This is a genomic window from Dolomitihabitans soli, assembly GCF_022213955.1.
GTDB classification, from domain to species: domain Bacteria; phylum Actinomycetota; class Actinomycetes; order Streptosporangiales; family Streptosporangiaceae; genus Streptosporangium_A; species Streptosporangium_A soli.
In genome coordinates, this window is record NZ_JAKNTW010000024.1 from 113776 (window position 1) to 170289 (window position 56514).

The window sequence follows — 56514 nt, forward strand, 5'->3', positions numbered from 1 at the left end:
GCCTGGAGGGAGCAGCCCATGTCGATCAAGGTCGAGACACTCTCGGGCGAGACCGCCACACTGGACGACGACAAACTCGAAGAGCTCCGGATGACCTTCCGGGGTCCGTTGATCACGCAGCAGGACGACGAGTACGACGCGGTCAGGGTCGTGCAGAACGGGCTGATCGATCGTCGGCCCGCCCTCATCATCAGGTGCTCAGGCACCGCCGACGTCATCGACGCCGTCAACCTCGCCCGCGAGTACGGCATGCTGGCGGCGGTGCGCAGCGGCGGGCACAGCGTCGCGGGCCACTCCGTCCGCGACCGCAGCCTGCTGATCGACCTGTCCGAGATGCGCGGCGTCTGGGTCGATCCCGACGCCCGCCTGGTCCGCGTCCAAGGTGGCGCGACCTGGGGAGACGTCGACCGCGAGGCTCAGGCGTTCGGCCTGGCCGTTCCGGGCGGTGTGGTGTCGACGACCGGCGTCGCCGGCCTCACCCTGGGCGGCGGGATCGGGTGGCTCCACCGCAAGTACGGGCTGTCCTGCGACAATCTGCGCGCCATCGAGATCGTCACCGCCGACGGGCGACTGCTGCGCGCCAGTGAGTCCGAGAACGAAGACCTGTTCTGGGCCCTGCGAGGAGGCGGCGGCAACTTCGGCGTGGTCACCTCCTTCGACTTCACCGCGCACCCCGTCGGCCCGACCGTGATGTGCGCACTACCGATATACGCCGAAAATCCGGACAAGGTGTTCCGCGCCTGGAGCGACTGGACCGAGACCGTCCCCGACGAGGTCACCACCAGAGCTATCTTCTGGACGATCCCGCAGGACCCGCACATGCCGCCGGAGATCCATGGCAAACAGGTCCTTGTCACCGGTGCCCTGTACGCCGGGCCGCCCGACGAGGGGGAAAAGGTCCTCCAGCCGGTACGGCAGCTCGGCACCCCGCTCGCCGACCTGAGCGCCCCGATGCCGTACCGCGTGTTCCAGGCGGCCTTCGACTTCTTCTTCGTCAAGGGCGCGCTGGCCAGCTACTGGAAGTCGCTGTTCCTGAGCGGCCCGCCCAGCCGGGCGGCAGACTTGATCGTGCGGCACGGGCTCGCGCGGACCGCACCGGAGTCCATGATCCACGTGCCGCTGCTCGGCGGAGCGATCAGCCGTACGGACCCGGACGACACGGCATACGCCGACCGCGACGCGACCTGCATGCTGAGCGTGGACGGCAACTGGCTCGATCACCGCGACTCAGCCGACCACATCGCCTGGGTGCGACACGTCATCAGCCAGGCCGACGAGTTCTCGACCGGCCGGACCTACCTCAACTTCGACAGCGCCGCACCAGGAGAGGCGCCCGACCTGGTCCAGGCGGCGTTCGGCGACAACCTCCAGCGGCTGGCCGACGTCAAGCGGCGCTACGATCCGCACAACCTGTTCCGCCTCAACGCCAACGTCCCGCCCGCCCGGCCCTCGACCGATCTCTAAACGTTGGCACCTGAGTCTCCGGCCAACTCAGAGCTGCGGGCCATAGATCTCTGGGAACTTCCCCGGCCCCTTCGATGCGAAGCATTCGTATTGATCGCTTGATCTGGTGTTTGAGCTGGTCAACTGGGCTCTCAGCGTGCATTGACGTGCACGACTGAGCTGTGTGAAGCATCTCGGATGTCACTCGGCTTGGCACTCGATCCCTTGATCGATGGTGGGTCAGGGCTCCCAGATCTCGCGGAACGATGGCCACCAGCGGGGCAACTCGTCCTGGCGTACGCCGTGAGGCGGGAATCGCTCGATGGCGATGCATGCCGGGTGCAACTGGCGTTTCAGATAGGCGGCCAGCTTGTGGTGGCCGTCGAGCAGGAACCAACCGGGAAACTGGCTGTGGCGGATCGCCACTGTGAGCGGACGGCGGCCTTCGACGATGCGGCGGCCGTACTCCAGAGTGGTCGCCGGCGCCGGGGGAGGCCAGCGGTGCGTTGGAACGATCACGTCGCGGTCCCATTCGTCCGGGTGGTCGTACCAGATACGCTTCTCGCCCGGTTCGACCTCGATGACGTTGGGCAATACCAGCTCGGCGATCCTTACCTGGTACTCTCCCGGCTCCAGCAGTGCGAGGAGCGGTGCCAGCGGCTCGGAGAGCCGCTCGACCGGGCTGGGGTCGGCGAGCCAGTCGCGCATACGGCCCCATTCGGCAACTGGAGCCCACTCGGAGACGAGGTGGGGATCCCCGTTGCTCGGCCAGGACATGTGGCGGGTGACGAGGCGCCCGATGCTGCCGCCGAAGTCGGCGGTGTCGGCTGCCACCGGCTCCCCCGTGATGGACAGCACGGCTCCGGCAGAGCCGCCGCGGATAGAGATGACGCCGAGGCCGTCAGTCACCGTGACGATTTCGACCTGCTTGGCTTTCTTGTCGCGTCTGCGGGTCACCATTGACACCCCCAGTCGGCTTTGTCCCTCGGTTGTGCAGTGCTCGCGCGACGGCCGGCGCACTCATAGCCGTCACTGGCATGGATCATGAACATCACCATAGGAAGTGGCGGTATGTCCCTGGCATGTCGGATGGGCCACGGCCTGCAATACGAGCGCTACCGGACTGCGCCACAACCGTCCACGGGTCACCGCCCGGCAAGCTGGTCCGGCATTCCGGGGACCGGCTCCCCGGGGTCGGCGCCGAGTGCGACGACCCGGTTCTCCGCGTCCACGTGGACGACGCTGGGCAGGTGCGCCCGCCGCTCCGCCTCGTCGAACGACGCATAGGTGATGATGATGACCAGGTGGCCGGGCTCGATCAGGTGAGCCGCGGCGCCGTTGACGCCGATGACGCCGCTGCCCGCCTCGCCGGTGATCGCATAGGTGACCAACCGGGCGCCGTTGTCGATGTCGACGATGTGCACCTGCTCGCCCTCGACGATGTCGGCGGCTGCCATCAGGTCGGCGTCGATGGTCAGCGAACCGACGTAGTGCAGATCAGCCTGGGTCACGGTGGCTCGGTGGATCTTTCCGTTCATCAGCACCCGCTGCATGGGCCCGCCTCTTCCCTCATGATCAACTACTGACTTCACCTACTCCAGCCCCGAGGAGAACCCGGATATGCTCCGCCGGCTTCCCCTGGACGTCAGTCCGCTTCGGACCAGCAGAGCCTTCCGCGATGTCCTCATCGCCCGCACCGTCTCGGTCTTCGGCATCGGGATGCTCATGGTCGCCGTGCCGGTGCAGGTCTGCTCGATGACCGAATCGACCGTACACGTGGGCGCGGTGTGCGTTGCCGAGGGGTTAACTCCCACCCGCGATCGGGCGCAGGTCGGCCGCGATCTCGCTCAGCAGCCGTTCCCGGCCGGGCACCAGGTAGAAGTGGCCGCCCGCCATCCGCCGCAGGGTGAAGCCCGCCGAGGTCGCGGCGGCCCAGCCCGCCATCGTCGCGGCGTCCACCACGGGGTCGTCGTCCGCGCCGTACGCGGTGATCGGGGCGGGCTGCCTGACCGGGGGCCTCGGCCGGTGTGTCTCGACCAGCCGGTAGTCGTTCCTGACGATGTCGAACACGATCTCGCGCAGGTCCGGATCGGCGAGCACCCGGGGATCCGTGCCGCCCTGGCCGCGCAGGTCATCGGCCAGGGCGTCGTCGTCGAGTTCGTGCACCGCTGTGCCAAGGGCGCGGCCGGGGGGTGAACAGGCGGAGACGTACAGCGCGACCGGCCGGGCCGGGCCGCCGGCGAGCCTGCACGCCACCTGGTAGCCCACCGCGGCGCCCATGCTGTGCCCGAAGAGTGCGACCGGCCGGTCGCACTCGGGCTCGATCGCCCGCGCGACCTCGTCGGCGAGGGTGTCGAGGTCGTCGATGAGCGGCTCCGCCAGCCGGTCCTCCCTGCCGGGGTACTGCACGGTGAGCACTTCCAGCCAGTCCGGCAGGGACGGGCCCCAGTCGCGGTAGAAGCTCGCGGCCCCGCCGGCGTGCGGCAGGCAGACGAGCCGGACGCCCGCCTCGGGCCTGCGCTTGTGGACACGGATCCAGGGGTTGCGAACTGCTGACGATTGAGTGTTCATGAATGTCCAGTGCTGTCTGTGAGTGATTCTTGCTGGGGCGGGGCGACGCAGGGCCAGGCCGGGCGGGCCAGGCCGGGCGGGCCAGGCCGGGCGGGCCAGGCCGGGCGTGGGCGAGGCGCCCGAAAGATCTCCCGGGTGTTCGAATAGTTTCCGAACGGGCCGGTGTAGTGTTCCGGTGACGTGAGGGACCACAGGGCCGGGAGGTAGCGATGAGAGGGGCGGTCACCAGGACCTCTCACCAGTCCGGTGACCGGGCGCTGCGGCCCATCGCCGTGCCGTACATCGTCCCGGCGCCTTCCGGGGTGGCGGTCCGTGACCGGCTCAAGGGCCTGTCCGGTCGTGATGAGGAGGTGCTGCGGCTGGTCGGCGCGCACCTGGGACGGCTGGCATCGAGTGATCTCAAGGCCCGCTGTGCCGATGGCCTGGGACACGGCGCCGAGGCGTGGGCGGTCCGTAAGCGGGAGTTGACCGGGTTGTCGTCGTCTCGGTGGGCGGGCGCGATCACCAAGGCGTCCAATGATCAGTGGGCGTTGGCCCGTCGATGTCAGGCCGCGCATGTGCGGAGTCTGGAGGCGGGGGTGCGGATGCTCGCGTATCGGCTGTCGCTGCCGATCGGCGCCAAGGGCAGCAGGCGGGCGCCGGGCGGCTACCGCTCCGCTGGTGAGTGGTTTGTCAAGGCGCGCCGCCTGGCCGCGCTGCGGTCCCGGCTGGAGCGGGAGCGGGCCGATCACGCGGCCGGGGTGGTGCACGTGGTGCGAGGCGGCAGGCGACTCCTGGGCAACCGCCACAACCTCGACACAGCCCGGCTCACCGAGCATGAGTGGCGGCAGCGGTGGGAAGCTGAGCGCTGGTTCCTCGCCGCCGATGGAGAGTCGGGTAAACGCTTCGGCAACGAGACGATCCGCCTCACCCCGGACGGCGAAGTCTCCATCAAGCTCCCGGCTCCGTTGGCGCACCTGGCCAACAGCAAGCACGGCCGGTACATCCTGGCCTCCAAGGTCGCCTTCGCGCATCGGGGACAGGAGTGGCGGCAGCGGGTGGAGGCGAACCAGGCGGTGGCCTACCGCATCCACCACGACACCGATCGCGGGCGGTGGTACCTGACCGCGTCCTGGCAACGCCCGGTCCTCAAGACCATCCCGCTGGAAACCGCCCGCGCGAACGGCATGGTCGGTGTCGATACCAACGCCGATCATTTTGCCGCCTATCGGCTCGACCGGCACGGCAACCCGGTCGGTGGGCCGCACCGGTTCTTCTACGACCTGTCCGGTTCGGCCGATCACCGTGACGCGCAGATCCGGCACGCTATCACCCAGGTCCTGCACTGGGCCAAGAGCTGCGGTGTCGCTGCCATCGCGATTGAAGATCTCGACTTCACCGCCGGGAAGACCCGCGAGAAGCACGGCCGTAAGAAGCGGTTCCGCCAGTTGATCTCCGGCATGCCCACCGGCAAGCTCAAGGCCCGGCTGATCTCGATGGCCGCCGAGGCAGGTCAGTGGATCGTTGCGGTCGATCCCGCCTACACCTCTCAGTGGGGAGGTCGGCACTGGCAAAAGCCGCTGGTCTCCCCGCGCCGCGAAATGTCCCGTCACGATGCCGCCGGTATCGCGATCGGGCGACGCGCCCTCGGGTACCCGATCCGGCGACGGGCGGCACCGCCCCCACACGACCAGAGCGATCGTGTGGGGCATCGGACCGTCCAGGCCGAGCCGGGTATCCGAGGGCGTGAGGTACCCCGCCCACCCGTCACGGAGCGTGCACATGATGTACGTACCCGAACGGGGGCCACACGAGGAACGCGGGAGACCAGTGCGTCCAAAACCGTTCGGGATGCGCGCAGTGCCGGGACGTGGGTCCAAGACTCACTCCTGATCATTGATTAGGAACGGTTCACCGGCTGCCTGCTGATAGTCGTCCCTTTCCTGGTGCGGACACGGATGACGGCGGACACGGGTGACGGCGGAGTTGCGGAACCGATCCGTCCGCCCGGCGCGGAGACCCTAGGGCGAGCCCGGCCGGGCCACTACCAGGTCCGGCGACAGGGCGAGGGAAAGGGCGAGGGATCGCGCCTCCTCCGGCGTGAGCGCCGCACCGTCCGCCGTCTCCGCGGCGAAGCGCTCTTCCCCGATCATGCCACGGACCTTCCCGGTGATCCGGTCGATGTCGGCGCGTTCGGCCGGAGCCGGCGGCAGGGAGCGCGCGATCCGGGTCGTCGCCGCCGCGCCCAGGAGCCGGGCCGCGTGCTCCAGGTGTCCGGCGAGGGCCAGGGCTCCGGACATGCCCTCCAGGACGAGGGCCAGGGCGCGGGTGGCGTCGATCCGGCCCGCGAGGCCGAGCGCCTCCTGGTATCTGGCGAAGGCGCCGGCCGGATCGCCGCGCTGCTCCGCGACGAAGCCCAGCTCGATCACGATCATGGGCAGGTAGGGGGGTGTGGCCTCCTCCGGCTCCCGGGCGGCCCGGCGCAGGATGTCGTGCAGATGTCTCTCGGCGACGTCGAGCCGCGCCTGCCTGCGCGCCGCGAAGGCGAGCCCCATCATGGCGAAGACCTGCCCGGCCTGGTGGCCCTGCTCGACGGCCAGCCGCAGCGACCGCTCACACCACTCCCCCGCCTCGGTGTAGTCGCCGCGCTGCAGCGCGATCCAGCCGAGCCAGCTCAGCCGCCCGGCGACCTCGGTCCAGAGGCCCAGCTCCTCGGCCTTGGGCAGCCCGTCCCGCTGCAGCCGTTCGGCCAGTTCCAGGTCGCCGGTCATCTCGGCCAGGGCGCCGAGCCAGCCGCTGGCCTCCAGCTGGCCCCAGCGGTCGCCCAGTTCGCCGAACAGTTCCGCGCTCCGCCCGCTGTCCCGCCTCAGCACCGCGAGGTCGCCCCGGACATGCGCGAGCTTGGCCCGGATGGCGAGGGCGGCGGCGCTCCCCCACCGGTCGCCGAGCGCCTCGAACACCGGCAGCGCCCGGCCGATCAACGTCTCCGCGGCGGCCAGGTCACCCAGATCGATCCGGGCGTAGGCCAGGAACCACTGGGCCCTGGCCCGCCCGCCCGGATCGCCGGCGTCCTCGTACAACCCCAGGGCCGCGTCGCACCTGGCCTCGCGGTCGGCGATGTCGCCGTGCAGAAACCCGATCCCGGTGTCCCAGGCCAGCGCCCTGGCCCGCGGCACGGAGAGCGGGACCTCGGCGCGGTCGTCGGGCACGGACAGCGCCGCCGCGAAGGAGCGCCTGGCCTCGCTCAGCCGGCCGCGCAGGAACCAGTACCAGCCCATCGCGTTGACGAGCCGCAGCGCGCCCTGCGCGTCGCCGTCTCTGACCGCGCCATTGAGCGCGACCCGCAGGTTGGCCGCCTCCGTGTCCAGCCGCCGCAGCCAGCGCCGCTGGTCGGCGCCGTAAAGGTGAGGCTCCGCCCGCTCCGCGAGGCCCGTGTAGTAACGGTGGTGCAGCCGCCGTACCCGCTCGGCCTCGCCCGCCTCCGCCAGCCGCTCCACGCAGTACGCCGCGACGGACTCCAGCAGCCGGTAACGTGCTCCGTCGGCGCCGTCCACCATCACCACGAGGGAGCGGTCCACCAGACGGGCCAGCAGGTCGAGCACGTCGAGGTCGCCCTCCGCGCAGACCGCCTCCGCCGCCTCCAGGGTGCACCCGTCGGCGTGTACGGCGAGCCGGCGCAGCACGACGCGTTCCGCGGAGGTCAGCAGTTCCCAGCTCCAGTCGATCATCGCCATCAGGGTCTGCTGGCGCGGCGGAGCGCCCCGGTGCCCGGTGGCCAGCAGCCGGAACCTGTCGTCGAGACGATCGACCAGGCCGTGGACGCCGAGCGCCCGCACCCGGGTGGCCGCCAGCTCCAGGGCCAGCGGGATGCCGTCCAGCCTGCGGCACAGAACCGCGACCGCCGGTGCGGTGTCCTCGTCGAGGCTGAACCCCCTGGCGGCGGCGGAGGCGCGGGCCACGAACAGCCGCACCGAGCCGGTCCGCTCCAGTTCCGCGAGGCCGTCGGCCCGGCCGGGCACCTCCAGCGGCGGAACCCCCCACACCACCTCGCCCGCCAGGCCGAGCGGCTCCTGGCTGGTGGCCAGCAGCCGCAGTCCGGGGGCGGCCGTCAGCAGCAGCCCGGCCAGCTCGGCGACCGGTTCGACGACGTGCTCGCAGTTGTCCAGGACCAGGAGCAGCCGCCGGGCACGCAGCACCTCGGTGAGCCGTTTCACGGCGGTCAGCGGCTCACCCTGCTCGGCTCCCGCGGTGTCCCTGATGTCGAGCACCGCCATGATCGTTTCTGCCAGCAGGGACACCGCGTCCTGGTCCGCGAGCCGGTCGAGCGCGGCCAGTTCGACCAGCCACGCGCCGTCGGGGAACGGGTCGAGCCCCCTGGCCGTCTCCACCGCCAGCCGGGTCTTCCCCACCCCGCCCGGGCCGGTCAGCGTCACCAGGCGGTTCGTGCCCAGCCTGGCGCGGATCTCGGCGACCGCGTCGTCTCTGCCGACCAGGTCGGTGAGCGGTGCGGGCAGGTTGGTCGCCGGTCGCGCGGGCGGCGACTCGGGGACGGCGGGCGCGGCCAGCGCGGGATCCTGGGTCAGGATCGCCTGGTGCAGTGCGACGAGGTCGGCGCTCGGGTCCAGGCCCAGCTCGTCGGCCAGCAGGACGCGAAGCCGCTCGTAGCTGTCGAGCGCCTCGCTCTGCCGTCCGGACCGGTAGAGGGCGCGCATGTGCGCGGCGCGCAGCCGCTCCCGCAGGGGATGCTCGGCCAGCAGGTCGCCGAGCTCGCCGGCCAGCAGGGCGTGCTCGCCCAGCGTCAGCCGTAACTCCGCCCGGTCCTCGTGCGCGGTCAGCCGCTGCTCGGTCAGGCGGGCGACGGCGGCCCAGGTGAACGACTCGTCGGCGAAGTCGGCGAAGGCCGGGCCACGCCACAGGGCGAGCGCGTCGGCGAGCAGCGCCGCCCTGGCCTGAGGGTCGCCGGTCCGGCCCGCCTCGGCGACCAGCGACTGGAAGCCGGCGGCGTCGGCGTCGCCCGTCAGCAGGTACCCCGCCGGGTGATGGACGACCAGGTCACGGCCGCCCGGCTCGGCGTCCTCCAGCACCCGGCGAAGCTGCGAGACCTTGGCGGACAGCGCGCCCGCGGGGTTGCCGGGCAGGTTCTCGCCCCACAGGTCGTCGATCAGCCCGTCGGCCGGCACCGGCCGCCCCTCGTGCACCAGCAGGTCGGCCAGCAGGGCGCGGACCTTCAAGCCGGGGACCGCGACCGGCTCACCGGCGTCGGTCCACACCGCCAGCGGCCCCAGCACCCCAAAACGCATGCTCGCCACGATAACGCTCCTTTACCGGCCATCGGCAGCCCTCCGTAAACCGGCGGGAAACAAGCCGTAAGGGGTCCGCCGCATGCTTGCCACATCGTCGAGCGAAGGAACAGGGAAAATGAGCCAGCAGTCATACGAGACGTCAGGTGACGCGCACGCGGCGGCACACCGCCTGCGCGGCCGGTTCGGTGGTGTCCTGCACCTGCCGGGCGAGGCCGGCTACGACGAGCGGCGGCTTCCGCTCGACCCGGCACTGGACCCGCGCCCGGCACTCGTCGCCGAGGCGTACGCGCCCGCCGACGTCCGGTCGGCCGTGTTCGCCGCCCGGGAGCACGGGCTGGCCCTCGCCGTCCAGGCCACCGGGCACGGCACGCACGTTCCGGCCGACGGCGGCCTGCTGCTGCGGACCTCGCGGATGGCGTCGGTCCTGGTGGATCCCGACCGGCGGGTCGCCAGGGTCGGCCCGGGTACCCTCTGGGCCGACGTGCTCGCCGCCGCCGCGCCCTTCGGCCTCGCGCCGTTGTCCGGCTCCTCGCCCTCGGTCGGGGTGACCGGCTACACCCTCGGCGGCGGGGTCGGCTGGCTCTCCCGCGCGTACGGGCTGGCGGCCGACAGCGTGCTGCGCGCCGAGGTGGTCACGGCGGACGGCGGGCTCGTGACGGCGAGCCCGCAGACGCACGCCGACCTGTACTGGGCGCTGCGCGGCGGCAGCGGCAACTTCGGCGTGGTGACGTCGCTGGAGTTCCGGCTCTACCCGGTGGCCCGGGTCTACGCCGGCATCGCCTATTTCGCGATCGACTCGGCGGCCGAGACCATCGCGCTCTACCGGGACTGGTGCGCCGGCATCCCCGACGAGCTGAGCACGGCGCTCGTGCTGACGCACATGCCCGACGCCGAGGAGGTGCCGGAGGCTGTTCGCGGTCGCCGGGTGCTGGGGATCAAGGTCATGCACGCGGGGTCCGCCGAGGAGGCAAGGCGGCTGCTCCGGCCGTTGTGGGCGGTGGCGGGCCCGGCGCTGGCCGGCAACCTGCGGCCGATGGACTACGCGCAGGCGGCGATGGGCGGCACCGCGGCCCGGCAGCTGGATCTGCTCCGCGGCCTGCCCGACCCGGTGATCGAGGCGGTGGTCGGCGTGGGCGAGCCGGTGACGACGGTGGAGATCCGGCACTGGGGCGGCGCGATGGCCTCCCCGGGACCGGACGCGGGCTCGGCCGGCCACCGCGACGCGCCCTTCTCGATCATCGCCGACGGCGTGTCGCCCGAATACGCCGCGGTACTGCGGCCGCACGCGACCGGCGGCTCGTTCCTGAACTTCCTGACCGACCCGGCGCGGACCGCGACCGCGTTCACACCCGGCAACCTGCGGCGGCTGCGCTCGGTGAAGCGGGCCTACGACCCGGACAACGTCTTCCGGCTGAACCACAACATCAGCCCGGCCGCGTGAGGGTCGGCTACGCCGACTCGCGGACCACGAGCCCGGTGGGCATGATCACCGGGTCGGCGGGACCACCGTCGAACAGGCCGAGCAGCAGGCGGGCGGTCGCCGCGGCCTGGTCGCCCATCGAGCTGCGGACGGTGGTCAGGGCGGGGTCGGTGTAGAGCGCGGCCTCGATGTCGTCGAAGCCCACCACGGCCACGTCGTCGGGCACCCGCCGCCCGGACCTGCGCAGGGTGCGCAACGCGCCGATCGCGATCAGGTCGTTGGCCGCGAACACCGCGTCCAGCCCCGGGTCGTCCTCGAGGAGCTGGCCCATCGCGTCCGCCCCCGAGACGCGGGTGAAGTCGCCCACGGCCATGATCGAACGGCGGCCGGAGTCCTTGAGGACGTCGCGGTACGCGCTCAGGCGGTCCTGCGCGGCGGGCATGTCGAGCGGCCCGGAGATGGTCGCGATCCGCCGCCGCCCCTGGTCCAGCAGATGCCGTACGGCCTGCGCGGCGCCCCCGAGGTTGTCGTTGTCGACGTAGGGCATCAGCCACGGCGCCGCCAGCCTTCCGTGCGACACCACCGGGATGCCCATCCGGGCGATCAGCGCGGGCAGCGGGTCGGCCCCGTGCATCGACACCAGCAGGGCTCCGTCGACGTGGCCGGCCGCGACGTACTGCTCCACGCGCCGCTGGCTCTCCGGCGAGCCGGCCAGCATGAGCGCGACCTGCTTCCCCGCGGCCTCCAGTTCCCGGCTCGCGGCGCGGACCACGGCGGAGAACATCGGGTCGTCGGAGACGAGCCCGGCGGGCGGGTCGGAGATGATGATCGCGATCGTGTTGGTGCGCTTGGTCGCGAGGTTGCGTGCCGTGCTGTTGGGGACGTAGCCCAGTTCGCGTACGGCGTGCAGGACGAGGTCGCGGATCTCGGGGGCGACCGTGGTCTCGCCGTTGACGACGCGGGAGACGCTCGACTTCGACACCCCGGCCCTGACGGCGACCGCCTCCAAGGTAGGTCGTTTCACATTCTCCCCCACGCTCCGACGGTCCCGACGATCTTCAGGGAGCGTTCCCCCACCTAGGGTTCCCTCCTGCCGCGTCGGCTGTCAATGGAAATGTGCGGCCTATGTTCCGAGAGAGCGCTCTCTCATCAAGGTCGTCGTTTCCCCAGGTGAAGCACCGAAGGGAGCGCTCTCAGCTACCGCCAAATCATTACAAGAGTGCTTTGACCACGTTTCATCTGCATTAATCAGGTCTTGACATGGCATGACAGGGAGAGCACTCTCCCTCTCAGGGAGCGCTCCCTCGAACCCCCCGCCCTCCCGAGGAGATGCCCATGAGTTCGTCACGCAGTCCCGGACGTCATCGTCTGGGGGTGCTCATCGTGGCGGCCGCCAGCCTGATCACATCCCTGTTAGTGATCGTGCCTGCGGCCGCCGCCGACACCCTGCTCTCGCAAGGAAAACCCACGACGGCGTCATCCACGGAAGGGATCGCCTTCCCCGCGTCCGCCGCGGTCGACGGCGACAACGGCACCCGCTGGTCGAGCGCCTTCAGCGACCCCCAGTGGATCCAGGTCGACCTCGGCGCGTCCGCGACCATCTCCCAGGTGGTCCTCAACTGGGAGAACGCCTACGCCACGGCCTTCCAGGTGCAGGTCTCGGCCAACGGCACCACCTGGACCACGGTCCACCAGACCACCACCGCCACCGGCGGCACCCAGACCCTGAACGTCACGGGAACCGGCCGCCACGTCCGCGTCAACGGCACCCAGCGCGCCACCCAGTGGGGCTACTCCCTGTGGGAGTTCAAGGTCTACGGGACCACCGGGGGCACCGACCCCGGCGGCGACAAACTGCTCTCGTACGGCAAGCCGGGCGTGGCCTCGACCTCGCAGCACGACGCGAACTGCTGGGAGTGCACCCCCGCCAGGGCCTTCGACCGCGACCCCGCCAGCCGCTGGGCGACGGCCACCGACTCCGGCTGGGTCGATCCCGGCTGGATCTACGTGGACCTGGGCGCCACCGCCCAGATCAAGCAGGTGGTGCTCCAGTGGGACCCGGCCTACGCCAGGTCGTTCCAGATCCAGGTGTCGAACGACGCGGCCAACTGGACCCCGATCTACCAGACGACCACCGGCACCGGTTTCAAGCAGACCCTGACCGTCTCCGGATCCGGCCGCTACGTACGCATGTACGGCACGCAACGGGCCACGCCGTACGGCTACTCGCTGTGGGAGTTCCAGGTCTACGGCACGGGCGGCGCGCCCATCACGCCTCCCCCGCTGCCGCCCGACCCCGCGCAGCCGCCGCGACTGGTGTGGAGCGACGAGTTCAACACCGCCGCGGGCACCAAGCCCGACCCCGCCAAGTGGACCGCCGACCCGGGCACCGGCCCGAACAACGAACTCGAGTACTACACCAACCACGACAACGCCTCGATGGACGGCACCGGCAACCTCGTGCTGGAGGCCCGCAAACAGGCGACCCCCGGGTCCTCGTGTCCCACCGACCCGATGACCGGCAGCGGCACCTGCCAGTACACCTCGGCCCGGATGAACACCGGCACCAAGTTCACCTTCACCTACGGGCGCGTCGAGGCCAGGGTCAAGGTGCCGAAGGGCAACGGGCTGTGGCCGGCCTTCTGGATGATGGGCGCCGACTTCCTCACCGGCAGGCCCTGGCCGTACAACGGCGAGATCGACATCCTGGAGGTCCTGGGCAAGGACGTCAAGACCGCCTACTCCACGGTGCACGCGCCCGCCTACAACGGCGGCGGCGGGGTCGGCTCGTCCTACACGCTGCCCGGCGGCGCCGACTTCTCGGCCGACTTCCACGTCTGGGCGGCCGAGTGGAACAGCAAGGGCATCGTCTACAGCCTCGACGGCCGGACCGTCTTCACGATCGACAAGGCACAGGTCGAGGCCACCCGAGGACCGTGGATCTTCGACCACCCCTTCTACATCATCCTCAACCTCGCCGTCGGGGGCGACTGGCCGGGCCCGCCTGACGCGAGCACCCCCTTCCCGGCCAGGATGCTCGTCGACTACGTGCGCGTGTACCAGTGACCCCCCGGGCTCCCGGCACGGCTGTGCGAGGCCGTACCGGGGGCCCACCCCTCCCCGCTAGGAGATCGCCATGGCTGGGGCCGTTGACCTGACCGGCACCCCCCGACACCCCCTACTCCGACACTCCCTACGATCCGCCGGGATCGCCGCAGCCCTGCTGGCGCTCCTGTGCGCGTACCTCGTGATCGCCGTCAAGCAGGCGGACGCCGCCGCCGTACCGGTTTCGAGGGGACGGCCGGTCCTCGCCTCGTCGGTCGAGAACGGCGGCGTGCCCGCCGCCGCCGCGGTCGACGGGAACAACGGCACCCGCTGGTCCAGCGCGTTCGGCGACCCGCAGTGGTTACGGGTCGACCTGGGCTCGCCCACCGCGATCAACCAGGTCGTGCTGCGCTGGGAGGGCGCGTACGCCAGCGGGTTCCAGATCCAGACGTCCGCCGACGGGTCGGCCTGGACGACGATCCACACCACCACGGCCGGCACCGGCGGCGAGCAGACCCTGAACGTCTCCGGCAACGGCCGCTACGTGCGCCTCTACACCACCCAGCGCGCCACCCAGTGGGGTGTGTCGCTGTGGGAGTTCGAGGTCTACGGCGGAGGAGGCGGCGGCGGCCCGATCGTGCGGGTGGCGGAGTTCCTCGCCGACTGCCCGTACAGCCACCGGCTGCCCGACGACCCGATCATCTACCCCGGGCTGCCCGGCGCGTCGCACATGCACAGCTTCTTCGGCGCCACCTCGACCAACGCGCACACCACCGTCGACACCCTGCTGAACGGCTCGTCCAACTGCAACCCGTCGGTGGACCTGTCGTCCTACTGGGTGCCGACCCTCTACGCCGACAACCAGCCGGTCGAGCCCACCGGCACGACCTTCTACTACCTCGGTGAGGGCGTCCGCGACGACGTCATCGCCCGGACCCAGCCGATCCCCCTCGGGCTGCGGATCGTGGCGGGCAACGCCAAGGCGACCGCGCCCGACGACACCACCATCGCCCGCTGGTCCTGCCTGCACGCCGGGCACGTCGGGGCGTCGAAGAACTTCGTCAACTGTCCCGCCGGCACCATGCTCGAGTCGTATCTGGACTTCCCGCAGTGCTGGAACGGCAGGGACCTCGACTCCCCCGACCACAAGAGCCACATGGCGTATCCCGTGGCGGGCGACTGCCCCGCCTCGCACCCCGTGCCGGTGCCCAAACTGCGCCAGGTCCTGAGGTACCCGGTCAACGGTGACCCGGCGCGCTTCCGGCTGGCGTCCGGGGCCGGATACACCATGCACGGCGACTTCTTCAACGCGTGGCCGGTGGAGGAGATGGCGCGCAGGGTGCGCGACTGCATCCGGCCGATCATCAAGTGCGGGGCCGACGGCCGTCCCTGACCTCCCGGGCGGGCCCGGTCTCCGCCGGGCCCGCCCAGCTTGGCCCGCCCAGCTTGGCCGGCACCCGCCGGTGAAACCCCACGCCGCGGACCGTCCGCGCCGCTCAGCGCGGCCGGGCTCAGATACCCGAGGGCCGTCCGCGCGCTCAGCGCGGCCAGGTCCAGTTCTGGATCTCCGGCTGGTCCTCGCCGTGCTCCCGCGTGTACGCGCGGGCGCGCAGGCGGGCGTCGGCCATCCGCTGACGCAGCCCGGCCGACCGGATCGCCAGTCCGGGCACCCGGTCGATGACGTCCATGACCAGATGGAACCGGTCGATGTCGTTCAGCATCGCCATGTCGAAGGGCGTGGTGGTGGTCCCCTCCTCGCGGTACCCGCGTACGTGCAGGTCGGCGTGGCCGTTGCGCCGGTAGGTGAGCCGGTGGATCAGCCACGGATAGCCGTGGAAATTGAAGATCACCGGTTTGTCTACGGTGAACAGCGCGTCGTACTCGCGGTCGGACAGGCCGTGCGGGTGTTCCGTGTCGGGCTGCAGCCGCATCAGGTCCACCACGTTGATGACCCGCACCTTCAGCTCGGGAAGGTGCTCGCGGACGAGGGCCGCCGCCGCGAGGGTCTCCAGCGTGGGCACGTCCCCGGCACAGGCGAGCACCACGTCCGGCTCCTCGCCCGCGTCGTTGCCCGCCCACTCGATGATCCCGAGGCCGCGCGTGCAGTGGAAGATCGCCTCGTCCATGGTGAACAGGTCCAGCACGGGCTGCTTGCCCGCGACGATCACGTTGACGTAGTCGCGGGAACGCAGGCAGTGGTCCGTCACCGACAGCAGCGTGTTGGCGTCCGGCGGCAGGTAGACCCGCACCACGGACGCCTTCTTGTTCATCACCACGTCGAGGAACCCCGGGTCCTGGTGGCTGAACCCGTTGTGGTCCTGCCGCCACACGTGCGAGGACAGCAGGTAGTTCAGCGAGGCGACCGGCCGCCGCCACGGGATCTTCTGGGCGGACTCCAGCCATTTGGCGTGCTGGTTGAACATGGCATCGACGATGTGGATGAACGCCTCGTAGCAGTTGAACAGGCCGTGCCGCCCGCTCAGCAGGTAGCCCTCCAGCCAGCCCTGGCACAGGTGCTCGCTGAGCACCTCCATCACCCGTCCGCCGGGGCCCAGGTTCTCGTCGGTGGGCAGCGTCGCCGCGTTCCACGCCCGGTCGGTGGCCTCGAACACGGCCGACAGCCGGTTGGAGGCCGTCTCGTCCGGTCCCATCAGCCGGAACGTGCGCGGGTTGGCGGCCACCACGTCGCGCAGGAAACCGCCGAGCACCCGGGTCGGCTCGCTGAACTGCCCCGCCACCGTCTTCACCCGCACCGCGTAGTCGCGGAAGTCGGGCAGCGCCAGCGGACGCAGCAGACCGCCGCCGTTGGCGTGCGGGCTGGCGCTCATCCGCCGGATTCCCCGCGGCGCGGATTCGACGATCTCGGGCATCGGCCGCCCGTCGGCGTCGAACAGCTCGGCGGGACGGTAGGAGCGCATCCACTCCTCCAGCATGGCCCGGTGCCCGTCGTCGTCGCGGACCCCGCTCAGCGGCACCTGGTGCGCCCGCCACGTCCCCTCCACCGGCAGGCCGTCGACGACCGCGGGCCCGGTCCACCCCTTGGGGGTGCGCAGCACGATCATCGGCAGCCGGTCCGCCCGGCCCTCCCGGTAGGCGGCGATCTCCCCGAACACCGTGTCCAGGGTGGCGGCCATCAGCTCGTGCGTCACCGCGGGATCGTCGCCGGCGACGACGTGCGGGCGGTAGCCGTACCCCGTCATGAGCTTGACCAGGTCGGCCTCGTCGATCCTGGCCGGCACCGTCGGGCTGGCGATCTTGTAGCCGTTCAGGTGCAGGATCGGCAGCACCACGCCGTCGCGGCCCGGATCGAGGAACTTGTTGGAGTGCCAGCTCGCGGCGAGCGGCCCGGTCTCGGCCTCGCCGTCGCCCACGACGCAGGCCACGACCAGGCCGGGGTTGTCGAAGGCCGCGCCGTACGCGTGAGCCAGGGAGTAACCCAGCTCGCCGCCCTCGTGGATCGAGCCGGGGGTCTCGGGCGCCACATGGCTCGGGATGCCGCCGGGGAAGGAGAACTGGCGGAACAGCCGCCGCATGCCCACCGCGTCTCGCGAGACATCGGGATAGATCTCGGAGTACGTCCCCTCCAGCCAGGCGTGCGCCACCGCCGCCGGGCCGCCGTGTCCCGGTCCGACGATGTAGATCATTTCCTGGTCGCGTTCCTTGATCACCCTGTTGAGGTGCGCGAAGCAGAAGTTCAGGCCCGGCGTGGTCCCCCAGTGGCCGAGCAGGCGCGGCTTGATGTGCCCGGCGGTCAGCGGTTCGGTGAGCAGCGGATTGTCCAGCAGGTAGATCTGTCCCACCGACAGATAGTTGGCCGCCCGCCAATAGGCGTCGATCCTCTCGAGTCCATCCATACCGTGCCCCTCCCCCGGCCGGCGCGGATCATGTGACCAGCACCGCGGCCGGGCCGAGTTTCCGTCCGGGGACGCGCCGCAGACCAGCAGCTTGCGCCGCCACGCGGGTGACATGGCGACCCGGCGGACCGCGCCGCCCACGCCGTACCCGGCCGGGTCCGGCCGATGCGGATCGCCGCGCCATGCCGGATCGGATCTCAGCCGAAGAGGCGCAGGCGGTGGGCCTGGGCGGCGGCCTCCCCGCGGGAGGCGACGCCGAGCTTGGCCAGGATGTTGGAGACGTGCACGCTGACCGTCTTGACCGAGATGTACAGCTCCTCCGCCACCTCGCGGTTGCTCTTCCCCCGGGCCACCAGCCCGAGCACCTCCAGCTCGCGCGGCGTCAGCCCGAACCGGTCCGGTTCCGCCGGCGGCCGGTCCTGCCGGAGGGTGAGCCTCGCCCGTCGCGCCAGCCGGTCGATCTCCTCGCCCAGCGGGCGCGCCCGCAACCGGTCGGCGAGCTCCGCCGCCCGCCGCAGCCGTGCACCCGCCCCTTCCCTGTCCCCCGAGAAGGCGGCCGCCCCGGCCGCCCTGACCAGGGCGGCCGCGAGGTGGTACGGCTCGCCCGCCTCCTGCCAGGCGGCCACCGCGGCGTCCCACGCGACCAGATCGTGCGGGTCGGCGGCCTCCGCCAGGAAGGCGGTACGGCGGGCGACGTGAAAACGGCCGGGGGCCGCGAGGCCCTCCGCGGCGACCAGCAACGACTCCCGGAGCGCCCGCGCCCGGTCGGCCGATTCCGCCGACCGGGCGGCCTCCGTGCTCACCCGCATGCCGGGCACGAGGATCAGCCAGAGATACCAGGGAGCCGCCAGCGGGACGAACGCGGCCAGCGCCTCCTCCGCGGCGGTGACCGCACCCGCCAGGTCACCGCGGGCGTGCCGCCACACGATGGTCACGCGCGCCAGGGTGGCCGACCCGAACCGGTTCAGCCGCGCCGTGGCCAGCAGGTCGCGGACCTCCGCCATGAGCTCCGCGGCCAGGTCGTGGTCGCCCCTGGCGACGGCGATCTCGGCCCGCATCAGGAGCAGTTCGCCGCGCTGCGGCGGGTTGGGGTCGAGCGCGACGGCCTCGTCGATGGTGGCGACCGCGTCCTCCCAGTGCCCGAGGCAGAGCTGCGCGTCGGCGAGGTTGACCGCGATGTAGACCCCGCCCGTGCGGGCCCGTCCCAGCCGCCTGGCCAGCGCGATGCCCTCCGTGGCCGTGGTTATCGCCTCGGCGTGCCGCGACTGGAAGATCAGCTCGGCGGCGATGTTGACGAAGGCCCGGAGCAGACGGTGCCCCGATCCGGCCCGCTCGGCCATGATCCGCGATCCTTCGAGCGCGTCCTCGGCCGCGGTGTGCTCGCCGTCGATGGACTCCAGGACGGCGAGGGTCGTGAGGGCGTCGGCTTCGGCCGACCGGTCGCCGAACATCGTGGCCAGCCGGGCCGACTCCCTGATCATCGGGCGTCCCAGCTCGCCCTGACCGGTGAGGAGGAGTTCCCCGCCGAGGTTCGCCAGCGCGGTGACGCGGACCGGGCCCGGCTCCGGCACCAGCCGCTCGGCGGCGATCAGGTCGTCGAGCGCGCCCGGCAGGCCCCGGAGGTCGAGCAACTGGGCCCGTCGCATCAGCGCGACGGCCCGGCGTTCGGGCTCGGCGGCCTCGTCGAGCCCGGCGAGGGCCGCCGAGACGAACCTCAGGCCGCGATCGGCCTCGCCGCACGCGGAGGCGCTCTCCGCGGCCAGTTCGAGGACCGCCACCTGGTCGACGCCGGTCCGCGTCGCCGCGGCCGGCACGCTGTCCCACAGTTCGAGCACCATCTCCAGCATCTGGAGCTGCTCGGCGTGGGCCACCGCCGCGGCCGACTCGGCCGCCGCCTCCCACGCGGCGATCAGTGCCCGCTCGTTGTCGTGCGCCGCCGCCCAGTGCGCGGCCAGTTCCGCCTTGGGCCGCCCGCCGACGCTCAGCGCGGGGTCACGGGTGAGCGCCTCGGCGTATCTGCGGTGCAGCGCGGCGTGTTCACCCGGCAGCAGGTCATGGCGTACGGCCTCGCGGATCAGGGCGTGCCGGAACGCGTAGCCCTCGGCGTCGGTCACCAGCACGTTGCCGCTCACGGCCGGCCGTACGGCCTCGGACAGGGGTTCGTCGTCGAGGCCGGCGACCGCGCCGAGCAGGGCGTGGCCGACCCTGTCCCCGCCGGTGGCGATCACCCGCAGCACGCGCTGGGTCTCGTCCGGCAGGCGTTGCGCACCTGCCAGCAGGAGGTCGCGCAGCGATTCGGGCAGATCGGTCAGGGGCCGCCCGTCGGGACCGAGCATGGCCTCCACGAACAGCGGGATGCCGTCGCTGCGGGCGTGGACCAGCTCGGCCAGCGCGGGATCGGGGGCGCGCCCGAGGATTCCTTCGAGCTGCGTGACGACCTCACCCGCCGAGAGCCGGGGCAGCCGCAGCAGGGTGACGATCTCGACGCGGGCCAGTTCGGCGAGGAGCGGCCGCAGGGGATGCGTGCGGTGCAGCTCGTCCGACCGGTACGTCACGACGAGCAGGACGGGCACCCGCCGCAGGTTGCGGGTCAGGAAGCTCAGCAGGTCGCGGGTGGACCGGTCGGCCCAGTGCGCGTCCTCCACGACCAGCACCACCGGCTGCTCGGCCGCGAGCCGTTCGAGCAGGGCGAGCATCCGCTCGAACAGCCGCATCCGCGCGGTGTCCGGATCGGCGTCCGCGGGCACGCCGCCCAGCTCGGGGAGCAGCCGCGCCAGGTCCGCCGCCGCGCCCGGCGGCAGCAGCCCCGTGATCCGCTCGGGACCGCGTTCCCGCACCAGGTCGCGCAGCGCGGCGGTGAACGGCGCGTACGGCAGGCCGGCCGCGCCGAGTTCGATGCAGCCGCCGGTGAGGACGAGCACGGGGGACTCGCCGTGCACCCGGGCGGCGAACTCGCTCAGCAGCCGCGATTTTCCCCCACCCGCCTCGCCGCCGATGACGACGACCGAGGGAGTCCCCTCGCGGGCCCGGCCGAGCGCCGCGACGAGAGCCCCGAGTTCGGTGCCTCGCCCGGCGAACAAGGGGCTGACTGCGCGGAGGCTCATGACCCAAGAATGGCAGCACCGGGCCGCCCCCGATTCACACTCCTCGCTTGTCTTGGCAATGATGCCCTTTAAACCCCTTTGACCTGCTATTTCCTATCATCGGGTGGCATGAGATGGGTTGGCGTGGACGGGTGGTCCGTCGAAGCGATCAGGCTGGACGGCAGGCAGGTGCTCCGGGTCCGGCACCGTGGCTACCACGTCGCCTACTGCACGTCGGTCGGCGAGGTGTCCGCGCTGGTGGACCTGGCGAGTCTGGTCGAGTTCGCGGAGCTGGGAACCCTCGATCGTCACTCGGTGTAAATACCTATTGACTGTGTAGGAAATTTGGGTGACGGTAAGGAGGTCCGAACACCGTCAGAAATGGAGAGGCCTTGAGCGTCACCGACGAGTTACTCGCCAACACCCACGGCTACGCCACCGGGTTCGACAAGGGACACCTTCCCATGCCGCCTGCCAAGCGCCTCGCCGTCCTGGCCTGTATGGACGCCCGGCTCAACGTCTACGGCCTGCTGGGCCTGACCGAGGGCGACGCCCACGTCATCCGCAACGCCGGTGGTGTGGTGACCGCCAACGAGCGCCGGAGCCTGGCCATCAGCCAGCGACTGCTCGGCACCCGGGAGATCATCCTGATCCACCACACCGACTGCGGGATGCTCACCTTCACCGACGACGTCTTCAAGGAGGCGATCAGGGCCGAGGTCGGCATCAAGCCCGACTGGTCCGCCGAGGCCTTCGACGACCTCGAAGAGGACGTCATCCAGTCCGCGGCCAGGATCAGGGCCGACCCGTTCATCCCGCACACCGACGCGATACGCGGTTTCATCTACGAGGTCGAGACCGGCCGTCTGCGCGAGGTCAAGACCTGACCGGTCCACCCCGCACGCACGGATGAACACGCACGGACAAGACTGTGGCAGGACGGGCCGGTTCCGCGCCGAGCCCGTCCTGCCGGTCTGGAACGGCGGAGTCAGAACGGCGGGTAGACGAACGACTCGCCGCCACCGCGCGGACCGCCACTGATGAGGGCGATCGCCCTGGTGGAGTCGTACACGGAGCCGCCGCTGTCACCGGGGCCGGCCTGGACCGTGGTCTGCGCGAGACCGTAGACGGGCCCGTCGCCGTAGTTGACCGTCACGTCGAGCGCGGTGACCACACCGCAGGTGGTGCCCGTCGTGGCGCCGGTCTTGCAGAGCCGCTGGTTGAGCGACGGCCGCCCCAGGGAGTTGATCGGCTGGATGCTGCCGTCCGACCTGCGGACGGCGGACGCCAGTTGCCAGTCGGCCTCCGGAGTGATCTCCGACACGTCGCCGCCCGGATAGTTGTAGGCGGTGATGTCGCCGAAGCGGCGGCCGTCGAGGTTCCAGGAGACCGACAGCTTGCGGCAGTGCCCGGCCGTGAGGGTGCGCATCCGCCCGCCGCGGTCGACGTTGAAGCCGGTGGAGCAGTAGACGTCGCCTGCCGTGATCTGCTGACCTCCGTAGACCGTCGGGGCCGCCCTGGTGGCCGTGCCCGGCTTCGTCGTGCCCGGCTTCGTCGTGCCCTTCGTCGTGCCGACGAAGGGGGTGACCGGCGCGGCGATCATGCGGGTGACGGTGAGCCCGGGGCGGCCGGCCTCCAGAAAGGAGGTGGTCGCGAGGTCCGCGCCGCCCCTGAGCACCGCGACGTGCACCTTGCGCGCCGCGGTGTCGATGTACCAGTACTGCGCCTTCCCGGCCTTGCCCTGCTCGGCGAGGCGGTCGAGCCGCTGTTTCAACGCCTCCAGTTCGGGAGCGGTGCCGGTGGCGGCGGCGGCGGAGGCCGGCGGGACGCCGAGCCCGCCGACGATGATCGTGACGGCGATCGCGAGGATGCCGGCCGCCAGTCGGCGTGAGGGATGCCACTGTCGCACGGGGGTCTCCTTCTGCAGCTAAAGCGTTCAGCAACAGAACGTAATCTGTCCATTACTCAAAGTCGCCAAACGTTCGGCGCGAAGGACTGCGTCGTCCGAATGGCCGAGGCCGGACGGCGACGATCGGTCCGGCGGACGATCTGGAGGGATACCGCCGGATGCGACGCTCGACCACATGATGAAGAAGATCACGGCCGTGGCCGCCGCGCTCGCCGCGGCGGGAGCCCTGACGTCGTGCGGGATCGACCTTGCGGCCGAGGAGCGGCACGACAGCCGCGACTTCGCCTTCTCGGGCGACCAGCTGACCATCAGGCCCGGCGTTCAGGTGCACGTCGTGGCCGGGAGCGGCCCGGGGCTGAAGGTGGAGCGATGGCTGCGCGGCAAGGCGGCGCAGGACGGCAACGCCACCTGGTCGCTGCGCGAAGGGAGGCTCGTCCTCACGGCCGACTGCAACATGATCATCGGGGACTGCGGCGCCCGCTACCTCGTCAGGGTGCCGGGCACGCCGAATGTGATCGTGGAGGGCGGCCAGGATGACGTCCGGCTCACCGGCCTGGCCGGAAACCTCGTGATCGCCACGCGGAGCGGGAACATCCGCGTCGAGAAGCCCGCCGGCGACGTACGGCTGCGCAGCACGGACGGTTCCCTGGTGCTGACCGGCGGCCGGTCCGCGTCCGTGACGGCGCGGTCCGGCTCCGGCGACGTCGATCTGTTCTTCGTCGCGCCGCCGTCCAAGGTGCGCGCCCTGTCCGCGCACGGCCGGGTGACCGCCCTGCTGCCCGAGGTCAAGGGTTCCTACCGGATCGACGCGTCCACCCGGCACGGCACGCGCGACTCAGAGGTACGGCACGCTCCAGGCAGCAAGCGGACCATCGTCATCAGAAGCGACAACGACGACGTCCGCCTCCGAACGACCGAGCCCGCCGGACACTGACGTAAACAACGGTTCAGGTCGCACTAAACTGGCCGTCATGCCGTCCGAAGCCCTCACCAAGGAACTCACCATCGGCGAACTGTCGGACCGCAGCGGCGTCCCCGCGTCGGCGCTGCGCTTCTACGAGCGGGAGGGGCTCATCGACAGCCGGCGCACCGCCGGAAACCAGCGCCGCTACCACCGTTCCACGCTTCGCCGGGTCGCGTTCATCCGGGCCTCCCAGAGCGTCGGCATGCCGCTGTCGGTGATCGCGGGAGTGCTGGGCTTCCTGCCGGAGGGCACCCCGCCCACCCGGGAGTTCTGGATGCGGGCGTCGGAGTGCTGGAGCACGGAGATCAACGCCCGCATCGAGAAGATGGAGCGGATGCGCGACCGTTTCACCGAGTGCATCGGCTGCGGCTGCCTGTCGTTCGAGCAGTGCGCGCTGATCAATCCCGCCGACTCCCTCGGCAAGCAGGGGCCCGGTCCCAGAAGGCTGCTCGACTCCTGATCCACCCGATCATGGCCGAAGGTTATCGGCCGTGTTCGGCGATGCGCCTGGAGATGGCCGCCATCAACCGGAAAGATCGCACATAGCCCCCCTGCCACAACTACGTGGAGGAGGCCATCGATGGAACATCCGGCATTCGCCCGCAGGATCGTCACCGCCCGGGAGACCGGCCGCGTCCCCGGGTTGATCGTGACCGGTGGCGACCGGAACGACCGCGACCTGGTCGCCGCCGCGTACGCCACCTCGCTCGTCACCGCCGGCCTGGTCGACGAGAGCGTCGTCTACTGCGCGGCGGAGAGCCGGCTCGGCAACCCCGGACGGCTCGCCGACGAGGGGGCCAGGCCGTACCAGAACGACCTGCTCATCGTCACCGAGGTCGGTGCGCGGGCGGCGCTGGGTCTGCCGGAGCCGCCGCACGGGGACCCGGAGACCTTCGGCTACGCGTCGCTGCAACTCGACCGGCTGATGTGCCGGCGCCACCACCACCGGCGGCCCGTCGTCCTCACCTCGCCCCTCGCGCCCGGCAACCGTGAGGCCGCCGCCGGGCCACTCGCCCACGGCCACGGCACCGGGGTGATCATGGTGAGCGGGCCGAACCTGGGCCTGCTCACCACGCTGGACGAGCGGGCCCAGGCGGGCTGGACGCTGCCGAGCGGGCTCGGGTTCGATCCCGACTCGCACATCGTCTCCGCGGTCGCCCCGCCGACCATGCAGGAGTATCTCGGCGGGCGGATCTGGTGGCGGCTCTACAAGAACGCCTACGGCGCCGCCGTGGACGCCCGCGCCCTCGCCCGCCAGCTCGGCCTGTCCTGAACGCCGCTAGGCGATCTTCGCCGGGGGCAGCCGGGGCACCGCGGCGACCAGCGCCCGGGTGTAGGGATGGCGGGGCAGCAGGAAGACGTCGTCGACGTTCCCCTCCTCCACGGCACGCCCGTCCTTCATGACCAGGACACGGTCGCTGAGATGGTGGACGACGCCCAGGTCGTGGGAGATGAACAGCAGGGCGGTGCCGCCCCCGGAGACGATTCCGGCCAGCAGGTCGAGCACCTGTGCGTCAGCTTCTCGGCCGTAAGGACCGAGCTTGCAGTTCCTCGCCGTCGATGGCTTCGACGGTCTGGTCCGCGTCAGGCAGCGTGACTCACTGCCCAGCCCACCACACCGCGTGCGGCGATGTTGCGGGCTGCGTTGACGTCGGCGTGCTCAGCGAAGCCGCACGACGTACAGGCGAAGGTTTCCTGGTCAGGTCGGTTCTTCTTATCCACATGCCCGCAGAGCGAGCATTGCTGGCTGGTGTAGGCCGGGTCGACGTAGACCAGCGCGATCCCGGCCCGGCGGGACTTGTAGGCGATGAAGCTCCCCAGTTGGTGGAAGCTCCATGAGTGCAGCGTGACCCGCTGGGGCTTGCGAAGCCGTACCCGGTCGCGGATTCCTTGGAGGTCTTCCAGGGCGATCCCGCGTCCGGTGCGTTCTGCCTCGGTCACGATTGCTTTGGCGATCACATGGTTGGTGTCGGCGGCGAAGCGGGCTTCGGTCCGGCGGCGTTTCTTCAGCAGCCGTCTGGCGGATTTGGTGTTCTTGGCCTGCAGCCGGCGGCGTAGTTCCCGGTTGCGGTGCCGGACCGCGTTCAGGCCCCGGCCCGTGTGCCGGGTTCCCTCACCGGTGGCGGTGGCGGTGGTGGCGATGTTGGCGATGCCCAGATCCACGCCGAGGAATCCATCCGGGTCGGCGACCGGGACGTCGGGTAGGTCGCAGGTGGCGATCAGGAACCACCGGCCGTCTCGCACGAGTAGATCCGACTCGCCCCGGCGATGGGCGCTCAGCATCGCGAGTTGCCGGTCGGAGCAGGTGAACGCGACGCCGCGCAGCCGCCCGGCGGTGGTCCAGATCGATACCGTGCCCGCTTGTAGTTGCCAGGACAGGCAGCGGTCGTCGTAGGGCTGGGCGGCATGCGGGCGGAAGGTGATCGGTTTGCTCATCGCGCGGATCCGGCGTGGCGAGGTCGGCGGTCCCAGGTTTCCAGCCCGCAGATTCGCCTTCAGCGTGGTGCAGGCGTCGGCGACTTTCTTGATCACATGCTGGGCGGCCTGAGCACCCAGGCCCCCCGCCTTCAACGCGGAGTAGGTGTGCTTGCGTAGGTCGTATTCGCGGATGATTCCGGTGGTGAACGCGGTCCGCGCGACGAGGTCGGCCGCTTGGTTGCATTCGCGCAGGGTCGCCTCGAGTGCCGCCGCCTGCTCAGGCGTTGGCAGGAGCTTCACCTGCACCACCAGTTTCACAGTCGAACACTTTATCATTCAGTCCATGTCACCACAGGAGGAACCGTACGCCGATGCTAGAAAGGGGCCAAGCGTCGTTTGCGCGCTTCATGCGCATTTGGTCTGCATCCCGAAATATCGGCGCGAGGTGTTCACCGATGAGATCCTGCGCCGCTGCGCAGACATCATGATCGAGGTATGCGACAACTTCGGCGACGTCGTGGTCGAATTCAACGGCGAGCACGATCATGTGCACCTACTGGTCCACTATCCGCCCAAAGTCGCCCTGTCGGTCCTGGTCAACTCCCTCAAGGGCGTCTCGGCCCGACTCGCGTCGGAGCTGGCCGACGCCTCGCGGAGCGTGACCGCCCCCGTGCCGCAGGCGCTCAACGCCAGCACGGCGGCGAGCACGACGGGGAGCATCCTCGCGACCGGCCTCACGGCTTCACCGCCGCCCGCTCCGCGTCCCGCCGCCAGGCCCCGGCCAGCAGCTCGTAGGAGCGCACCCGGTCGTCGTGCCCGTGGGTGATCGTGGTGATCAGCAACTCGTCGGCCCCGGTGACCCGTTGCAGCACCCGGAGCCGCTCCGCGACGGTCTCCGGAGAGCCGACGAAGCGGGTGTCGATCCGGTCCGCGACCAGCGCCCGGTCCTCCTCGGTCCACGCGTGGGCGTCCGCCTCCGCCTCCGACGGGTAGGGCATCGCCCCCGCGCCGGTGCGGATGCTGCGCACCCACAGCCCGTACGGCTTGGCCAGGTCGGCGGCGGCGTCGTCGTCGGCCGCCACGACCACGTCCGCGGACACGATGACGTACGGCGCGGCCAGCGTCGCCGACGGCTTGAACGCCTTGCGGTACGCCTGCACCGCCTCCAGCACCGTGGCCGGGCTGACGTGGTAGTTCGCCGCGAACGGCAGCCCGCGTTCCGCCGCCACCTGAGCGCTCTGCCCGCCGCTGCTGCCCAGGATCCACAACTCCAGGTCGGCGCCCTCCCCCGGTACGGCGTGCGCGGCGATCCCGTCGGCCGACCGGTAGGTCCCCCCGATGAGGGCGGCGATCGCGTCGACCTGGTCGGCGAAGTCGGGCGTCTGGGCGCCGGGCTGCTGCAGCAGCGACGCGTAGAGGGCGAACAGCGGCGAGCCGGCGATCGCGGCGAAGGAGAAGGGGGCGGGGATGAGCAGGCCGTCGACCGTGTGGGCCGGCTGGGGTTCGGGGGCGGGCTCGCGCAGCAGTTCCGTCCTGCGCTGCCCCGAACGGCCGAGGCCGAGGTCGATCCTGCCGGGGTGCAGCGCGTCGATGAGGCCGAACTGCTCCACGACGGCCAGCGGCGTCTGATGTCCCAGCTGCACGGCTCCCGAGCCGACCCTGATCGTGCTGGTGGCCTGCGCGACGAGGGCGATCAGCAGCGCCGGGGCCGAGCTCGCCACGCCGGGGGCGAAGTGGTGTTCGGCGAGCCAGTACCGGTGGTAGCCGAGCTCCTCCGCCCGCCGGGCGAGATCGATGGTGTTGCGCAGCGCGTCTCCCGTGCCGCTGCCGGACGAGATGGGGGCGAGGTCGAGGATGGCGAGCGGCACGGTCACTGGGGCACCGTCCTTCTGGTGGGCGTCGTCATGGTGCTCACTGCCGGGACTCGGCTGCCGCCGGGATGACGGTCCTGTGTCATGACTCCTCCTCCGGCGGCGCGCCGCCACCGGCTCCGGGGAACGGTCTGCTGGGGATCTCCTTGCGCAGCACGGGTGCGATGTCGCTCTGGAACAGTTCCAGCGTGGCGCGGTGCCGCTCGTCGGTCAGGCCGTCGGCGTCGGCGTGCAGGTGCATCACCTCGTGGCCGAACCGCTCGTGGTAGCGGTGCACCTTGTCGATGATCTGCTGTGGGCTGCCGACGAGGATCGAGCCGCGTTCGATCGCGTCCTCGAGGGTGTGGAACACCGGGTCGATGCCGGCCTTCCTGAAGAAGGCGAGGCGGGCGTCGAAGATCGGCCGGTAGGTCGTGATCGCCTCCTGGGAGGTCTTCGCGCCGTAGTATCCGGCGCTGCCCGCCCCGACCAGCGCGTCGGCGGGGTCGTGCCCGTGGTGCGCCCAGCGTTCCCGGTAGTGGGCGATCAGTTCGGCGTAGGGTTCGATCGGGTTGGTGACGTTGGCGGAGAACAACGGGTCGCCGTACTTGGCGGCGAGTTCGACCGACTCGGTGCTGGTGGCGCTGCCGTGCCAGACCCGGATCGGCTGCTGGAGGGGGCGCGGCAGGGTCTCCGCGCCGGTCAGGGACGGCCGGTAGCGGCCCGTCCAGGTGACCTTGTCCGCCCGCCAGAGCTTGCGGAACAGCTCGTAGCCTTCGCGGTTGCGCTCCCACTGGTCCTCGCCCGTCACGTGGAAGAGCTGGGCCTGCGCGGCCCCGTTGCCCTTGCCGATGATGAGTTCGAGGCGTCCGCCGGAGAGGTGGTCCAGGGTCGCGTAGTCCTCGAAGGCGCGTACCGGGTCCAGCAGGCTGAGTGTGGTGACGGCGGTGAAGAGGCGGATCCGGGAGGTCAGCGCGGCGATGTGGCTGAGCACGACCGGCGGCGAGGAGGAGATGAACGGGCGCTCGTGCCGCTCCCCCACGCCGAAGCCGTCGAAGCCGAGTTCCTCGGCGAGGACGGCGTTGTCCAGCACCTCGCGGAAGCGGGCCGTGGTGGACTTCGTCTCCCCGGTGATCGGATGGGGTCCGTGCACGATGAGCGTGATGGCCAGGAACTTCACGAGGTGCTCGCTCGTCGGTGGCGGCCGGCCGGGCGGGGCAGTCCGAGCAGACCGCGCAGCGTGTCCGCCTCGTACGCGTCCCGGAACACGCCGCGTCTGCGTAACGCCGAGGTCAGGCCCCGGGTGATGCCCTTGAGGTCGTGCGGCACCACCCCGGGCCGCAGCCGGTACCCCTGGATCCCGGTTTGCGCCCAGTCCAGGAGCAGGTCGGCGAGATCCTCGGCGGTTCCGGCGAACACCGCCGCGTCCGAGGCGAACTCCGCGCCGTCGAGCTCGTCGAGTCGCGTTCTGCGTTCCACGGCGCGGCCCGTGTCGCCGTCCAGGAAGACGACCAGGTCGGCGAAGATCTTCAGCGGCTCGCCCGCCCTGGGGAGGCTCCGCAGCTCAGCGACCACGGATCGCGCCTGCTCGCGGTCGTGCGGTGTCACGTAGACCACGTCCGCGCTCCCGGCGGCGAACTCTTGCGCCGGGCGCGCGTGGGCGAGCGCGGTGACGACCGGCTGTCCCTGCGGCGGGCGGGGGGTGATCGACGGCCCTTTGACCGAGAACCGGCTCCCGGTGAAGTCGATGTAGTGCAGCCGGTCCCTGTCGACGAACCGTCCGGTGGCCACGTCGCGGATCTCCGCGTCGTCCTCCCAGCTGTCCCAGAGCCGCCGGGCCACCTCCACCGCGTCGGCCGCCTCCGCCAGCAGGCCCGCGATATGGCCTTGGTGCTCGCCGATCGTCTCCGGCGTGACCTCGGGGAAGGTTCTACGGCCGAAGTGGGCGGCGTCGCTCGCGCGGGCGGACACCTGCGCGCGCCACCCGGCCCGCCCTCCGCTCACGTGGTCGAGGGTGGCGATGCCGATCGCCACGTGGAACGGCTCGGTGTGCGTGGTCGTGGCCGTCGGCACCAGCCCGATCGCGCTGGTCAGCGGTGCGAGACGGGCCGCCAGGAGCACCGCGTCGAACCTGCCCCTGACCAGGTCGAGACGTCCGTCGGGGCCGTCGGGCCGGGAGGACTGCAGGCCGAGGGCATCCTCGATGGTGACGAAGTCGATCAGGCCGCGCTCGGCCTCGCCGACCAGCTTGGCCCAGTAGCCGGCGGTGAACAGTTCTCTGGGCCTGGCCACCGGGTCGCGCCAGGCCGCCGGGTGCCATCCGGCCGCGTCGAGGGCCACCGCGAGGTGGAGGGGCGCCCCGGTCATGCCGCCGCCCCCGGTACGGCGAGGCCGAGATGGTCGCGGAGCGTCGTGCCCGTGTACTCGGCGCGGAACACACCACGTTCCTGCAGGATCGGCACCACCCGGTCCACGAAGTCGTCGAGCCCGCCCGGCGTGAGATGCGGCACCAGGATGAACCCGTCGGCGGCCGCCGCCTGGACGAACGCGTCGATCCGCCCGGCCACGGTCTCCGGCGTGCCGACGAACGACTGGCGGCCGGTGACCTCGATGACCAGCTCGCGGATGGACAGCCGCCGCTCCTCCGCCAGCGCCCGCCATTTCGCCGCGATCGCCAGCCGGTCGTCCAGCCGCACCCGCCCCTGGGAGACCTCGCCGTCGGTGTCCGGTTCGATGTCGGGCAGCGGCCCCTCCGGGTCGTATGCCGACATGTCCCGCCCCCAGACCTGCTCCAGGTAGGCGATCGCCGTCTGCGGGCTCACCTGGTGGCGGCGGATCTCGGCGGCGTTCTCCGCCGCCTCCTCCTCGGTGTCCCCGAGCGCGAACGTCGCGGCGGGCATGATCTTCAGGTCGTCCGGCTCGCGCCCGTGCCGGGCCAGCCTGCCCTTGACGTCGGCGTAGAAGGCCCGGCCCTCGTCCAGGGTGCCGTGTCTGCTGAAGACGACGTCGGCGGTCGCGGCGGCGAACTCCCGTCCCTCGTCGGAGTCGCCCGCCTGGATGATCACCGGGTGGCCCTGTGGGGAGCGCGGAAGGGTGAACTGGCCCGCGATGGTGAAATGTCGCCCTTGGTGGTCGATCGTGCCGATGCCGTCCGGCCGTACGAACACGCCGGGCTCCGGGTTGGCGGCGATCGCGTCGGGCTGCCAGGAGTCCCACAGCTCGCGTGCGAGCCGTACGAACTCGGCGGCCCGGGTGTAGCGGTCGGCGCGGTCGAGGTAGCCGCCGCGCCGGAAGTTCTCACCCGTGAAGGCGTCGGAGGTGGTCACCACGTTCCAGGCGGCCCTGCCGTCGCTCAGATGGTCCACCGTGGCCAGGCGTCTGGCCAGCTCGTACGGCTCGTTGAAGGTGGCGTTGACCGTACCGGCCAGGCCCAGCCGCTCGGTGACCGCCGCCAGCGCGGCCAGCACGGTGAGCGCCTCCGGGCGGCCGACCACGTCCAGGTCGTGGATGCGCCCCTTCAGCTCGCGCAGCCGCAGCCCTTCGGCCAGGAAGAAGAAGTCGAACTTGCCGCGCTCCGCCGTCCGCGCCAGGTGCTGGAAGGACGCGAAGTCGATCTGGCTGCCCGACCTCGGGTCCGTCCAGACGGTGGTGTTGTTCACTCCGGGGAAGTGCGCGGCGAGGTGAATCCTGCGTGGCACGTGCCCCGGCCGGCCGGGCGGCGGGTCGGTGGAAGCGATCACGGTGTCCCCTTCCTTCTATTCCTAGTTAAACAGTAGGAAAACTAGGTTTCTGTGTCAACGGCAGCCCGGCAGGTGAAGTTACCTATAGATTTGGTAGGAAATTAAGGTATTATGCTGGTGGAACTGGGAGGACGAGCATGCCAATGCCGAACTTCTTGGTGATCGGCGTCCCCAAGGCGGGGACGACAGCCGTGCACGCCGCGTTGCGGCGGCACCCGGGGCTCTACCTGTCCCCGGTGAAGGAACCGAAGTTCTTCCTCACGGACGGCCCCCCGCCGACACGGGGCGGGCCCGGGGACAGCCAGAGCTACCGCGAACACGTCTGGCGGCGCGACAGGTACGAAGCCCTGTTCGCCGCCGCCCCGCCGGGTGTCCCGCGCGGCGAATCAACCCCTTTCTACCTGTACGACCGTGCCGCGCAGCGACGCATCCGCGCGGCCGTCCCCCGGGTCAAGCTGATCGTGGTGCTGCGCGACCCGATCGAGCGGGCCCACTCCAACTGGACCCACCTGTGGTCGGCCGGCCTGGAGCCGATCGGCGACGTGGTGCGCGCGTGCGCCGAGGAGGAGCGGCGGATCGCCGCCGGCTGGGCGCCCTTCTGGCACTACACGGCCCTCGGCAGGTACGGCGAGCAACTGGAGCACCTGTTCCGGCTGTTCCCCAGGGAGCAGGTGCTCATCTTCCGGTACCGCGACCTGGTGGACCGGCCCGCGCGGACGCTGGACCGGATCTGCGCCTTTCTCGGCGTCGAGCAGGGCGTCCTCACCGAGGTCCCCAGGGAGAACGTGACCGCGCACCCCGAGGCCGGCCACGGCCACCAGTTGCTGTCGGCGACGCTGCGCGCCGGGGCGCGGGTCGGCGGCTACCTGGGGCCGCTGGGCACGGTGCTCACCCAGCCGCTGGAAGGGCTGCTCCAACGGCGAGGGCATCCGAGACGACCGCTCACCTGGGAGCAGCGGCAGTCGCTCCTCCCCCGTTTCGCCGCCGACATCGCCCTGCTGCAGCAGGTCACCGGCGACGACTTCAGCGACTGGCTCGGCCCCAAGGCCCGCTCGGGAGGGCTGGTCGGCGCGCGCCCCGACGGCCAGCGGCAGGCCCGCAACGGCCGCGCCGGCCTCCCGTGATCGGCGGCAGGCCCGGTTCGGCCCCGCGCGACCAGCGCCACTCGGCACGGTCGCGTCCAGGCACGGCAGGACCGCGCGCACCAACACGGATCAGCGCGGGCCAGCGCGGCTCGGCACAGGTCAGCACGGGCCAGCGCGGCTCGGCACAGGCGAGTACGGATCAGCACGGATCAGCGCAGGTCAGCACGGATCAGCGCCGCTCGGCGCAGGTGAGCACGGATCAGCGCAGTTCGGCGTGGGTCAGCGCAGTTCGGTGCGGAGCTCGTGCGCGCCGTCGTCCCTGGTGTACTCGTAGTAGAGCCGGACGCGGTCCGCCGGCAGCTCCACGATGTCGAGATAGCGCAGGCCGCCGCCGCGATGGGGCGACACGGCGGCAGGCGCGGCGCCCAGCGGCGCCAGCTCGGCCGGATCGGAGCCGGCTGCCACACCCGTCCGCTCCTCGTAGTTCTCCGCCGCGCTGGCCCGCCCGTCGTAGAAGGCCAGCACCTGCTCGCCGACGAACCGCACCGCCGTGACGCGGGCGCCCCGGCCGTCCCACCCGCCGGGACGGCCGCTCAGCGCGGTCCCGTGCCAGGTCCACTTCAGCCCGTCGGCGCTGGTCGCGTAGTCGGTGACCATCTGGTCCGCCTCGTCGGGCCGGGCCAGGGGGTGGCACGACGCCCACAGGTGCCACACGCCGCCCCGCCGCAGGATGACCGGGTCCTTCACGCCCGTCTTCGGGTCGCCGGGGAGCACGGTCCTGCGCAGCCGCGGATCGAAGGTCGCGGGGTCGTCGGCCTCCAACACCTCCACCCGCCAGTGCTTGGTGCCGTGGGTGGCGCAGCTGAGATACAGCCGCCAGCGCCCTTCGGGGGTGCGCACCAGTGCCGGGCGTTCGAGGGACTCCGTGTCCATCTCCTCGCTGGTGATCGTCGCCACGGTCTCGAACACCTCGCCGCAGACGGAACGGGCGACCACGATCGCGTGCCCCCGGCCCTGTCCCAGCGGGCGGCGCAGGCGGTAGGCGAGGTAGATCAGCCCGTCGGCGGCGACCGCGCTGGGCGCGCCGGCCCAGTGGCCGTCTCCCGCGACGGCGGGCGCGACGGCGACCACCGAACGACCGGGGGCCGGGAGCAGCGCGGCGAGCCGGGGATCGTTCTCATCGATCAGCATGGGGTCGAGGCTAGGCGGTGCTTCGGAAGCGCTCACAGACATTCACCATTCGTGGTCGCGGCGTCGGCCTGACTTTGACGTCCGAATTAGCCTACCGAATTGGTAGGTTGGATGGGGAAGGACTAGTCGAGCCGGCCCTCCTCCCGGTGCGGCCAGGGCGAGGCCGCCACGACGGTCCCGTACAGCACATGGTCGGCGAGCAACGCGACCCGTTCGGCGACCCGGTGGTCCTCCTTGCGCGGCAGGCCGAGCACCGGGGCGATGCCGACCTCGAAGACCCCCCAGAACAGCAGCCCGTAGGCCGGTCCCGCCCACGGCCGCCTGCGCAGGGCGCGGGGCAGGGCCCCGAAGAGGGCGCCGCCGGCCGTCCCGTAGAGCCAGTGCACGGCCTCGATCAAAACCGGACGCCGCTCGGGCGGGAAGCGGTGCAGCAGCCCCGGGGTCGCACGTTCCAGGACCGACTCCGGCGGCACCTTCTCGATCACGCCGAGCGCCGCCGACGCCTGGCGCAGACCGGACATGGCCATCGCGCCGATCGCGCCACGGGCCGCGGCGCGCAGGATCGGCCGCGCCGCTCCGCGGCCTCCGGCCGGCCGGGTGCCCCCGGACGACTCGGTGGCCGGGGACGTGACCCGGGTCTGCGTCATGCGCCGCACCTTCTTCGCCGATCCGTCACTCTACGCAACCATTTGATACCAAGGCCAACCGGTCCCAAACCTGCCGCTGACCTGCACGGACTAGATGCGGCGCACACTTACCCGTCGCCTTCGACGGTTGATAAACACAGCATGACGCCTGATTGGCCGATAAGGGGGCCTGCGCCATGAGTGCAGCCGAGACGAAGACCGCGCTGGACGAGGTTCACATCTTGTGGACCTCCGAGGGGATGAGCTGCGACGGGGACACCGTCTCGGTGACGGCCGCCACGCTGCCGAGCATCGAGGACGTCGTCCTCGGCCTCGTCCCCGGCCTGCCCAAGGTGCACCTGCACAACAAGGTGCTGGCCATGGAGGTGGGCGCGAACTTCATGGCCGCCTTCCACCAGGCCGCGGAGGACACGCTGGGGCCGTTCATCCTGGTGATGGAGGGCTCGATCCCGAACGAGCGGATCAACGGGGAGGGCTTCTGGACGTCGATGGGCAACGACCCGGTGACCGGCGAGCCCATCACCGTCAACCAGTGGATCGACCGGCTCGCGCCCAAGGCGTGGGCGGTGGTCGCGGCCGGGACCTGCGCGACGTACGGCGGCATCCACGCGATGGCCGGCAACCCGACGGGATGCATGGGCCTCTCCGACTACCTCGGCCACGACTTCCGCTCGGCGGGCGGCCTGCCCATCGTCAACGTGCCCGGGTGCCCCGTGCAGCCCGACAACTTCATGGAGACGCTGACCTGGCTGCTCTACCAGGCCGCCGGGCTCGCCCCGATGATCCCGCTCGACGATCAGCTCCGCCCGACGTGGCTGTTCGGCAAGACGGTGCACGAGGGATGCGACCGAGCCGGCTACTACGAGCAGGGTGATTTCGCGAAGGACTACAACTCCCCCAAATGCCAGGTGCGGATCGGCTGCTGGGGACCGGTGGTCAACTGCAACGTGACCAAGCGCGGCTGGATGGACGGCGTCGGCGGCTGCCCCAACGTGGGCGGGATCTGCATCGGCTGCACGATGCCCGGCTTCCCCGACAAGTTCATGCCGTTCATGGACCAGCCGCCCGGCGGCACGGTGTCCTCGGCGATGTCCACGGCGTACGGATCGCTGATCCGCAAGCTACGCGGGATCACCAACAAGACCGTGAACAAGGAACCGAAGTGGCGGCACAACCGCCCCGAGCTGACCAGCGGATACGACCCCCGCTGGGGCCAGGGATAGCAGGGGGAAGGTCGAAGTGGCAATCCGCACGCAACAGGCGCAGGAGTCCCGCGAGCTCGTCGAGATGTCCTGGGACCCGATCACGAGAATCATCGGCAACCTGGGCATCTACACCAAGATCGACTTCAAGAACAACGAGGTCGTCGAGTGTAAGAGCACATCATCGCTGTTCCGGGGCTACAGCGTGTTCATGCGCGGCAAGGATCCCCGGGACTCGCACTTCATCACCAGCCGGATCTGCGGCATCTGCGGCGACAACCACGCGACCTGCTCCGTCTACGCGCAGAACATGGCCTACGGCATCAAGTCGCCGCCGCTGGCCGAATGGATCATCAATCTCGGCGAGGCCGCCGAGTACATTTTCGACCACACGCTCTTCCAGGACAACCTGGTGTTCGTCGACTACTGCGAGCAGATGGTCAAGGAGACCAACCCCGGCATGCTGCGCCGGGCGGAGACGACCGAGGCGCCCAGGGGGAGCATCCACGGGCTGCGGACCATCGCCGACATCATGCGGGCCTTCAACCCGTTCACCGGCTCGATGTACCGCGAGGCCCTCCAGATGAGCAGGCTCACCCGGGAGATGTTCTGCCTGATGGAGGGGCGGCACGTGCATCCCTCGACGCTGTATCCCGGCGGGGTGGGCACGGTCGCGACGCCGCAGTTGTTCACCGACTACCTGGTCCGGCTGCTGAAGGTGCTCGACTTCGTCAAGAAGGCCGTCCCGATGAACGACGACCTCTTCGACTTCTTCTACGAGGCGCTGCCCGGCTACGAGGAGGTCGGCCGGCGACGGGTCATGCTGGGCTGCTGGGGATCCTTCCAGGATCCCGACGGGGTCGACTACGACTACCGGAACATGGGCGAGTGGGGCCGGCGGATGTACGTGACGCCCGGCATCGTCCTGGACGGCGAGCTGCGGACGACGAGCCTGGTCGACATCAACGTCGGGCTGCGGATCCTGCTGGGCAGCTCCTACTACGACGACTGGCAGCAGGAGGAGACCTTCGTCACGCACGACCCGCTGGGCAACCCGATCGACCAGCGGCACCCCTGGAACCAGACGACGCTGCCGAGGCCGCAGAAACGCGACCTCGCGGACGGCAACTACAGCTGGGTGATGAGCCCGCGCTGGTACGACTCCGCCACCGACGACCACCTCGCGCTGGACACCGGCGGCGGGCCCCTCGCCCGGCTGTGGACGACCGCGCTCGCCGGGATCGTCGACACCGGAGCGGTGAAGGCGACCGGCCACAGCGTGCAGATCAACCTGCCCAAGAGCGCGGCCTTCCCGGAGATGCAGTTCGAGTGGAAGATCCCGCAGTGGTCGAACACCATCGAGCGGAACCGCGCCCGCGCCTACTTCATCGCCTACTCCGCCGCGATGGCGGTCTACTTCGTGGAGAAGGCGATGGCGGAGGTCAGGGCCGGGCGCACGAAGGTCTTCACCGACTTCGAGGTGCCCGAGGAGGCGATCGGCTGCGGCTTCCACGAGGCGGTGCGCGGCGTGCTGTCCCACCACATGGTGATCCGCGAGGGGAAGATCGCGAACTACCACCCGTATCCGCCCACCCCGTGGAACGCCAGCCCGCGCGACATCTACGGCACCCCCGGCCCGTATGAGGACGCCGTGCAGGGGACGCACATCTTCGAGGAGAACGGCCCCGCGAACTTCAAGGGCATCGACATCATGCGGACGGTCCGCAGTTTCGACCCCTGCCTGCCCTGTGGCGTGCACATGTACCTCGGCGACGGCAAGGTCCTCAAGCAGGTGCACTCCCCCACGCTGGGCACGAGCGTCTCCGGCCAGGTGTGACCATGGAACGCGACGACCACGAGGCGGCCGACCGGGTCGGCCACGTCTGCGCCCTGCTGGAGCGGACCGAGTCGCTCCCCGACCCGGCCGCCAGGACGACCGCCATCGAGCTGCTCCAGTCACTGCTGGAGCTGTACGGCGAGGCGCTGGCGCGTGTCATGGCCGCCGGTGACGACGCGCTGCGCAAGGAGCTGGCCGACGACGAGCTGGTGTCGCACCTGCTGCTGCTGCACGGCCTGCACCCGGTGGACCCGCGCACCCGCGCGGAGGCGGCGCTGGGGCGGCTCCGCCCGATCCTCGGCCGGGCGACCGCGGAGCTGGTGGACCTGGCGGAGAACGTGGCACGCGTACGGCTCCGCCAGGATCGCGGCGGATGCGGCGGCGCGACGGCCAGGCTGCGCACCGCCGTACAGGAGGCGATCCGCGACGCGGCTCCGGAGATCGAGCGGGTGGAGATCGACGAGGCGGGCCCGGCGCCCGTGCTGATCCCCGTCGAGAGCCTGCGGCGCGGCACGGGGGCGGCATGACGACGCGGATCGCGGACAGCGGGCTGCACAGGCTGATCAACCGGCCCGCCGGGCAACGGCAGGAGCGGGCCGAACGCTGCGAGCTGTGCGCCGCGCCCGTCGCCCCGGCCCACCGGCACCTGCTGGACCGCGGCGCCCGCGAGCTGCGCTGCGCCTGCCGGGCCTGCGCCGTGCTGTTCGACCACGCCGCCGCCGGCGGGGACCGGTATCGCCTGGTCCCGGACCGGCGGTGGCACCTCACTGACTTCGCCCTCGACGACGCGACCTGGGAGGGCCTCCGCATCCCGGTGCGGATGGCGTTCTTCCTCCGCGACTCGGCGGCGGGACGGACGGCCCTGCTGTACCCCAGCCCGGCCGGCGCCGTCGAGTCGCCGCTGAAGCAGGCGACCTGGGATGAGCTGGAGCGGGTCAACCCGGTGCTGCGCCGGTTGGCGCACGACGTGGAGGCCCTGCTCGTGGACCGCACGGGCGACTCGCGGGACCACTGGCTGGTGCCCGTCGACGACTGCTACGCGCTGGTCGGACTGCTGCGCACCCACTGGAAAGGGCTGGCGGGCGGCGCCGACGTGTGGCAGGAGATCGCCCGGTTCTTCACCGAACTACGCGGGCGGGCCAAATCCGTCGCCGCGACCGGCATGTGAGAGGAACCAGACAATGGCCATCAGGACCGGCAGACCCGAGGTGAGCCCGGACGCCCCCTCGCACACCAAGGGCGTCAAGCAGGGCAACTCGCTCGGCCACTACGAGTGCCAGCCGGGCCATCTGCCCGACGGCCGCTCCACGGCCGCCCGATCGACCGGGATCAATCCCTGCGACCGCGAGCCCATCGACCGCAGCATGCCCAACCTGTCTCCGGCCTGAGCCGATGACGACGAGTCAGACTCCTCCGGGCACGGCCTGCCAGCCGATCCTGCGGATCTCCGTCGAGGGGGTCGAGACGCAGGAGTTCGCGGCCACGCCGACGCTGGCGTTCAGGCTGCGGATCGACGACATCGGCGGGGCGGCGATCCGGTCGGTCGCCCTGAACACCCACATCCGCATCGACGCGGCCGACCGCACCTACGACGACGCCGGCCAGAAGCGGCTCGCGGAGCTGTTCGGCGCGCCCGCGGAGTGGGGCAGGAACCTGCGGAGCCTGCTGTGGACGCAGACGGTCACGCAGATACCGGCGTTCACCGGGGGCACGACCGCGATCATCCCGGTGGGCTGCACCTATGACTTCGAGGTGGCGGCGGCCAAGTATCTGCACGGGCTGCGGGAGGGGGAGGTCCCGCTGGACTTCCTCTTCAGCGGAACGATCTTCTACCAGGAGGACGACCGGTTGCGGGCGGTACGGATCCCGTGGGACACCGAAGCCGTCTTCCGGATGCCGGTGCGGGCGTGGAAGGACACGATGGCGCACTACTTCCCGAACACCGCCTGGGTACGGCTGAGCCACGAGGCGTTCGACCGGCTGTACGCCTACAAGACGCATCACACGCTGGCCACCTGGGACGACGCGGTGCACGCCCTGCTCCGGGCGGACGGTGGGTGACCGATGGACCAGGCGGCAGAGATCGCGCGGGCCGTACTCTACGAGGGCTACCTGCTGTGGCCCTACCGGCAGTCGGCCCCGAAGAACAGGCACCGCTGGACCATCGGCGGCGTCCACCCGGAGCCGTACGGCCGGGCGCACGACGGCAATCCCTGGCTGATGCAGACGCAGGTCCTCCTCCAGGCCGGTCCGGCCGACACCGTCGAGGCACGGGTGCGTTTCCTGCACGTCGTCACCCATGAGTTCGCCGGCCCGCCGGGGACCACGGGCGGAGAGGCGCCGGTCCGGGAGGAGGCGACCGAACGGGAGACCGCGGTCACCGGTCTCGGCCTCGCCGAGCTGCTCGGCGGCCCGGCTCGGGTGGAGATCGACATCCCGGCGGGCGAGGACGTCGAGTGGCTGACGGACGCCGGCGGGCGGCGGGTCGCCGCGGCGCTGCGCCGCTGGGAGGCGGTGCGCGGGCACGTCGAGGTGCACGCGGACCTCCTGCGGCCCGGCCTCTGCCGGCTCACCGTCCGGGTCGCCAACACGACCGGCTGGCACGGCGCCTCCCGCGCCGAGGCGCTGAAGCGCACCCTGGTCTCCGCGCACACCGTCGTGTCCACCGGCGGCGGGCGGTTCGTCTCCCTGATGGACCCGCCGGAGGATCTCCGGGCCTTCGCGGACGGCTGCCGCAACCTGGGCACCTGGCCGGTCCTGGTCGGCGGCGAAGACGAGCGGCACACGATGCTGTCCTCGCCGATCATCCTCTACGACCACCCGCGGATCTCCCCCGAGAGCCCCGGCGACCTCTTCGACGCGACGGAGATCGACCAGCTGCTCACCCTGAGCGTGCTGGCCCTGACCGAGGAGGAGCAGCGGGAGATCCGCGAAGGCGATCCCCGGGGCCGGGCGATCCTCGACCGGTGCGCCGCCCTCTCCCCCGAGCAGCTCATGCGACTGCACGGGACCATGCGCGAGGTACGGCGGGAGCCCGGAACGTGAACCCGATGGACTTCTGGGAGCGGATGGAACGCCGCGGCCCGGACACCGTGGTCGTGAACGGGGTGCCGCTGGGCGTGGGGAGCCGGGTCCGGCTGCGGCCCCGATCCAACGCCGACATCTTCGACCTCGTGCTGGACGGGCAGGTGGCCGTGGTCGAGGGGATCGAGCAGGACGACGAGGGGGCCTTCCACGTCGCGGTCACCCTTGAGGACGATCCCGGCCGCGACCTGGGCGAGGCCCGGCTGCCCGGGCATCGCTTCTTCTACTCGCCCGAGGAGGTCGAGCCGCTCGGGCCGCGCGAAGCCGCCGAGCGGGTCTCCCGGGTCCTCGTCGCCGGGATCGGCAACATCTTCCTCGGCGACGACGGGTTCGGCGTCGAGGTGGTGCGCCGCCTCGCCGGGGAGGAGGCGGCCCCGGGGGTGGACGTCGTCGACTTCGGGATCAGGGGCATGGACCTGGCCTACGCCCTGCAACGCGACTACGACACCGTGATCTTCATCGACGCCGCTCCCCGTGGGCAGCCGCCGGGGACGCTCACGGTGCTCGAACCGCACCTGCCGGAGGGCGGGACCGCGGTGGAGACCCACGGCATGGATCCGATCCGGGTCCTGCGGCTGGCCGCGGAGCTCGGGCGGATGCCCGCCAGGGTCCTCGTGCTGTGCTGCGAGCCGGCGACGGCGCTGACGGGGGCGCCCGACGAGGACGTGCTCGTCGGGCTGAGCGAGCCGGTGCGCGCGGCGATCGACGAGGCGGTGGGCCTGGCGCGGTCGCTGGCGGGCGAGGCGGCAGGCAACGAGGAGAGAGATCTGACATGAGAAAACTGCGCGTGGCGGCGCTGGTCGGGACGTGTGCGCTGACGGCGCTCGTCGTCCTGCAGTGGCCGGAGATCCACCGGTACCTGAAGATGAAAAGGATGTAGGACGTTCATGCATGAGATCGGAATGTGTGAAGGACTGCTCGACCTGATCGAGCAGCGGGCGGCGGGACGGCGGATCACCGCCGTCCGGTTGCGCGTCGGCGCCCGGCACGCCGTGGTCGACGAGGCGTTCGACCAGGCGTTCGCGGTCGTCGCGGACGGCACCGCCGTACAGGACGCCGTGGTGGACCTCGAAGTCGTGCCCGTCACGGTCACCTGCCGGACGTGTGAGCGGCTGTCGGAGTCGCTGGACGTGCTGGCCGTCTGCGCGCACTGCGGCGGCGACGACGTCGACATCAGCGGCGGGGACGAGCTGGTCCTGGAGTCCGTCCAGTTCGAGACGACGCCCCGGCGGGAGGACGAGCCGGATGTGCCTCGGAATCCCCGGTGAGCTGGTGGAGGCGGTCGGGGACCAGTGCGACCTCGCGGTGGTGGAGGTCAGCGGGATCCGCCGCCGGATCAACGTGGCCCTGCTCGCGGACGAAGGGCTGAAGCCGGGCGACTGGGTGCTGGTCCATGTGGGGTTCGCGCTGTCCAAGATCTCCGAGTCGGAGGCGCAGGCGGTGCTGGACCTGCTGGAGGGGATCGGGCAGGCGTACACGGACGAGGTCGACGCGCTCCGCGAGTCGGATATCTCATGACAATGTGGAGGAGGATCCGTGCGGTTCGTCGATGAGTATCGCGACGCGGGGATGGCACGGGCGCTCGCCGCCGAGATCGCGGCCCGTTGCGAGCCGGGGCGGCGGTACACGTTCATGGAGGTGTGCGGGGGACACACCCACACCATCTACAAGCACGGCTTGGAAGACTACCTGCCGGAGACCGTGACGCTCGCGCACGGGCCCGGCTGCCCGGTCTGCGTGATCCCGATGGGCAGGGTGGACGACGCCGTCCACATCGCGGAGCAGCCGGGCGTGATCCTGACGTCGTTCGGCGACATGATGCGGGTGCCCGGCGGACGGGGGTCGTTCTTCGACGCGAAGGCGGCCGGGGCCGACATCCGGATGGTCTACTCGCCGCTGGACGCGCTCAAGATCGCGCGTGCCAACCCGGACCGCCGGGTGGTGTTCATGGCGATCGGCTTCGAGACCACCGCGCCCTCGACGGCGATGACGGTGCTGCGGGCCGCTGCCGAGGGCCTGGACAATTTCTCCGTCTTCTGCAGCCACGTCCTGATAATTCCGGCCATCAAGGCGATCCTCGACTCGCCGGACATGCGGCTCGACGGCTTCATCGGCCCCGGGCACGTCTCCACGGTCATCGGCTGCGAGCCGTACGAGTTCATCGCCCGCGAGTACGGCAAGCCGCTGGTCGTCGCCGGATTCGAGCCGCTGGACATCCTCCAGTCGATCCACCTGCTGCTCGGCCAGCTCGCCGGCGGGCGGGCGGAGGTCGAGAACCAGTACGCCCGAGTTGTGCCGTGGCACGGGAACCGGGTCGCCCTTGAGGCCATCGGCAAGGTGATGCGGCTGCGGCCCCACTTCGAGTGGCGAGGGCTCGGCTTCATCGCGGACTCGGCGCTCGGCATGGCCGACGAGTACGCCGCCTTCGACGCGGAGCGGATCTTCGACCTGCCCGGGATACGGGTCGCCGACCCGAAGGCCTGCCAGTGCGGCGAGGTCCTCAAAGGGGTGCTCAAGCCGTGGGAGTGCAAGGTGTTCGGCACCGCGTGCACCCCGGAGACCCCGATCGGGACCTGCATGGTCTCCTCCGAGGGCGCGTGCGCCGCCTACTACGACTTCGGCCGTTTCAGCAGGGAACGAGTGAGAGAGGCGACCCGGTCATGAGCACCGAACCGGTCACCGAACAGCGGCAGGCGGAATGGGCGGAACGCGCGGTCAGGGAGTCGGCCGCCGGGCAGCCCGACGACCCCGGCACGCCGTACGCGGGGCGGGAGCAGCAGGTCCTGGCCAGGATCGAGCGGGCCCGGCGGCGCCGGCCGGTCGTCAGGGAGGAGCGGATCACCCTCGCCCACGGCTCCGGCGGCAAGGCGACGCACACGCTGATCGACGCGGTCTTCCTGGAGGCGTTCCGCAACCCGTTGCTCGCGCCCCTGGAGGACGGGGCGACCCTGTCACTCGGTACGGCGCGGGCGGTCTTCACCACCGACTCGTTCGTGGTGAACCCGCTGTTCTTCCCCGGCGGCGACATCGGCGACCTGGCGGTCAACGGCACCGTCAACGACCTCGCGGTGTGCGGCGCCCGCCCGCTCTACCTGTCCGCCGGTTTCATCCTGGAGGAGGGCTTCCCCGTCGCCGACCTGCGACGCATCACCGCCTCCATGTCCGCCGCGGCGAAGGCGGCCGGGGTGTCGATCGTCACCGGCGACACCAAGGTGGTCGAGCGCGGCAAGGCCGACGGCTGCTACATCACCACGGCCGGCGTCGGCCTGATCGACCGGCCCGCCCTCGGACCACCGCCGGAGGGGTCGCCGGGGCTGTCGATCTCCGGTGCGCGGCCCGGTGACGCGGTCGTCGTCTCCGGGCCGATCGGCGAGCACGGGGCGGCGATCATGGTGGCCCGGGGCGAGTTCGAGATCGAGGCCGACCTCGCCTCGGACACCGCGCCCCTGCACGACCTCGTGGCCGCTCTCCTCGACGCGCTGCCCACGCAGGTCAGGACCATGCGCGACGCGACCCGCGGCGGAGTCGCCACCATTCTCAACGAGGTGGCGACCGGTTCCGAGGTGGCCGTGGTGGTCGAGGAGACGGCGGTGCCGGTACGGGCCGAGGTCACCGGCGTGTGCGAGCTGCTCGGGATCGACCCGCTCTACGTCGCCTGCGAGGGCCGGTTCGTCGCGGTGGTGGACGGCGCGTACGCGGATCGCGCGCTCCAGGCCCTGCACGGGCACCCACTCGGCCGGGGCGCCGCCGTGATCGGCCGCGTCGTGGCGGATCCGGCCGGCCTGGTACTGCTGAAGACCACCTTCGGCGGCACCCGGATCGTCGACCTGCTCGTAGGGGATCCGCTCCCCCGCATCTGCTGATCCGCCTGGTTCGATGAGGCGGCGCGGGATTCCCGGGCCGTTCAGTTGCCGCTCAAGCCTCTTACTACACCCGATGCAGTTTGCTTTGGCGGCACCTAGCCCGCCAGGCGTACTCGCGCTCAAGCCTCTTACCACACCCGATGCAGTTTGCCTTGGCGACACCTAACCCGCCAGGCGTACCCACGCGGCCGCCTCTCGCCCGATGACATCGAACTGATATCGCCGTCATTGTTGGATCCTGACGTTCCATCCGCTTCGACTGTCCGCCCTGGGGCCGCGTCATCGCCACGATGTATCTCGGCGTCGCCGAACGAGCATCGTGTGGAGGTCGCCACACTCCAGGGCGGACAATCCGACCAACTGCCAGCGACACGATGTCCCGACGGCGACAGTTTTCATTGTGGTGGGGTTATGGACGTGGTCAGCACCGCCGAGGTCCCGACGAAAGAACGCTTCGCCTTATGGCGCGAAGTGAGTTCGAAGATGTGGGTGCCCCTCGATGCACGCTGCGAACCGCACCTGGAAAGCGGATTTCGGGCGCAGGCCAGTTTCAGCGGGTTCGGTCACGTGCGGGCGCTCTTGCTGACCACGACGCCGCTTTCAGTCCACCGCACGCCCAAGCTGATTCGCCAGTCCGATCCCGAAGTGTTCTTCCTGAACTGCGCCGTGCATGGTCGCGTGGTGGGAGAGCAGGACGGCCGGCGCGCGGACTTACAAGTCGGGGATCTGTTCCTACGTGACAGCTCGCGTCCCTACCTGACCAGGTTCGCACCGGGAGACCCGGCGAGCCAAGTGCTGGTCCTGCAATTCCCGCGCTCGTCGCTGCCGTTGCCCGAGCGGGACCTGAAGGCCCTGACCTCGGTCCGCATCCCGGGCGACCAGGGCATCGGTGCGCTGTCCTCGCAGTTCCTACTGGGATTCGCCCGGCACATGCACGAGTTCAGCCCAGCCGACATCACCCACCTGTCCACGCTTACGCTCGATGTGCTGACCGCCGCTCTGGCCGGCGCACTGGACACGCACAGCGCCGTACCACCCCACACCCGGCAGCGTGCACTGATGGCCCAGATCCACGCCTTCATCCGCGACAACCTCAGCGATGCGCACCTGACCCCGGCCACGATCGCCGCAGCCCACCACATCTCCCTGCGCTACCTGCACAAACTGTTCCACCAGGAGGGGCACACCGTCGCCGGCTGGATCCGCGAGCACCGCCTGCAGCAGTGCCGGCGCGACCTGGCCGCCCCCCGGCTGGCCGCCCACCCGATCCACGCGATCGCCGCCCGATGGGGATTCACCAGCCCGGCGCATTTCAGCCAGGCCTTCCGCAGCGCCTACGGCCTGTCCCCGCGCCAATTCCGCCGGCAGCGCGCGACAGTGCGCACAAACTAAAGACGTGTGCGCTCACCCGTAACGACAAACCCGTCCACGGCATGCACCCTCTTAGTGAGGAAGGGCCGAACCGAAGCTTCTGGTGGTGGTCAATTCATGGCTCGATTTCTCGTCGAGCCCGGCCGCGTCCATGCCGGCAGGCAGATACGACGCACACATGAAATGAGGAGAGTCCATGCGATCAAATGTCAAGAAGCTCCTTCTGGCCGCCATGGCGGCGATGATGCTGACGGCCACGGCCGGCACTGCCCACGCCGCCGATACGGCACAAACCGGCAATGCGTCTGCGTACATGGGAGATCCTGCATACAACACCAAGGAACTGTTTCTCACGGCGAACCCGAAGGACGACATGGCCGACGGCCGCGTAATCCGGTCTATCGACCTCAGAGCGGGGAGGTACCGCTCGAGCATGGTGGTGGGCCAAGGCTGCAGTCTCGAGTTCAACCTTCCCGCGGGAACATACAGTTGGCGCGGTCTTCTCGATCCCAAGGACGGGTACTACAGGGAAAGCGCGATACTTGAGGGTCCTGTGACGGTTCACCTCGGTTACTGTAGTTGGAAGATTTCTTCATCCGGAACCGTCAGGTGGGGCACCAAACTCGTTCCACTGTCGTTCTGATCCTGAGCTGTGTCTGCGGCATGGCGGGGCTTCGGGCGACGCGATCCCGGGTCACCGGCAGGGCCACAGCGAAGTATCGGTAACAACCTGAATTTCCGTTTCGTGGACTGACCGTCCCGGGACTGCAGGAAGGGCCGCCCAGCCGTGGCCATGGGCCGCAACCGGACCCATCCACAAGATCATCTCTGGACCATACGCCGCCGCGCCCGACCGCCACCCTCTTGACAGGCGCCCGAAACGATAACTACCCGGCCTGGTGTCTTCACGCCTTTCGATAATCGTCCGGCTGATGGCCGATCACCTAAGCCTGGGCGACCAGTCGCCGAACAATGCGTGCGAGGTCTTCTGCCGGAGCGGATCAGCGCCCCAAGATCGGGGGCGAGCGGCAGTGTGAGCCGCTCGATCGAAAGGGGAATGATTATGAAGACTTTGCTCAAGACGGCGCTGACGGGCGTCGGCGTGGTGGCCGCGAGCCTGCTCCTCGCGCAGCCGGCCTCGGCCGCCTCGTTCAGTTGGAACGTCGGCGACGGCGTCGTCAGCTACAACGACGGCACGGACACCATCTGCGCGCAGGCGTACAACACCGAGGGCGCGCGCTGGGTTGAGGTGAGGCTGACCCCGGTCAACGGGGGAGGCCCGTCCTACACCTGGAGGGACAACAACAACTACTACGGCCATTCGGGCAGCACGTGCCGGAGCCTGGCCACCGCATATGAGGACACCAACTACCGCGCCACGGTCAGGACCTACTGGGGCGAGCGCGGCACCACGATTAGCCGCGGCAGCCGCACCTTCTACAGCTGATCGCGTCGTCATCGATCTCCGGGACTCCCCGTGCGCCGCTCTGCGGTACGCGGGGAGTCTTCCCGTTCGGCGATGTCCGCCGAGTTCCTCAGGGCGTCCTCGGGCTCTGCCGGGGGTCGACCGGTAGTCGGCTGCCCGGTCGTGGCGCGGTCCCGGGCCACCGCCACGGCCGCCTGGCCGAGGCTGATCCCGCCGTCGTTGCACGGCACCCGCCGGTGCACCAGGACGCGCAGCCCGTGCCGTTCCAGGCCGTCGACGACCGCGCCGAGCAGCAGCATGTTGCCGAACACGCCGCCCGACAGGGCCACCGTGCCCAGGCCGGAGGCCGCCGCGATCCGGCACACCGCCGTGACCAGGGCCGTGGCCAGCCCGTGGTGCACTCTCGCCGCGATGACTCCGGTGGGCACGCCCCGGCGCAGATCGGCCACGGCCGCGCGCACCAGGTCCGTGCTCCGGATCACGACCGGCGACGCGTCCGTGACACCGGCCGGGTAGCCGTCGCGGGTGCGGGGATCAGCGTGCTGTTCGAGGTCCATCGCCGCCTGTCCCTCGTACGTCACCGTGTCGCGGACGCCGAGGAGGGCCGCCACGGCGTCGAACAGCCGTCCGGCGCTCGACGTCACCGGCGCGGTCGCCACCGAGCCGGTGACCAGCGCGGACACGGCGGACCAGTGGGCCTCGTGGCGGCCGATGACGTCGAGACCGGCGGGCGGCTCCGGACCGTACGCGGCGTGCAGGTAGGCGGCGGTCATCCGCCAGGGCTGGCGGATCGCGGTCGCGCCGCCGGGCATCCGCACCTGTTCCAGATGGCCGGCCCGCTGGTAACCCGCCAGGTCGGCCACCAGCAGTTCGCCGCCCCAGACGGTGCCGTCGGGGCCGTACCCGGTCCCGTCGAACGCGACGCCGACGACCGGTCCGGCCTCGCCGTTGTCGGCCAGGCAGGACGCGACGTGCGCGTGATGGTGCTGCACCCCGACCGTCTCCACCCCGTCGAGCCCGAGCGCGTACCTCGTCGACGGGTACCCGGGATGCAGGTCGTGCGCGACCACGGCGGGATCGATGCCGAAGAGCCGCCGCAGCCGCGTGATCCCCTCGGTGAACGCGCGCAGCGTCTCATAGTCGCCCAGATCGCCGAGGTGCGGGGAGATGATCGCGTTCCGCCCTTGGAGCAGGCAGAAGGTGTTCTTCGACTCGGCCCCGCAGGCGAGCACCGGCCGGGGCGACTCCCACGGCAGCGTGATCGGCTCCGGCGTGTACCCGCGGGCTCGCCGTACGGGCAGTTCCGCGCCGCGGAAGACCCTGACCACCGAGTCGTCGGCGCGGGAGTGGATCGGCCGGTCGTGGCAGAGGAAGGCGTCGGCGACGCCGCGCAGCCGCCGCAGCGCGTCCTCGTCCCGGTGGGCGATCGGCTCCCCCGAAACGTTCCCGCTGGTCAGCACGTACGGCCGGGCCAGCTCGCGGGAGAGCAGGTGGTGCAGCGGCGTGTACGGCAGCAGCATCCCGAGGACCCCGCCGCCCGGTGCCACCGACGGCGCGACCCGGCGGCCGGGACGCCGCGCCAGCAGCACGATCGGCCGCCGCCCTCCCGAGAGCAGCGCCGCAGCGGCATCGTCCACCTCGCACAACTCCCGTACGGCGGGCAGGTCCGGCGCCATCACGGCGAACGCCTTGTCCTCCCGGCGCTTGCCGGCGCGCAGCGCGGCGACCGCGGTCTCGTCGGCGGCGTCGGCGGCGAGGTGGTAGCCGCCGAGCCCTTTGACGGCGATGACGGCCCCGGCCGCGAGCCGGGCGGCCGCCGTCACGATCGGGTCGCCGGGGATCACCGCGCCCTCCGGCGTACGCAGCACGAGGACCGGGCCGCACGCGGGGCAGCACACCGGCTGGGCGTGGAAACGCCGGTCGCCCGGGTCCGCGTACTCCCCCGCGCAGGCCGGGCACATGGCGAAGCCCGCCATGGTGGTGCTGTCCCTGTCGTACGGCACGGCGGTGACGATCGTGAAGCGGGGACCGCAGTTCGTGCAGTTGACGAACGGATACCGGTAGCGCCGGTCGGCCGGGTCGAACAACTCGGCGAGGCAGTCGTCACAGGTCGCGGCGTCGGCGGAGACGAGCGCCTGCCGGGCCCCGCCGGGCACGCTCGGCACGATCCGGAATCCCGTGCCCCCGGTCGGGGGGATCGGCAGCACGCTCACCCGCTGCACGACGGCCAGCGCGGGCGCGCGCCGCCTTACCGCGTCCACCAGCGCGGTCACCGCGGACGGGGCGCCCTCCGCCTCGATGAACACCCCGGCGGCGTCGTTGCCGACCAGTCCCGCCAGGCCGTACCTGGCCGCCAGCACGTGCACGAACGGCCGGAACCCGACGCCCTGCACGATCCCTTCGACCCGGATCAGGGAGCGCACCCGCCCGTCCACGGTCAGGACGTCTCCGCCTGCTGGACCAGTTCCCACAGCACGTGGCAGAGCGTCGTCTGCGCCTCCTGGATCCGGTGCACCGACGAGGAGGGGACGACGAAGAGGTGGTCGACGAGACCGGGTTCCGCCATGCCGCCGCCTCCCGACCCGGCGAACCCGACGGTCACCATGCCGCGGCGTCTCGCCGCCTCCAGGCCCCGCAGCACGTTCACCGAGCCGCCACTCGTCGACAGACCCACGGCGACGTCCCCGCGCGTCCCCTGGGCGGCGAGCTGGCGGGCGAAGACCACGTCGAACCCGATGTCGTTGCTGAGCGCGGTGAGCAGCGCCGCGTCCCCGGTCAGTGAGATCGCGGGCAGGCCGCGGCCGCCCTCCCCGGGGGCGAGGAAGAGCTGGGCCAGCGCCTGGGCGTCGGTGCTGCTGCCGCCGTTGCCGAAGGCGAACAGCCGTCCCCCGCCCCGGAACGCGGCGGCGACCGCGCAGGCGCAGCCGGCCAGGGCCGGGCCGAGCCGGTCGAGCACGTCCCCGCGCAGCGCCACGATCTCTTCGGCCTTCGCCACGGTGGACCGGATGACCGCGTCGACCACGCTCTCGGCGTCGCCTCCGTGCTGGAACGGATACAGGATTCTGGCGCCTGTCATGCCGGGTCCCTTCCGAGCACCGCGATGGCCTCACCGGCGTGCACCAGGACGACGTCGCCGGCCCCGGCCTCGACCAGGGCCACGCTGATCTCGTCGCCGGTGTCCGTGATCGCGAGCCGTCCCGGCAGCAACTCGGTGACGCGGACGGGCGCCGCCGTGTCGGCGCAGGTGACGCAGCTGGGGCACTCGGACGGTGTCACGGCCGTGCCTCGGTTCCGAGGAGCGCGGGATGTTCGCAGAACACATGGACCAGCTCCCAGAGGAGGTGATAGATCGTGATGTGGATCTCCCTGGCGATCCGCGGATCGTCGCTGCGCGCGGCGAGCAGGTGGTCGACGGCCGGCAGTCCGTCCGCGGCGGTCAGCGCGATCGTCAGCATGCCCAGCTCGCGTGCCGCCGCGAGCGCGTCCGCCACGTTGCCGCACCGGCCGTCGGTGCGGATCCCCACCGCGATGTCCTCCGGCCGGCCCAGCAGCCGCACCTGCGCGGCGAAGGCGGCCTCGTACCCGTGTTCCCTGGCGACACCGCTCAGCGCCGAGGCGTCGTTGGCCAGCGAGATCGCCGGCAGGGCCCGTTTGCCAACGACCACCGGGTGGGCGAACTCCACGGCGAGGTGCCCCGCGTCGGCGGCCGCCCCGCCGTTGCCGAAGGTCAGCAACCTGCCGCCGCGGTGGAACCGCCCGGCCATGTCCCGGGCCGCCCGGGTGACCGCCCCGGCGTCCTCGGCCAGGGCCAGCCCCGGCCCGGTACGGCGGGCGGAGGCGCTATCGAGCGTGGTGTCCATCGGTGCTCCCCCTCGCCGTCAGGTTTCCGGCCGAGCCGGCGCCGTCGGGCAATAGCCGGGTCTCGATCAGCGGTGCCAGCCGGCTCAGGCAGTAGTCGAGCCGGTTACGGGTCCGCTCCAGGGTGCCCAGCCGGTTCGACAACTCGGTGCGCCCTTTGGCGGTGAGCGTGTAAATACGCCGTGCGGGACCCGAGCCGGACGGCATCCAGTCGGAACACAGGCAGCCGTGCCGTTCGAGCGACCGGAGCGCGCGGTAGACCGAACCGGTGTCGCCGTCGCCGACCCCGAACGGACGCAGCCGCTCGACCAGTTCGTACCCGTGGTCCGGCCGCTCGACCAGCAGCAGGAGCAGGCAGGAGCTCAGATAGTTTCTGGGTTCGAGACCGGCCACTCCCTGCCACCATTCCAACTCAATTAACGACATATCTGAATATAAATACTTTTGGCATGCGATGTCACAGCCACTAGATTATGGTTCACGGCATACCCTGGCGGAATATGCGAATAATCGCATCGGATGGTATGTCTAACGTCAAAATGCGACCGACCCCCGCACGACACACACAGTGGGATATCCATCTACACTTCGGCACCGGTGTCGCCGGCTCCGCTCACCCGGCACCGCCGCATCGAGCAGATCCTGCGCTGGTCACCGTGGCGACTCCGCCACCAAGCCACCGCCCGACGACGCCACTGCCGGCGCAGCCGCCGACCATGGTCTCAACGTGTCACTGGAGCACCGGGCCGACGCGAAGGCCGTGGGCTTCACCGAGCCACGGGCACCTGGCTGTCGCGCCTGCCATCGTGGCCGTCCTCCCGCCTGTTCGCGCCGGAGGGGACGCGCAGCCGGCCGAAGGGGCGCCAGGCCACGCCCATGAGCACGGCCATCGCTGCCGCTGACACCCAGAAAGGTCCGGTGATGCCGAGCCAGCGGGCGATGAGCCCGCCGAGCAGGGCGCCCAGCGCCAGGCCGCCGACGGCGAACATCATGTACACGCTCTGGACGCGGCCTCGCAGCTCGTCGGGCACGGTCCGCTGACGCAGGGTGACGCTCACCGCGCCCAAGATCGAGCAGTGGATGCCGAAGGCGATCAGGACCGGCCCGGCGACCCACTCCGTGCCGGCGAGTGCCAGTCCGACGTGCGTCAGCGTCTCGATGACCAAGCCGACCCGCAGCAGCAGCGAGTCGGAGAACCGCCGCTGGAGACGAGGGGCGATCATCGCACCGACCAGTGCGCCGACTGCGTACGCCGTGATGAGGAGACCGTAGCCGTATTCGTTGAGCCCGAGCCGTTCCCGGCTGTAGAGCACGAGGATCGAGAAGCCCGCCATGTAGGTGATGTTCATCAGGAACAGCGCGACGGTGAGCATCCGGAGCGCGGAGTGGTTCCACAGCCAGCGCAGGCCCTCGCCGATGTCGGCGCGTACCGACCGCCGCTCGGCCGCCGGAGCGGCCCGCCGTACCCCGCGCAGGGTGGAGATCAGCACGGCCGCCAGCACGAACGTCACGGCGTTGATCCCGAACGGCAGCGCCGCCGCCAGCACGAACAGGGCCGCGCCCAGCGGCGGCGCGGCGAACTGGTTGACCGCGAAGAAGACCGTCTGCATGCGCGCGTTGGCGCGCGGGAGGTCCTCCGACTTCACGACCATCGGAACCAGCGTCCCCGAGGCGTTGTCGCCGAGGGTCTCGCACGTCCCGAGCAGGAACCCCGCGGCGTAGATGACCGGGATCGTCGCCACGTCCCGCCACACCGCCAGCGCCAGCACGCCCACGACCAGGCCGCGGAGCACGTTGACCACCACGATCAGCCACCGGCGATCGAGGCGATCCACGAAGACGCCGCTGACCAGTGAGAACAACACCCAGGGCAACTGCTGGACGAACACAGCCAAGCCGACCAGCACCGGATCATCGGTGACCGAGGCGACCAGCAACGGCGCGGCGGCCGCCGCTATGCCGTCGCCGATATTGGAGACGGTGGTAGCCGCCCACAACGTGTTGAAACTTCTGCCGAGTCCCGCCATCATCTGCGTCCTGTCGTTCAGTACTCGCCTGACACTTCGGTTGAGGTGGCATGGAAACGGCCACCACGTGATCCTTGGGAGTTTGTGAAGACACCTGAAGATCGTGTGATGGCCGTGGCTGACAGCGTAGACCCTGACGGCTGGTTGCTGATCTTAATAAAATCGATGAGCCGGATCGCGGGCCGGTTCGGGCGCGTGCGCCCCGCCGTACGTCTGGCGCCTGCCATCGCGGTGGCGCTGCTGGTCCTGCTGGTCCCGAGACTGGAGGCGGTCGCCGCCCGGCTCGCGGTGATCAGCTACTGCGTCCCGCTGCTCGCGATCGGCCCGATCATCCTGGTCGTCTTCGGCGGGTTCCGCCACGACGAGCTGTGGGCCGGCATCGTGGTCGTCACCGCTGTGTCGATCGTCGGGGTCGTGGAGTCACTCGTCCTCACCCGCTTCGGACGGCTCGCCGCCGACGATCACTGACCTGCGGTCAGGTGCGGGCGACGACCCCCAGGATGCCGGGAAGGGTGAAATCGACGGCGACCTCGTCCTCGTCCTCGCCCGGACGCCATGCCTGGACCGGGACGATCCCCGGCTCCAGCACCTCCATCCCCGCGACCAGCTCCGCCAGGTCCTTCGGGCCGCGCGAGGTGATCGATCCCGTGGTCGTCGAGCGGTAGACCCGCTGGCCCGCCTCCTGCACCTCGGCGCTGACGTCGCCTTCGAAGGCGTGGGTGATGACCAGGTAGCTGCCGGGGGCGAGCCGCTCGCGGAACGCGGTCGTGACCCTTTCGACCACGGCGTCGTCGGAGACGAAGTGCAGCATCGAGACCAGCAGCACGGCGACCGGCCGGTCGAAGTCGACGACGTCCTCGATCTCCTCGTTGGCCAGCAGATCCTCGGGCTCCCGCATGTCCGCCTGCACGACTCTGGTCCGCGGGTTGTCGGCCAGCAGCGCCCGGCCGTGCACCAGCACGATGGGATCGTTGTCGACGTAGACCACCTGGGCGTCGGGCGCGGTGCGGTGCGCGATCTGGTGCACGTTCTCCCGGGTCGGCAGTCCCGAGCCGATGTCGAGGAACTGGCGCACTCCCTCGGCGGCCAGCAGTTCGACCACCCGTGACAGGAACGCCCGATTCGACCTGGCCATCTCCCGGATGCCCGGCACCACCTGGATGAACTGCTCAGCCGCCGCCCGGTCCGAGGCGAAGTTGTCCTTGCCGCCCAGGTAGTAGTCGTACATGCGGGCAACGCTCGGAACGGTCGGATCGATGCCCACCGGCGCGTGCTCGCTCATCCCCACAGCCCCTCCGTCGTCACGACGGATCATACCGAGGTCGTGGATCATCCGGCCCTTCCGGTGTCACGTGTGACCGCGCACGACGGCTCTGGTCTCACGGGCGAGCTGGACTTCCTCGCGTGCCTCGACGACGAGGACGGGAACCACGGCGTCGTCCGCGCTGATCGGGCCGTCCTGGTCACGGTTGCCGATCACCGGAGGGGCGACGCCGAGCGAACGCAGCCGACGGCACACCGCGTCCCGTACCTCGGGCTGGTCCCAGCCGATCTCCCCGGTGAACACCAGCGCGTCGAGGCGGTCCAGCGACGTGGCCGCGGCGGCGATCTCCCGGCTCACCCGGTGGGCGAACACGGCCAGGGCGAGCCCCGCGTCCCGGTCGCCGTCGCGTTCGGCCGCGACCAGTTCTCTGGTGTCTCCCGACAGCCCGCCGGACAGGCCCAGCAGCCCGGACTCGCGCCACAGGCCCCTCCGCAGGTCGTCGAGAGAAAGCCGGTCCTCGGCAAGCAGCCAGAGCAGCATGCCGGGGTCGACGCTGCCCGAGCGCCTGCTCATCGGCACGCCCTCCAGCGGCGTGAACCCCATGGAGGTGTCCACGCTGCGCCCGCCGGCCACGGCGCACACCGACGCGCCGCCGCCCAGATGGGCGAGCACCATCCGCGTCGCGGCGACGGGCGTGCGGAGCAGTTCCGCGGCCCTGTCGGCCGCCCAGGCGTAGGAGAGGCCGTGGAAGCCGTATCGGCGCAGGCCGTACGTAGCGCGCCAGCTCGCGGGCAGCGGGTAGACCACGGCGGCCTCCGGCAGACCGGCGTGGAAGGCGGTGTCGGGGCACACCACGTGCGGGATGGCGGGCAGCAGCCGGCGGGCGGCGTCCAGCAGGGCGAGGGCCGGGGGCAGGTGCAGCGGCGCGAGGCCGGTGAGCCCGCCGAGCAGGCCGGCCACCCGGTCGTCGGCCACCAGCGGCCGCACCACCACGTCGCCGCCGTGGACCAGACGGTGCCCGACGGCCGCGACCTCCGTGCGCCGGTCGAGGAAGTCCGCCAGCGCGTCGTGCGCCTCCACGTCGTCCGGCGCGTGCGGGAGACGCGCGCTGTCGAGCACGTCGTCGCCGTGCAGGAGGTCCAGCCGCAGGCTGGAGGAGCCCGCGTTCACCGCGAGCACGGTCATGGGGTCCGCCGCTACGTCCATCAGGTCCCGCTACCCGGCCACCGGGTGGTCAACCCGCGTTCCGGTCACGCGCTGTGGAGGCGCAGGTCGGATTCGGTGACGTAGCATGGTGGTATGAGGCGAAAGGCAGCTGCCGCTCTGGCGATTCTGGCCGTGCTCGCCGTGGCGGCGATCGCGGTCACGGTCACCATCGATCGTGGCTCCGACGCCGGCGCCGGGGTGGAGAACACCCGCTCCGCCGACGACATCGCCACCTACTGGACCGACGAACGCAGGCGCGACGCCTCTCCAGGGTGACGCATCTCCAGGATGACGCAGAGGCGCGGAACCCGAGTCCCGCGCCCCCGGGTTCAACCGGTCATCGGTTGGTCACGTCGTTGTAGACGTTGATCGCAGCGTCGCCGTGGTAGGGCGACTTGTAGACGATGTTGACCGGATTCTGGTTGCCGTCGACGTCACGGTGGCTGTTGATGCCGATGATGTAACCCCAGCCCCGGCTCAACTGCAGGTCCTGGAGCCAGGGGCCACCGCTGGACCCGTGGAACATGTCACAGTTCATGTGCATGCGGTCGTCGGACGCGCTCGCCCTGCGCACCGCCCCGAAGCAGTACCACAGGTCGTTTCCGGTGAAGTCGGTACGGCGGTAGCCGTCCTGCGGATAGCCGAAGGCGTAGATGTTGTCGAAGTTCTGACCGGCGCCGAACCGGTAGCCCTGGTAACCCAGCCAGTCGGAAAGGTTTCCGCGTTGCGGCTGGGCGTTGAAGGCGATGGCCGCGATGTCATATCTGAAGTTCGCGTTGTTCTGCCAGCCGACCGTGGTGTTGGCGTAGCGCCATGTCCAGATTCCGTGCGGCTCCCGGTTGTTGTCGGCGTCGGGCACGAAGATGAAGTCGCG

General features: G+C 70.8%; 55 protein-coding genes (1 of these 55 only partly in view). 30 read left to right on the forward strand and 25 right to left on the reverse strand.

The genetic code is table 11. From position 1 onward, the window contains the following. Nucleotides 1-18 precede the first annotated feature (18 nt). On the forward strand, nt 19-1464 hold the full coding sequence (locus MBA17_RS35740) for an FAD-binding oxidoreductase (protein WP_238501872.1): 1446 nt from the start codon (nt 19-21) through the stop codon (nt 1462-1464). A gap of 219 nt (nt 1465-1683) precedes the next feature. Here MBA17_RS35740 and MBA17_RS35745 read toward each other — a convergent pair whose 3' ends face one another. From MBA17_RS35745 to MBA17_RS35755, 3 genes are all read right to left on the reverse strand, one after another. Further along, on the reverse strand, nt 1684-2400 hold the full coding sequence (locus MBA17_RS35745) for a hypothetical protein (protein WP_238501874.1): 717 nt from the start codon (nt 2398-2400) through the stop codon (nt 1684-1686). Between the two features lie 188 nt (nt 2401-2588). Continuing rightward, on the reverse strand, nt 2589-2996 hold the full coding sequence (gene panD / locus MBA17_RS35750) for an aspartate 1-decarboxylase (RefSeq protein ID WP_238501876.1): 408 nt from the start codon (nt 2994-2996) through the stop codon (nt 2589-2591). Between the two features lie 250 nt (nt 2997-3246). Continuing rightward, nucleotides 3247-4014 (reverse strand): thioesterase II family protein, encoded by a 768-nt coding sequence (locus MBA17_RS35755; protein ID WP_238501878.1) that lies wholly within the window; start codon nt 4012-4014, stop codon nt 3247-3249. A gap of 350 nt (nt 4015-4364) precedes the next feature. Here MBA17_RS35755 and MBA17_RS35760 point away from each other — a divergent pair, with 350 nt between their 5' ends. Beyond that, nucleotides 4365-5897 carry a transposase gene (locus tag MBA17_RS35760; RefSeq protein ID WP_238501880.1) on the forward strand — a complete coding sequence of 511 codons (1533 nt, stop codon included), beginning with the start codon at nt 4365-4367 and terminating at the stop codon, nt 5895-5897. A 117-nt stretch (nt 5898-6014) separates the two neighbouring features. On the opposite strand, the gene MBA17_RS35765 is transcribed toward MBA17_RS35760, so the two are convergent. Beyond that, nucleotides 6015-9293 (reverse strand): AfsR/SARP family transcriptional regulator, encoded by a 3279-nt coding sequence (locus tag MBA17_RS35765; RefSeq protein WP_238501882.1) that lies wholly within the window; start codon nt 9291-9293, stop codon nt 6015-6017. Between the two features lie 118 nt (nt 9294-9411). Here MBA17_RS35765 and MBA17_RS35770 point away from each other — a divergent pair, with 118 nt between their 5' ends. Next, nucleotides 9412-10737 (forward strand): FAD-binding oxidoreductase, encoded by a 1326-nt coding sequence (locus MBA17_RS35770; protein WP_238501884.1) that lies wholly within the window; start codon nt 9412-9414, stop codon nt 10735-10737. A gap of 7 nt (nt 10738-10744) precedes the next feature. On the opposite strand, the gene MBA17_RS35775 is transcribed toward MBA17_RS35770, so the two are convergent. Further along, on the reverse strand, nt 10745-11740 hold the full coding sequence (locus MBA17_RS35775) for a LacI family DNA-binding transcriptional regulator (RefSeq protein WP_238501886.1): 996 nt from the start codon (nt 11738-11740) through the stop codon (nt 10745-10747). A 311-nt stretch (nt 11741-12051) separates the two neighbouring features. On the opposite strand from MBA17_RS35775, the gene MBA17_RS35780 reads away from it, so the two are divergent. Both MBA17_RS35780 and MBA17_RS35785 read left to right on the forward strand, forming a co-directional pair. Next, on the forward strand, nt 12052-13782 hold the full coding sequence (locus MBA17_RS35780; protein WP_238501888.1) for a discoidin domain-containing protein: 1731 nt from the start codon (nt 12052-12054) through the stop codon (nt 13780-13782). Nucleotides 13783-13852: 70 nt separating this feature from the next. Then, the gene (locus MBA17_RS35785; RefSeq protein WP_238501890.1) at nt 13853-15154 is read left to right on the forward strand and encodes a DUF1996 domain-containing protein; all 1302 of its coding nucleotides are present in this window, start codon (nt 13853-13855) and stop codon (nt 15152-15154) included. Between the two features lie 145 nt (nt 15155-15299). Here the strand turns inward: MBA17_RS35785 and MBA17_RS35790 are convergent, their stop codons facing one another. Both MBA17_RS35790 and MBA17_RS35795 read right to left on the reverse strand, forming a co-directional pair. Next, nucleotides 15300-17615 (reverse strand): phosphoketolase family protein, encoded by a 2316-nt coding sequence (locus MBA17_RS35790; RefSeq protein ID WP_238501892.1) that lies wholly within the window; start codon nt 17613-17615, stop codon nt 15300-15302. Between the two features lie 197 nt (nt 17616-17812). Continuing rightward, on the reverse strand, nt 17813-20719 hold the full coding sequence (locus MBA17_RS35795) for a helix-turn-helix transcriptional regulator (protein ID WP_238501894.1): 2907 nt from the start codon (nt 20717-20719) through the stop codon (nt 17813-17815). Nucleotides 20720-20827: 108 nt separating this feature from the next. On the opposite strand from MBA17_RS35795, the gene MBA17_RS35800 reads away from it, so the two are divergent. Together MBA17_RS35800 and MBA17_RS35805 are read left to right on the forward strand one after the other, a co-directional pair. Further along, nucleotides 20828-21019, forward strand: coding sequence for a transposase (locus MBA17_RS35800; protein ID WP_238501896.1), 192 nt, complete (start codon nt 20828-20830; stop codon nt 21017-21019). A 71-nt stretch (nt 21020-21090) separates the two neighbouring features. Next, the gene (locus MBA17_RS35805) at nt 21091-21585 is read left to right on the forward strand and encodes a beta-class carbonic anhydrase (protein ID WP_238501898.1); all 495 of its coding nucleotides are present in this window, start codon (nt 21091-21093) and stop codon (nt 21583-21585) included. A 101-nt stretch (nt 21586-21686) separates the two neighbouring features. On the opposite strand, the gene MBA17_RS35810 is transcribed toward MBA17_RS35805, so the two are convergent. Then, nucleotides 21687-22607 carry a S1 family peptidase gene (locus tag MBA17_RS35810; RefSeq protein WP_238501899.1) on the reverse strand — a complete coding sequence of 307 codons (921 nt, stop codon included), beginning with the start codon at nt 22605-22607 and terminating at the stop codon, nt 21687-21689. Nucleotides 22608-22782: 175 nt separating this feature from the next. Here MBA17_RS35810 and MBA17_RS35815 point away from each other — a divergent pair, with 175 nt between their 5' ends. The 3 genes from MBA17_RS35815 to MBA17_RS35825 all read left to right on the forward strand — a co-directional run bounded on the left by MBA17_RS35815 (nt 22783) and on the right by MBA17_RS35825 (nt 24844). Further along, nucleotides 22783-23541, forward strand: coding sequence for a DUF4097 family beta strand repeat-containing protein (locus tag MBA17_RS35815; RefSeq protein ID WP_238501900.1), 759 nt, complete (start codon nt 22783-22785; stop codon nt 23539-23541). A 37-nt stretch (nt 23542-23578) separates the two neighbouring features. Next, nucleotides 23579-24031: a redox-sensitive transcriptional activator SoxR gene (gene soxR / locus MBA17_RS35820; RefSeq protein ID WP_238501901.1), complete on the forward strand. Its 453-nt coding sequence runs from the start codon at nt 23579-23581 to the stop codon at nt 24029-24031. Nucleotides 24032-24151: 120 nt separating this feature from the next. Continuing rightward, nucleotides 24152-24844 (forward strand): hypothetical protein, encoded by a 693-nt coding sequence (locus tag MBA17_RS35825; RefSeq protein ID WP_238501902.1) that lies wholly within the window; start codon nt 24152-24154, stop codon nt 24842-24844. Between the two features lie 6 nt (nt 24845-24850). Here MBA17_RS35825 and MBA17_RS35830 read toward each other — a convergent pair whose 3' ends face one another. Then, nucleotides 24851-25078, reverse strand: a complete 228-nt coding sequence (locus tag MBA17_RS35830) for an ABC transporter ATP-binding protein (RefSeq protein ID WP_238501903.1) — start codon at nt 25076-25078, stop codon at nt 24851-24853. Nucleotides 25079-25155: 77 nt separating this feature from the next. Further along, nucleotides 25156-26289: an RNA-guided endonuclease InsQ/TnpB family protein gene (locus tag MBA17_RS35835; protein ID WP_455432921.1), complete on the reverse strand. Its 1134-nt coding sequence runs from the start codon at nt 26287-26289 to the stop codon at nt 25156-25158. A gap of 43 nt (nt 26290-26332) precedes the next feature. Between MBA17_RS35835 and tnpA the strand changes: the two genes are divergently transcribed. Continuing rightward, nucleotides 26333-26815, forward strand: a complete 483-nt coding sequence (gene tnpA, locus MBA17_RS35840) for an IS200/IS605 family transposase (RefSeq protein ID WP_238501905.1) — start codon at nt 26333-26335, stop codon at nt 26813-26815. Here tnpA and MBA17_RS35845 read toward each other — a convergent pair. The 4 genes from MBA17_RS35845 to MBA17_RS35860 form a co-directional block, all read right to left on the reverse strand. Next, nucleotides 26724-27863: an LLM class flavin-dependent oxidoreductase gene (locus MBA17_RS35845; RefSeq protein WP_238501906.1), complete on the reverse strand. Its 1140-nt coding sequence runs from the start codon at nt 27861-27863 to the stop codon at nt 26724-26726. The genes tnpA and MBA17_RS35845 overlap by 92 nt on opposite strands. Before the next feature lie 79 nt (nt 27864-27942). Continuing rightward, on the reverse strand, nt 27943-29019 hold the full coding sequence (locus MBA17_RS35850) for an LLM class flavin-dependent oxidoreductase (RefSeq protein ID WP_238501907.1): 1077 nt from the start codon (nt 29017-29019) through the stop codon (nt 27943-27945). Next, complete coding sequence (locus tag MBA17_RS35855; RefSeq protein WP_238501908.1) at nt 29016-30206, reverse strand: LLM class flavin-dependent oxidoreductase; 1191 nt, start codon at nt 30204-30206, stop codon at nt 29016-29018. The genes MBA17_RS35850 and MBA17_RS35855 overlap by 4 nt, the downstream gene beginning before the upstream one ends. After that, complete coding sequence (locus MBA17_RS35860) at nt 30203-31579, reverse strand: NtaA/DmoA family FMN-dependent monooxygenase (RefSeq protein WP_238501910.1); 1377 nt, start codon at nt 31577-31579, stop codon at nt 30203-30205. The genes MBA17_RS35855 and MBA17_RS35860 overlap by 4 nt, the downstream gene beginning before the upstream one ends. Before the next feature lie 143 nt (nt 31580-31722). On the opposite strand from MBA17_RS35860, the gene MBA17_RS35865 reads away from it, so the two are divergent. Beyond that, nucleotides 31723-32703, forward strand: a complete 981-nt coding sequence (locus MBA17_RS35865; RefSeq protein WP_238501911.1) for a sulfotransferase family protein — start codon at nt 31723-31725, stop codon at nt 32701-32703. 240 nt (nt 32704-32943) lie between these two features. Here the strand turns inward: MBA17_RS35865 and MBA17_RS35870 are convergent, their stop codons facing one another. Beyond that, the gene (locus MBA17_RS35870; protein WP_238501912.1) at nt 32944-33855 is read right to left on the reverse strand and encodes a hypothetical protein; all 912 of its coding nucleotides are present in this window, start codon (nt 33853-33855) and stop codon (nt 32944-32946) included. Nucleotides 33856-33977: 122 nt separating this feature from the next. Further along, nucleotides 33978-34502 (reverse strand): DUF1440 domain-containing protein, encoded by a 525-nt coding sequence (locus MBA17_RS35875; protein WP_238501913.1) that lies wholly within the window; start codon nt 34500-34502, stop codon nt 33978-33980. Nucleotides 34503-34678: 176 nt separating this feature from the next. Here MBA17_RS35875 and MBA17_RS35880 point away from each other — a divergent pair, with 176 nt between their 5' ends. The 16 genes from MBA17_RS35880 (at nt 34679) to MBA17_RS35950 (ending at nt 47306) form a co-directional block, all read left to right on the forward strand. After that, nucleotides 34679-35725, forward strand: coding sequence for an NADH-quinone oxidoreductase subunit B family protein (locus MBA17_RS35880; protein WP_238501914.1), 1047 nt, complete (start codon nt 34679-34681; stop codon nt 35723-35725). A gap of 16 nt (nt 35726-35741) precedes the next feature. Further along, nucleotides 35742-37541, forward strand: a complete 1800-nt coding sequence (locus tag MBA17_RS35885) for a nickel-dependent hydrogenase large subunit (protein WP_238501915.1) — start codon at nt 35742-35744, stop codon at nt 37539-37541. A gap of 2 nt (nt 37542-37543) precedes the next feature. Next, the gene (locus tag MBA17_RS35890) at nt 37544-38068 is read left to right on the forward strand and encodes a NifU family protein (RefSeq protein ID WP_238501916.1); all 525 of its coding nucleotides are present in this window, start codon (nt 37544-37546) and stop codon (nt 38066-38068) included. Beyond that, nucleotides 38065-38709: a DUF5947 family protein gene (locus MBA17_RS35895; protein WP_238501917.1), complete on the forward strand. Its 645-nt coding sequence runs from the start codon at nt 38065-38067 to the stop codon at nt 38707-38709. The genes MBA17_RS35890 and MBA17_RS35895 overlap by 4 nt, the downstream gene beginning before the upstream one ends. Nucleotides 38710-38722: 13 nt before the next feature. Beyond that, nucleotides 38723-38929: a hypothetical protein gene (locus MBA17_RS35900; RefSeq protein ID WP_238501918.1), complete on the forward strand. Its 207-nt coding sequence runs from the start codon at nt 38723-38725 to the stop codon at nt 38927-38929. Nucleotides 38930-38933: 4 nt separating this feature from the next. Continuing rightward, nucleotides 38934-39602 (forward strand): DUF6084 family protein, encoded by a 669-nt coding sequence (locus MBA17_RS35905; protein WP_238501919.1) that lies wholly within the window; start codon nt 38934-38936, stop codon nt 39600-39602. A gap of 3 nt (nt 39603-39605) precedes the next feature. Next, the gene (locus tag MBA17_RS35910) at nt 39606-40586 is read left to right on the forward strand and encodes a hypothetical protein (RefSeq protein ID WP_238501920.1); all 981 of its coding nucleotides are present in this window, start codon (nt 39606-39608) and stop codon (nt 40584-40586) included. Nucleotides 40587-40591: 5 nt separating this feature from the next. Continuing rightward, nucleotides 40592-41401, forward strand: coding sequence for a hydrogenase maturation protease (locus MBA17_RS35915; protein WP_238502000.1), 810 nt, complete (start codon nt 40592-40594; stop codon nt 41399-41401). Continuing rightward, on the forward strand, nt 41398-41505 hold the full coding sequence (locus tag MBA17_RS50685) for a DUF6893 family small protein (protein WP_455432922.1): 108 nt from the start codon (nt 41398-41400) through the stop codon (nt 41503-41505). Before MBA17_RS35915 ends, MBA17_RS50685 begins: the two co-directional genes overlap by 4 nt. A gap of 7 nt (nt 41506-41512) precedes the next feature. Further along, nucleotides 41513-41893: a hydrogenase maturation nickel metallochaperone HypA/HybF gene (locus MBA17_RS35920; protein ID WP_238501921.1), complete on the forward strand. Its 381-nt coding sequence runs from the start codon at nt 41513-41515 to the stop codon at nt 41891-41893. Next, a complete protein-coding gene (locus MBA17_RS35925) occupies nt 41871-42143 on the forward strand; it encodes a HypC/HybG/HupF family hydrogenase formation chaperone (RefSeq protein ID WP_238501923.1) in 273 nt (90 codons plus the stop codon). Before MBA17_RS35920 ends, MBA17_RS35925 begins: the two co-directional genes overlap by 23 nt. Nucleotides 42144-42161: 18 nt before the next feature. Further along, nucleotides 42162-43289 carry a hydrogenase formation protein HypD gene (gene hypD / locus MBA17_RS35930; protein WP_238501925.1) on the forward strand — a complete coding sequence of 376 codons (1128 nt, stop codon included), beginning with the start codon at nt 42162-42164 and terminating at the stop codon, nt 43287-43289. After that, entirely contained in the window at nt 43286-44488 is a 1203-nt protein-coding gene (gene hypE / locus MBA17_RS35935; protein WP_238501927.1) for a hydrogenase expression/formation protein HypE, read from the forward strand. The genes hypD and hypE overlap by 4 nt, the downstream gene beginning before the upstream one ends. Nucleotides 44489-44899: 411 nt before the next feature. Continuing rightward, nucleotides 44900-45880, forward strand: a complete 981-nt coding sequence (locus MBA17_RS35940) for a helix-turn-helix domain-containing protein (RefSeq protein ID WP_238501929.1) — start codon at nt 44900-44902, stop codon at nt 45878-45880. Between the two features lie 175 nt (nt 45881-46055). Beyond that, complete coding sequence (locus MBA17_RS35945; protein ID WP_238501931.1) at nt 46056-46502, forward strand: hypothetical protein; 447 nt, start codon at nt 46056-46058, stop codon at nt 46500-46502. A 420-nt stretch (nt 46503-46922) separates the two neighbouring features. Then, complete coding sequence (locus tag MBA17_RS35950; protein WP_238501933.1) at nt 46923-47306, forward strand: hypothetical protein; 384 nt, start codon at nt 46923-46925, stop codon at nt 47304-47306. A gap of 8 nt (nt 47307-47314) precedes the next feature. Here MBA17_RS35950 and hypF read toward each other — a convergent pair whose 3' ends face one another. From hypF to MBA17_RS35980, 6 genes are all read right to left on the reverse strand, one after another. Further along, entirely contained in the window at nt 47315-49708 is a 2394-nt protein-coding gene (hypF, locus tag MBA17_RS35955) for a carbamoyltransferase HypF (protein ID WP_238501935.1), read from the reverse strand. A gap of 14 nt (nt 49709-49722) precedes the next feature. Continuing rightward, nucleotides 49723-50361 carry a D-sedoheptulose-7-phosphate isomerase gene (locus MBA17_RS35960; protein ID WP_238501937.1) on the reverse strand — a complete coding sequence of 213 codons (639 nt, stop codon included), beginning with the start codon at nt 50359-50361 and terminating at the stop codon, nt 49723-49725. Beyond that, a complete protein-coding gene (locus MBA17_RS35965) occupies nt 50358-50561 on the reverse strand; it encodes a HypC/HybG/HupF family hydrogenase formation chaperone (protein WP_238501939.1) in 204 nt (67 codons plus the stop codon). Before MBA17_RS35965 ends, MBA17_RS35960 begins: the two co-directional genes overlap by 4 nt. Continuing rightward, entirely contained in the window at nt 50558-51145 is a 588-nt protein-coding gene (locus MBA17_RS35970) for a D-sedoheptulose-7-phosphate isomerase (RefSeq protein ID WP_238501941.1), read from the reverse strand. The genes MBA17_RS35965 and MBA17_RS35970 overlap by 4 nt, the downstream gene beginning before the upstream one ends. Continuing rightward, nucleotides 51126-51569 carry a PadR family transcriptional regulator gene (locus MBA17_RS35975; protein ID WP_238501943.1) on the reverse strand — a complete coding sequence of 148 codons (444 nt, stop codon included), beginning with the start codon at nt 51567-51569 and terminating at the stop codon, nt 51126-51128. Before MBA17_RS35975 ends, MBA17_RS35970 begins: the two co-directional genes overlap by 20 nt. A gap of 341 nt (nt 51570-51910) precedes the next feature. Next, entirely contained in the window at nt 51911-53173 is a 1263-nt protein-coding gene (locus MBA17_RS35980; RefSeq protein WP_238501945.1) for an MFS transporter, read from the reverse strand. Between the two features lie 162 nt (nt 53174-53335). Between MBA17_RS35980 and MBA17_RS35985 the strand changes: the two genes are divergently transcribed. Further along, complete coding sequence (locus tag MBA17_RS35985) at nt 53336-53638, forward strand: hypothetical protein (RefSeq protein WP_238501947.1); 303 nt, start codon at nt 53336-53338, stop codon at nt 53636-53638. 7 nt (nt 53639-53645) lie between these two features. Here MBA17_RS35985 and MBA17_RS35990 read toward each other — a convergent pair whose 3' ends face one another. Further along, complete coding sequence (locus MBA17_RS35990; protein WP_238501949.1) at nt 53646-54452, reverse strand: SAM-dependent methyltransferase; 807 nt, start codon at nt 54450-54452, stop codon at nt 53646-53648. A gap of 66 nt (nt 54453-54518) precedes the next feature. Beyond that, on the reverse strand, nt 54519-55640 hold the full coding sequence (locus MBA17_RS35995) for an acetate/propionate family kinase (RefSeq protein ID WP_238501951.1): 1122 nt from the start codon (nt 55638-55640) through the stop codon (nt 54519-54521). 93 nt (nt 55641-55733) lie between these two features. Here MBA17_RS35995 and MBA17_RS36000 point away from each other — a divergent pair, with 93 nt between their 5' ends. Beyond that, nucleotides 55734-55916, forward strand: a complete 183-nt coding sequence (locus tag MBA17_RS36000; RefSeq protein ID WP_238501953.1) for a hypothetical protein — start codon at nt 55734-55736, stop codon at nt 55914-55916. 61 nt (nt 55917-55977) lie between these two features. On the opposite strand, the gene MBA17_RS36005 is transcribed toward MBA17_RS36000, so the two are convergent. Continuing rightward, nucleotides 55978-56514 carry the final stretch of a trypsin-like serine peptidase gene (locus MBA17_RS36005; RefSeq protein ID WP_238501955.1) on the reverse strand. It continues 549 nt past the right edge of the window, so the window shows 537 of its 1086 coding nt (coding positions 550-1086); its start codon lies beyond the right edge, outside the window; its stop codon occupies nt 55978-55980.

Coding starts and splice junctions, on each gene's coding strand:
- MBA17_RS35740 (WP_238501872.1), top strand. CDS start 19: ATGTCGATCAAGGTCGAGACACTCTCGGGCGAGACCGCCACACTGGAC.
- panD (WP_238501876.1), bottom strand. CDS start 2,996: ATGCAGCGGGTGCTGATGAACGGAAAGATCCACCGAGCCACCGTGACC.
- MBA17_RS35755 (WP_238501878.1), bottom strand. CDS start 4,014: ATGAACACTCAATCGTCAGCAGTTCGCAACCCCTGGATCCGTGTCCAC.
- MBA17_RS35765 (WP_238501882.1), bottom strand. CDS start 9,293: ATGCGTTTTGGGGTGCTGGGGCCGCTGGCGGTGTGGACCGACGCCGGT.
- MBA17_RS35770 (WP_238501884.1), top strand. CDS start 9,412: ATGAGCCAGCAGTCATACGAGACGTCAGGTGACGCGCACGCGGCGGCA.
- MBA17_RS35780 (WP_238501888.1), top strand. CDS start 12,052: ATGAGTTCGTCACGCAGTCCCGGACGTCATCGTCTGGGGGTGCTCATC.
- MBA17_RS35785 (WP_238501890.1), top strand. CDS start 13,853: ATGGCTGGGGCCGTTGACCTGACCGGCACCCCCCGACACCCCCTACTC.
- MBA17_RS35790 (WP_238501892.1), bottom strand. CDS start 17,615: ATGGATGGACTCGAGAGGATCGACGCCTATTGGCGGGCGGCCAACTAT.
- MBA17_RS35795 (WP_238501894.1), bottom strand. CDS start 20,719: ATGAGCCTCCGCGCAGTCAGCCCCTTGTTCGCCGGGCGAGGCACCGAA.
- MBA17_RS35800 (WP_238501896.1), top strand. CDS start 20,828: ATGAGATGGGTTGGCGTGGACGGGTGGTCCGTCGAAGCGATCAGGCTG.
- MBA17_RS35815 (WP_238501900.1), top strand. CDS start 22,783: ATGATGAAGAAGATCACGGCCGTGGCCGCCGCGCTCGCCGCGGCGGGA.
- soxR (WP_238501901.1), top strand. CDS start 23,579: ATGCCGTCCGAAGCCCTCACCAAGGAACTCACCATCGGCGAACTGTCG.
- MBA17_RS35825 (WP_238501902.1), top strand. CDS start 24,152: ATGGAACATCCGGCATTCGCCCGCAGGATCGTCACCGCCCGGGAGACC.
- tnpA (WP_238501905.1), top strand. CDS start 26,333: ATGTCACCACAGGAGGAACCGTACGCCGATGCTAGAAAGGGGCCAAGC.
- MBA17_RS35855 (WP_238501908.1), bottom strand. CDS start 30,206: ATGACCGGGGCGCCCCTCCACCTCGCGGTGGCCCTCGACGCGGCCGGA.
- MBA17_RS35865 (WP_238501911.1), top strand. CDS start 31,723: ATGCCGAACTTCTTGGTGATCGGCGTCCCCAAGGCGGGGACGACAGCC.
- MBA17_RS35870 (WP_238501912.1), bottom strand. CDS start 33,855: ATGCTGATCGATGAGAACGATCCCCGGCTCGCCGCGCTGCTCCCGGCC.
- MBA17_RS35875 (WP_238501913.1), bottom strand. CDS start 34,502: ATGACGCAGACCCGGGTCACGTCCCCGGCCACCGAGTCGTCCGGGGGC.
- MBA17_RS35880 (WP_238501914.1), top strand. CDS start 34,679: ATGAGTGCAGCCGAGACGAAGACCGCGCTGGACGAGGTTCACATCTTG.
- MBA17_RS35890 (WP_238501916.1), top strand. CDS start 37,544: ATGGAACGCGACGACCACGAGGCGGCCGACCGGGTCGGCCACGTCTGC.
- MBA17_RS35895 (WP_238501917.1), top strand. CDS start 38,065: ATGACGACGCGGATCGCGGACAGCGGGCTGCACAGGCTGATCAACCGG.
- MBA17_RS35900 (WP_238501918.1), top strand. CDS start 38,723: ATGGCCATCAGGACCGGCAGACCCGAGGTGAGCCCGGACGCCCCCTCG.
- MBA17_RS35905 (WP_238501919.1), top strand. CDS start 38,934: ATGACGACGAGTCAGACTCCTCCGGGCACGGCCTGCCAGCCGATCCTG.
- MBA17_RS35910 (WP_238501920.1), top strand. CDS start 39,606: ATGGACCAGGCGGCAGAGATCGCGCGGGCCGTACTCTACGAGGGCTAC.
- MBA17_RS35915 (WP_238502000.1), top strand. CDS start 40,592: ATGGACTTCTGGGAGCGGATGGAACGCCGCGGCCCGGACACCGTGGTC.
- MBA17_RS50685 (WP_455432922.1), top strand. CDS start 41,398: ATGAGAAAACTGCGCGTGGCGGCGCTGGTCGGGACGTGTGCGCTGACG.
- MBA17_RS35920 (WP_238501921.1), top strand. CDS start 41,513: ATGCATGAGATCGGAATGTGTGAAGGACTGCTCGACCTGATCGAGCAG.
- MBA17_RS35925 (WP_238501923.1), top strand. CDS start 41,871: ATGTGCCTCGGAATCCCCGGTGAGCTGGTGGAGGCGGTCGGGGACCAG.
- hypE (WP_238501927.1), top strand. CDS start 43,286: ATGAGCACCGAACCGGTCACCGAACAGCGGCAGGCGGAATGGGCGGAA.
- MBA17_RS35940 (WP_238501929.1), top strand. CDS start 44,900: ATGGACGTGGTCAGCACCGCCGAGGTCCCGACGAAAGAACGCTTCGCC.
- MBA17_RS35945 (WP_238501931.1), top strand. CDS start 46,056: ATGCGATCAAATGTCAAGAAGCTCCTTCTGGCCGCCATGGCGGCGATG.
- MBA17_RS35950 (WP_238501933.1), top strand. CDS start 46,923: ATGAAGACTTTGCTCAAGACGGCGCTGACGGGCGTCGGCGTGGTGGCC.
- MBA17_RS35960 (WP_238501937.1), bottom strand. CDS start 50,361: ATGACAGGCGCCAGAATCCTGTATCCGTTCCAGCACGGAGGCGACGCC.
- MBA17_RS35970 (WP_238501941.1), bottom strand. CDS start 51,145: ATGGACACCACGCTCGATAGCGCCTCCGCCCGCCGTACCGGGCCGGGG.
- MBA17_RS35975 (WP_238501943.1), bottom strand. CDS start 51,569: ATGTCGTTAATTGAGTTGGAATGGTGGCAGGGAGTGGCCGGTCTCGAA.
- MBA17_RS35980 (WP_238501945.1), bottom strand. CDS start 53,173: ATGATGGCGGGACTCGGCAGAAGTTTCAACACGTTGTGGGCGGCTACC.
- MBA17_RS35985 (WP_238501947.1), top strand. CDS start 53,336: ATGAGCCGGATCGCGGGCCGGTTCGGGCGCGTGCGCCCCGCCGTACGT.
- MBA17_RS35990 (WP_238501949.1), bottom strand. CDS start 54,452: ATGAGCGAGCACGCGCCGGTGGGCATCGATCCGACCGTTCCGAGCGTT.
- MBA17_RS35995 (WP_238501951.1), bottom strand. CDS start 55,640: ATGGACGTAGCGGCGGACCCCATGACCGTGCTCGCGGTGAACGCGGGC.
- MBA17_RS36000 (WP_238501953.1), top strand. CDS start 55,734: ATGAGGCGAAAGGCAGCTGCCGCTCTGGCGATTCTGGCCGTGCTCGCC.